Annotated in this window: 51 protein-coding genes and 1 pseudogene (1 of these 52 running past the window's edge); 44 read left to right on the plus strand and 8 right to left on the minus strand. The window is 30.1% G+C overall.

Annotated features, from left to right (window positions below):
• Positions 1-162 precede the first annotated feature (162 nt).
• Positions 163-1,512, plus strand: coding sequence for a B12-binding domain-containing radical SAM protein (locus B2671_RS10860; protein ID WP_346870431.1), 1,350 nt, complete (start codon positions 163-165; stop codon positions 1,510-1,512).
• Positions 1,513-1,668: 156 nt separating this feature from the next.
• A complete protein-coding gene (locus tag B2671_RS10865) occupies positions 1,669-2,157 on the plus strand; it encodes a cysteine hydrolase family protein (protein ID WP_346870432.1) in 489 nt (162 codons plus the stop codon).
• A 380-nt stretch (positions 2,158-2,537) separates the two neighbouring features.
• Here the strand turns inward: B2671_RS10865 and B2671_RS10870 are convergent, their stop codons facing one another.
• Complete coding sequence (locus B2671_RS10870) at positions 2,538-3,506, minus strand: AraC family transcriptional regulator (RefSeq protein WP_346870433.1); 969 nt, start codon at positions 3,504-3,506, stop codon at positions 2,538-2,540.
• Positions 3,507-3,827: 321 nt separating this feature from the next.
• Here B2671_RS10870 and B2671_RS10875 point away from each other — a divergent pair, with 321 nt between their 5' ends.
• From B2671_RS10875 to B2671_RS10905, 7 genes and pseudogenes are all read left to right on the plus strand, one after another.
• Entirely contained in the window at positions 3,828-4,721 is an 894-nt protein-coding gene (locus tag B2671_RS10875; RefSeq protein ID WP_346870434.1) for an ABC transporter substrate-binding protein, read from the plus strand.
• 181 nt (positions 4,722-4,902) lie between these two features.
• Positions 4,903-5,127 (plus strand): annotated as a pseudogene (locus B2671_RS10880) (IS1182 family transposase); the annotation flags it as partial.
• Positions 5,128-5,614: 487 nt separating this feature from the next.
• Positions 5,615-6,547, plus strand: a complete 933-nt coding sequence (locus B2671_RS10885; RefSeq protein WP_346870435.1) for an ABC transporter substrate-binding protein — start codon at positions 5,615-5,617, stop codon at positions 6,545-6,547.
• 25 nt (positions 6,548-6,572) lie between these two features.
• Positions 6,573-7,601, plus strand: a complete 1,029-nt coding sequence (locus B2671_RS10890; RefSeq protein WP_346870436.1) for an iron ABC transporter permease — start codon at positions 6,573-6,575, stop codon at positions 7,599-7,601.
• Positions 7,598-8,611 carry an iron ABC transporter permease gene (locus tag B2671_RS10895; RefSeq protein ID WP_346870437.1) on the plus strand — a complete coding sequence of 338 codons (1,014 nt, stop codon included), beginning with the start codon at positions 7,598-7,600 and terminating at the stop codon, positions 8,609-8,611. Before B2671_RS10890 ends, B2671_RS10895 begins: the two co-directional genes overlap by 4 nt.
• Positions 8,612-8,621: 10 nt before the next feature.
• Entirely contained in the window at positions 8,622-9,452 is an 831-nt protein-coding gene (locus B2671_RS10900) for an ABC transporter ATP-binding protein (RefSeq protein WP_346870438.1), read from the plus strand.
• Positions 9,449-11,173, plus strand: a complete 1,725-nt coding sequence (locus tag B2671_RS10905) for an ABC transporter ATP-binding protein (protein ID WP_346870439.1) — start codon at positions 9,449-9,451, stop codon at positions 11,171-11,173. The genes B2671_RS10900 and B2671_RS10905 overlap by 4 nt, the downstream gene beginning before the upstream one ends.
• Before the next feature lie 56 nt (positions 11,174-11,229).
• Here the strand turns inward: B2671_RS10905 and B2671_RS10910 are convergent, their stop codons facing one another.
• Positions 11,230-11,610: a metal-dependent transcriptional regulator gene (locus B2671_RS10910; protein WP_346870440.1), complete on the minus strand. Its 381-nt coding sequence runs from the start codon at positions 11,608-11,610 to the stop codon at positions 11,230-11,232.
• Between the two features lie 209 nt (positions 11,611-11,819).
• On the opposite strand from B2671_RS10910, the gene B2671_RS10915 reads away from it, so the two are divergent.
• From B2671_RS10915 to B2671_RS10930, 4 genes are all read left to right on the plus strand, one after another.
• On the plus strand, positions 11,820-12,479 hold the full coding sequence (locus B2671_RS10915; RefSeq protein WP_346870441.1) for a response regulator transcription factor: 660 nt from the start codon (positions 11,820-11,822) through the stop codon (positions 12,477-12,479).
• Entirely contained in the window at positions 12,476-13,492 is a 1,017-nt protein-coding gene (locus tag B2671_RS10920) for a sensor histidine kinase (RefSeq protein WP_346870442.1), read from the plus strand. The genes B2671_RS10915 and B2671_RS10920 overlap by 4 nt, the downstream gene beginning before the upstream one ends.
• 301 nt (positions 13,493-13,793) lie before the next feature.
• Positions 13,794-14,561: an ABC transporter ATP-binding protein gene (locus B2671_RS10925; protein ID WP_346870443.1), complete on the plus strand. Its 768-nt coding sequence runs from the start codon at positions 13,794-13,796 to the stop codon at positions 14,559-14,561.
• On the plus strand, positions 14,548-16,617 hold the full coding sequence (locus B2671_RS10930; protein ID WP_346870444.1) for an ABC transporter permease: 2,070 nt from the start codon (positions 14,548-14,550) through the stop codon (positions 16,615-16,617). Before B2671_RS10925 ends, B2671_RS10930 begins: the two co-directional genes overlap by 14 nt.
• Before the next feature lie 270 nt (positions 16,618-16,887).
• Here the strand turns inward: B2671_RS10930 and B2671_RS10935 are convergent, their stop codons facing one another.
• On the minus strand, positions 16,888-17,886 hold the full coding sequence (locus B2671_RS10935; protein ID WP_346870445.1) for an AraC family transcriptional regulator: 999 nt from the start codon (positions 17,884-17,886) through the stop codon (positions 16,888-16,890).
• Positions 17,887-18,060: 174 nt separating this feature from the next.
• Between B2671_RS10935 and B2671_RS10940 the strand changes: the two genes are divergently transcribed.
• From B2671_RS10940 to B2671_RS11000, 13 genes are all read left to right on the plus strand, one after another.
• The gene (locus tag B2671_RS10940) at positions 18,061-19,005 is read left to right on the plus strand and encodes an ABC transporter substrate-binding protein (RefSeq protein WP_346870446.1); all 945 of its coding nucleotides are present in this window, start codon (positions 18,061-18,063) and stop codon (positions 19,003-19,005) included.
• A complete protein-coding gene (locus B2671_RS10945; RefSeq protein ID WP_346870447.1) occupies positions 18,992-19,984 on the plus strand; it encodes an iron ABC transporter permease in 993 nt (330 codons plus the stop codon). The genes B2671_RS10940 and B2671_RS10945 overlap by 14 nt, the downstream gene beginning before the upstream one ends.
• A gap of 1 nt (position 19,985) precedes the next feature.
• The gene (locus B2671_RS10950; RefSeq protein ID WP_346870448.1) at positions 19,986-20,993 is read left to right on the plus strand and encodes an iron ABC transporter permease; all 1,008 of its coding nucleotides are present in this window, start codon (positions 19,986-19,988) and stop codon (positions 20,991-20,993) included.
• Positions 20,994-21,668: an ABC transporter ATP-binding protein gene (locus B2671_RS10955; protein ID WP_346870449.1), complete on the plus strand. Its 675-nt coding sequence runs from the start codon at positions 20,994-20,996 to the stop codon at positions 21,666-21,668.
• A 1-nt stretch (position 21,669) separates the two neighbouring features.
• Positions 21,670-22,890 carry an MFS transporter gene (locus B2671_RS10960; protein ID WP_346870450.1) on the plus strand — a complete coding sequence of 407 codons (1,221 nt, stop codon included), beginning with the start codon at positions 21,670-21,672 and terminating at the stop codon, positions 22,888-22,890.
• Positions 22,891-23,019: 129 nt separating this feature from the next.
• Positions 23,020-24,171 (plus strand): sensor histidine kinase, encoded by a 1,152-nt coding sequence (locus B2671_RS10965; protein WP_346870451.1) that lies wholly within the window; start codon positions 23,020-23,022, stop codon positions 24,169-24,171.
• Positions 24,172-24,173: 2 nt separating this feature from the next.
• Positions 24,174-24,812: a response regulator transcription factor gene (locus B2671_RS10970; RefSeq protein WP_346870452.1), complete on the plus strand. Its 639-nt coding sequence runs from the start codon at positions 24,174-24,176 to the stop codon at positions 24,810-24,812.
• An 85-nt stretch (positions 24,813-24,897) separates the two neighbouring features.
• Positions 24,898-25,833, plus strand: coding sequence for an ABC transporter ATP-binding protein (locus B2671_RS10975; RefSeq protein ID WP_346870453.1), 936 nt, complete (start codon positions 24,898-24,900; stop codon positions 25,831-25,833).
• A gap of 12 nt (positions 25,834-25,845) precedes the next feature.
• Positions 25,846-26,940 carry an ABC transporter permease gene (locus B2671_RS10980; protein WP_346870454.1) on the plus strand — a complete coding sequence of 365 codons (1,095 nt, stop codon included), beginning with the start codon at positions 25,846-25,848 and terminating at the stop codon, positions 26,938-26,940.
• Entirely contained in the window at positions 26,931-27,998 is a 1,068-nt protein-coding gene (locus tag B2671_RS10985; RefSeq protein WP_346870455.1) for an ABC transporter permease, read from the plus strand. The genes B2671_RS10980 and B2671_RS10985 overlap by 10 nt, the downstream gene beginning before the upstream one ends.
• A 327-nt stretch (positions 27,999-28,325) precedes the next feature.
• Entirely contained in the window at positions 28,326-28,748 is a 423-nt protein-coding gene (locus B2671_RS10990; RefSeq protein ID WP_414632634.1) for a fasciclin domain-containing protein, read from the plus strand.
• A gap of 255 nt (positions 28,749-29,003) precedes the next feature.
• Positions 29,004-30,479 carry a protein adenylyltransferase SelO gene (locus tag B2671_RS10995; protein WP_346870457.1) on the plus strand — a complete coding sequence of 492 codons (1,476 nt, stop codon included), beginning with the start codon at positions 29,004-29,006 and terminating at the stop codon, positions 30,477-30,479.
• A gap of 248 nt (positions 30,480-30,727) precedes the next feature.
• Entirely contained in the window at positions 30,728-31,111 is a 384-nt protein-coding gene (locus B2671_RS11000) for a (deoxy)nucleoside triphosphate pyrophosphohydrolase (RefSeq protein ID WP_346870458.1), read from the plus strand.
• A 46-nt stretch (positions 31,112-31,157) separates the two neighbouring features.
• Here B2671_RS11000 and B2671_RS11005 read toward each other — a convergent pair whose 3' ends face one another.
• Positions 31,158-34,133 carry a DEAD/DEAH box helicase gene (locus tag B2671_RS11005; protein ID WP_346870459.1) on the minus strand — a complete coding sequence of 992 codons (2,976 nt, stop codon included), beginning with the start codon at positions 34,131-34,133 and terminating at the stop codon, positions 31,158-31,160.
• A gap of 220 nt (positions 34,134-34,353) precedes the next feature.
• Here B2671_RS11005 and B2671_RS11010 point away from each other — a divergent pair, with 220 nt between their 5' ends.
• The 3 genes from B2671_RS11010 (at position 34,354) to B2671_RS11020 (ending at position 37,029) form a co-directional block, all read left to right on the plus strand.
• Positions 34,354-35,442 (plus strand): radical SAM protein, encoded by a 1,089-nt coding sequence (locus B2671_RS11010; protein WP_346870460.1) that lies wholly within the window; start codon positions 34,354-34,356, stop codon positions 35,440-35,442.
• 38 nt (positions 35,443-35,480) lie between these two features.
• The gene (locus B2671_RS11015; RefSeq protein ID WP_346870461.1) at positions 35,481-35,942 is read left to right on the plus strand and encodes an 8-oxo-dGTP diphosphatase; all 462 of its coding nucleotides are present in this window, start codon (positions 35,481-35,483) and stop codon (positions 35,940-35,942) included.
• 223 nt (positions 35,943-36,165) lie between these two features.
• Complete coding sequence (locus B2671_RS11020; protein WP_346870462.1) at positions 36,166-37,029, plus strand: DegV family protein; 864 nt, start codon at positions 36,166-36,168, stop codon at positions 37,027-37,029.
• 178 nt (positions 37,030-37,207) lie between these two features.
• Here B2671_RS11020 and B2671_RS11025 read toward each other — a convergent pair whose 3' ends face one another.
• Positions 37,208-38,479, minus strand: coding sequence for a DUF4910 domain-containing protein (locus B2671_RS11025; RefSeq protein ID WP_346870463.1), 1,272 nt, complete (start codon positions 38,477-38,479; stop codon positions 37,208-37,210).
• 423 nt (positions 38,480-38,902) lie between these two features.
• Between B2671_RS11025 and B2671_RS11030 the strand changes: the two genes are divergently transcribed.
• The 3 genes from B2671_RS11030 (at position 38,903) to B2671_RS11040 (ending at position 42,159) form a co-directional block, all read left to right on the plus strand.
• Positions 38,903-39,817, plus strand: a complete 915-nt coding sequence (locus B2671_RS11030; protein ID WP_346870464.1) for a hypothetical protein — start codon at positions 38,903-38,905, stop codon at positions 39,815-39,817.
• Between the two features lie 258 nt (positions 39,818-40,075).
• Positions 40,076-40,888 (plus strand): glutamate 5-kinase, encoded by an 813-nt coding sequence (proB, locus tag B2671_RS11035; protein ID WP_346870465.1) that lies wholly within the window; start codon positions 40,076-40,078, stop codon positions 40,886-40,888.
• Between the two features lie 26 nt (positions 40,889-40,914).
• Positions 40,915-42,159 carry a glutamate-5-semialdehyde dehydrogenase gene (locus B2671_RS11040; protein WP_346870466.1) on the plus strand — a complete coding sequence of 415 codons (1,245 nt, stop codon included), beginning with the start codon at positions 40,915-40,917 and terminating at the stop codon, positions 42,157-42,159.
• Positions 42,160-42,675: 516 nt separating this feature from the next.
• Here the strand turns inward: B2671_RS11040 and B2671_RS11045 are convergent.
• Complete coding sequence (locus B2671_RS11045) at positions 42,676-43,146, minus strand: cupin domain-containing protein (RefSeq protein WP_346870467.1); 471 nt, start codon at positions 43,144-43,146, stop codon at positions 42,676-42,678.
• A 195-nt stretch (positions 43,147-43,341) separates the two neighbouring features.
• Here B2671_RS11045 and B2671_RS11050 point away from each other — a divergent pair, with 195 nt between their 5' ends.
• The 4 genes from B2671_RS11050 to B2671_RS11065 are packed head-to-tail and all read left to right on the plus strand — an operon-like array spanning position 43,342 to position 48,529.
• Complete coding sequence (locus B2671_RS11050) at positions 43,342-45,669, plus strand: ABC transporter permease (protein WP_346870468.1); 2,328 nt, start codon at positions 43,342-43,344, stop codon at positions 45,667-45,669.
• 11 nt (positions 45,670-45,680) lie between these two features.
• Positions 45,681-46,436 carry an ABC transporter ATP-binding protein gene (locus B2671_RS11055; protein WP_346870469.1) on the plus strand — a complete coding sequence of 252 codons (756 nt, stop codon included), beginning with the start codon at positions 45,681-45,683 and terminating at the stop codon, positions 46,434-46,436.
• Between the two features lie 33 nt (positions 46,437-46,469).
• Positions 46,470-47,156 carry a response regulator transcription factor gene (locus B2671_RS11060; protein WP_346870470.1) on the plus strand — a complete coding sequence of 229 codons (687 nt, stop codon included), beginning with the start codon at positions 46,470-46,472 and terminating at the stop codon, positions 47,154-47,156.
• Positions 47,138-48,529: a HAMP domain-containing sensor histidine kinase gene (locus tag B2671_RS11065; RefSeq protein WP_346870471.1), complete on the plus strand. Its 1,392-nt coding sequence runs from the start codon at positions 47,138-47,140 to the stop codon at positions 48,527-48,529. The genes B2671_RS11060 and B2671_RS11065 overlap by 19 nt, the downstream gene beginning before the upstream one ends.
• 129 nt (positions 48,530-48,658) lie before the next feature.
• On the opposite strand, the gene B2671_RS11070 is transcribed toward B2671_RS11065, so the two are convergent.
• Positions 48,659-49,261, minus strand: a complete 603-nt coding sequence (locus B2671_RS11070; RefSeq protein WP_346870472.1) for a DJ-1/PfpI family protein — start codon at positions 49,259-49,261, stop codon at positions 48,659-48,661.
• 153 nt (positions 49,262-49,414) lie between these two features.
• On the opposite strand from B2671_RS11070, the gene B2671_RS11075 reads away from it, so the two are divergent.
• The 6 genes from B2671_RS11075 (at position 49,415) to B2671_RS11095 (ending at position 53,451) form a co-directional block, all read left to right on the plus strand.
• On the plus strand, positions 49,415-50,308 hold the full coding sequence (locus B2671_RS11075; RefSeq protein ID WP_346870473.1) for a LysR family transcriptional regulator: 894 nt from the start codon (positions 49,415-49,417) through the stop codon (positions 50,306-50,308).
• 278 nt (positions 50,309-50,586) lie between these two features.
• The gene (locus B2671_RS11080; RefSeq protein ID WP_346870474.1) at positions 50,587-51,099 is read left to right on the plus strand and encodes a hypothetical protein; all 513 of its coding nucleotides are present in this window, start codon (positions 50,587-50,589) and stop codon (positions 51,097-51,099) included.
• A gap of 84 nt (positions 51,100-51,183) precedes the next feature.
• Complete coding sequence (locus tag B2671_RS17605; RefSeq protein ID WP_414632635.1) at positions 51,184-51,333, plus strand: BBE domain-containing protein; 150 nt, start codon at positions 51,184-51,186, stop codon at positions 51,331-51,333.
• A gap of 490 nt (positions 51,334-51,823) precedes the next feature.
• Positions 51,824-52,423 (plus strand): TlpA disulfide reductase family protein, encoded by a 600-nt coding sequence (locus B2671_RS11085; protein ID WP_346870475.1) that lies wholly within the window; start codon positions 51,824-51,826, stop codon positions 52,421-52,423.
• 15 nt (positions 52,424-52,438) lie between these two features.
• On the plus strand, positions 52,439-52,588 hold the full coding sequence (locus B2671_RS11090; RefSeq protein WP_346870476.1) for a CD1871A family CXXC motif-containing protein: 150 nt from the start codon (positions 52,439-52,441) through the stop codon (positions 52,586-52,588).
• A complete protein-coding gene (locus B2671_RS11095; RefSeq protein ID WP_346870477.1) occupies positions 52,588-53,451 on the plus strand; it encodes a 4Fe-4S binding protein in 864 nt (287 codons plus the stop codon). The genes B2671_RS11090 and B2671_RS11095 overlap by 1 nt, the downstream gene beginning before the upstream one ends.
• Positions 53,452-53,570: 119 nt before the next feature.
• Here the strand turns inward: B2671_RS11095 and B2671_RS11100 are convergent, their stop codons facing one another.
• Positions 53,571-55,961 (minus strand): ABC transporter ATP-binding protein/permease, encoded by a 2,391-nt coding sequence (locus B2671_RS11100; protein WP_346870478.1) that lies wholly within the window; start codon positions 55,959-55,961, stop codon positions 53,571-53,573.
• Between the two features lie 159 nt (positions 55,962-56,120).
• Between B2671_RS11100 and B2671_RS11105 the strand changes: the two genes are divergently transcribed.
• Together B2671_RS11105 and B2671_RS11110 are read left to right on the plus strand one after the other, a co-directional pair.
• Complete coding sequence (locus B2671_RS11105) at positions 56,121-56,795, plus strand: response regulator transcription factor (RefSeq protein ID WP_346870479.1); 675 nt, start codon at positions 56,121-56,123, stop codon at positions 56,793-56,795.
• Positions 56,792-57,671, plus strand: the 5' portion of a protein-coding gene (locus tag B2671_RS11110) for a HAMP domain-containing sensor histidine kinase (RefSeq protein ID WP_346870480.1). 428 nt of this gene lie beyond the right edge of the window; 880 of the gene's 1,308 nt are visible here — the first part of the coding sequence; it begins with the start codon at positions 56,792-56,794; the stop codon falls past the right edge of the window. Before B2671_RS11105 ends, B2671_RS11110 begins: the two co-directional genes overlap by 4 nt.

Consider the following 57,671-nt stretch of genomic DNA (forward strand, 5'->3'; position numbering starts at 1 on the left):
TTAAAAGAATAAAAATATATTGAAAAACAATAAAAGTAATGGTATCATATATAAATAAAGAGTGAAATATTGGTAAATTACTACTGGTTTGTTACTCTGTAAAAAGAAAGTAGTAATAGATATTTGTTACTATGATAGCTTTTGAAAAGGAGACAGTTTATTGTGAAAATAAAGTTTATTTTACCAGCATTAGAAGAGGCAAAAAGTCCATATTGGAGGCCTATAAAATATTCACTGTTTCCTCCTTTAGGCTTGGCTACTTTAGCATCATTGTGTGATGACTCAGATGAAATAGAAGTAGTTGATGAACATATAGAAGAAATAAATTTAAATGATGAACCAGATTTAGTTTGTATTGAAAGTTATATAACTAATGCTAATAGAGCTTATGAAATTGCAGATTTTTATAGGAAAAGAGGAATAAAGGTTGCCATTGGTGGAATACATGCAACTTCATTACCTATAGAGGCTAAGAATCATGCAGATACTGTATTACTTGGTCTTGGAGAAAGAAGTTTTCCCGAGTTTTTAAAGGATTTTAAAAAAGGAAATATTAAGGAGTTTTATGAGCAAGGGGAAGTTTCATTAGATAATCTACCTTTGCCAAGAAGGGATTTATTTAAACAGGAGAAGTATTTAGTTCCAAATTCCATGGTATTTTCAAGAGGGTGTCCTAATAAATGTTCCTTTTGTTATGTTAGTTCATTTTATAAAGGAGGAAAATCTTTTTTTGCATATAAAGTGGACAGGATATTAAAAGAAATTGAAAGTATGAAAGGGAGACATTTATATTTTCTTGATGATAATATATTTGCAGATAAAAAGTTATCAAGGCAAGTTTTTAAAGAAATGAGAGGAATGAATAGAGTTTTCCAAGGTGCAATAACTGTGGATTCTATTCTTCAAGATGATACAATAGATCTTGCGTATGAGGCTGGATTTAGGAGTGCTTTTATTGGGTTTGAAAGTATTAATAAACAGAACCTAATTCAAGCTAATAAAGGGTCTAACATAGGAAAAGATTATAGTAAAGCAATAAAGAAATTAGATGAATTAGGAATAATGATAAATGGAAGTTTTATTTTTGGACTGGATAGTGATACTTTAGATGTCTTTGATAGAACTACAGAATGGGCTGTTAATAGCGGGATAACCACAGCAACTAATCATATTCTTACTCCTTATCCTGGTACGGGTATATTTAATAAAATGGATGAAGATAAGAGAATTATTACTAAGAATTGGAGATTATACGATACTAGGCATTTAGTATTTAATCACCCTAATATTACAAAAGAAGAAATGGAAAGTGGATATAATAGAGCTTATAAAGATTTTTATAGGTGGAGAAATATATATAAGGCATCAAAGGAACATGAAGATCTTAAAATGAGATTAAAACATTTCACTTATGCAGGTGCATGGAAAAAATTTGAGCCAGTATGGAATTTTCTAATTAAGAATGTACTTCTTTCAAAGAGTAGAAGTGCATTGGTAAGAACATTAAAGTAATTGAGTATTTAAATTAGATGGTTTTATTTTTGAAAAAGTTGAGACTTATACTATTTAATGTATTATAATTAAACAGTATATATTTGTTAACTTTTAATATAATTTGGCAATATATTTTCATGGGTAAGATATAAAAATTTAAAGGGGTGTATAAGAATGAAAGCAGCGTTTCTAATAATTGATATGCAAAAGGGATGTTATGACTTTTGTAAATGTCAAAGAGAATTTGAGGATGCAGTAGAGTATATAAATGAGGCGGCACGTATGTTTAGGGAAAAAGGATTGCCTGTTATTAAAGTATTGGATATAGAAGTGGGAGATGGTCCTGGTTCTGAGAAGTTTGAATTTGTTGATTCTATTAATGAAAGTACAAATGATATTGTTATACATAAAGAGTATAATAATGCATTTTTCAAGACAGAGCTTCATGATAAGCTTCAAGAACTTGGAGTTGAATTTGTTGTTATAAGCGGATTTGCAGCAGAGTATTGCGTATTATTCTCTTATAATGGAGCGAAAGAAATGGGATATGGAACATCATTACTTCAAAATGGTATTGCAGGTGTTGAATATGAAGAAGTGAAAAAAATGCAACTCTTAAGACCAGTAATTAGTCTTGAGGCATTAGAATATTTTTTAAAGTAAGAAAAGCTTAGTGCCTAGGCACTAAGCAATCCTCAGAACAAAAGCAGATAATCCAAAGCTTTGATTTGGTGTAAGTCACTTTCGCAGCGTGCTTATTTTGTTTTAGAGCTATTGGATTAGATATATGCTGTAAACTATGAATCTTAGAGAAAGTGCTAATCCTTGTGGTATGGAGCACTTTTTCTCATGTATAGAACTTATACACTGAGATATAGTCAGATGGATGTATAAGACCCTTCGTCTCCATCATGAAACCCTCGACAATACGGAAATGTGTTGTGGAGGGTTATTTATTTTTTAGAATAAAGAATAATGAACAGTACCATAAATAAATGATATTTATAGCTGTAACCATTGATATCACATGGTTAAGGTTGTTTTTATAAGTTAAAAGATTTTCTAAAATCACTAGGAGTAATTCCATGAACATCTTTAAAGGCAGCAGCAAATTTGGCTGGATTTTTGTAGCCGCATAGTTCAGATATGTCACGAATACTTAGATGGTCAGCAGATAAGAGCTGCATGGCTCTTTTCATGGTTTCTATTCGAATATATTTATAAAGAGGAATTCCATAATGATTTTTAAAAGATTCGCGAAGTTTACTTTCGCTCATTTCAGCTATTCTGCATAGTTCAATTGTATCTGGAGTATTTAAAATATCTTCATCAATCTTAGTCTTAACTTGATAAATCTTCTGCTCATTTTCCCAAGTAATGTAGTGGCGGCGGCTGCTTCTTCTTTTCGGGATATCAGGAAAGTTTCTAGTGATTGCAGACAAAAGATGCAAAGTCATCCCCTCAAAAGCAAGTAAAGGCATGTCTGTATTTCTTACAGCCCATCTAATTTGCTCTAAAATAAGCATTATATCAGGAGTGTTGTAATGTTGGGTTTTCCAGAGCTTCGCATCACCAACACTAATTTTAGGTGCATTAGTACGTTCTTTAAGAAAGGGTTTTATAAAATCATCAAAAATTAAAACACTGGTAAAACAATAGTGTACGTCTTTAGAGAAAGTAAAAGTAAATGGTTTTTGAGGATTAATAATTAGATGAGTGATTGGAGAAAGAACTTGTCTCTTTTTTCCTTGCTGTGAATAGACTATTTCTCCACAGTCAACACAGAAGATAATCATAAAAGGCTTACTTGAATTTATTGTATGTACTATCTGTTCACTTGGAGTAAACCAAGCACTTGAAACAAATAATCCTTCAGCAGCATTTATTTCTGCAATCCATCCATTTGACCAATGAGTAGGAAAATCGTAAATATGTCCATCACCATAAGACCTTTTAACAAAATTATATTTATCTGCTAAAGCACTCCAAGAAGAATCATTATATTCATCCATAAAATTTTTACCCCTCTCTTTTTTGATTTAAAGTAACAATATTATAGCATCATTTGAGAAATGTTTTCAATAAGAACATAATCCGTTTTATTTAAATTACAATCCATAATAACGAGAAGTATTTTCATTTAGCCCTTATAAAACAATAAGTTACTCTTATTTTAATAGAAAATGACTTCTGAAAAGGGGGTTTTTAAGCGATTGACAGTGGAATTTATAAATGCTACGCTTTTAAAAGTTAGACTAGCCTTACATTTGTATATAACGCAGGTGCTAGCGGTATTAGATTAATATAAGATATTTATAAGGGAGAGATATAAAATGAAGAAATTTTTATCACTATTCTGTACAGCATTTATGGCTACTTTAATTTTAGCTGGTTGTTCTTCATCTAAGGATACTACTAAAGAAGAAGAAGTTGTTCGTACTGTAAGTACTGTAAGAGGAGATGTTGAGGTTCCTGCTAATCCAGAAAGAGTTATTGCTACTTATGGAATGGGTGACATTTTGGCATTAGGAGTTAAACCAGTAGCTACTTATGATGCAAATGGGAGTGCTTATGAAAAGGAAGTAGAAGACTTACCAGTATGGGAAAACTTTGAACCAGAGGAAATAATGCAATATGATCCAGATCTTATTCTTGTTGTAAACGAAGAAAAGATTGAGGAGTTTTCTAAAATTGCCCCTACAATTTATATTCCTTTCAGTACTCTTAGCATGGAGGAGAGAATAACATTTTTAGGGGAGGTTCTTAATAAAAAGGAAGAGGCATCAAAGGTGCTATTTGATTTTAAAGAAAAAATAAATGATGCAAAGGAACAATTAGTTTCTAAAGAAATTATGGATAAGAAATTCAGTATTTTTGAGAGTAGCCCAAATGGAGGTATTTGGGTGTATGGTGATAAATGGGGACGTGGAGGCGACCTAATTTACAGTCATTTCGGATTTAGAGCACCAGATGTCATACAGAGTGAAATTATAGGAAAAGATCAATATAGAGAGGTTTCTCTTGAATCAATTAAGGATTACGCTGGAGATTATATAATATTTAGTGGAGAGATAAGGGGATTAGAGAATAATCCAGTTTGGAAATCAATTCCCGCTGTTAAGGCAGGACATGTTATACCTATTGATTTTACACTGTTTTATGATATTGATATTTACTCATCGGGGGTACAGTTAGATTATATTATGGATAAATTACTAGAAAATTAATAAAAATAAATTAAGCTATAATATTCATGTAAAGAGATAGGAGTTCTCTAATGAATTTTATAGCTTAATAATACAAGGGGCTGTATCAAAATAAATTTTGATACTAGCCGATAAAAAAGGTGGATTCAGTAATTTGAATCCATCTTTTTGCACATAATAATTACATGAAAAAGATTATTAGTCTAAAACAGATGTAGACGCAACTTTCATGAATATGAAAGAAGATCATATGAGAAATAGCCAGTTAAAACCGCCTTATAATGTACAAATAGGAGTAGAAGCTGAATATATTGTAGGGGTTCATATATCAGATGAAAGATCTGACTAAATTACTTTAATTCCTTTTTTAGACGAACTAGAATCCAATATAGGAAAGAGATGTAAATCGATAACGGCTGACGCCGGATAAGAAAGTGAAGAAAATTATAAATATTTAGAAAGTGAAAAAAGAAGCCGTATCAAGATTGATTTATGAAATTAATCTGATACAGCTCTTTAATTTTTTATAAGTTAAAATATTTTCTAAATAACTAGTAGTAATTCTATGGATATCTTTAAAGGCAGCAGCAAATTTTACTGGATTTTTATATCAGCATAGTTCAGATATACTACGAATACTTAGATTGTTGGCAGATAAGAGTTGAAAAACATAATCCGTTTTATTTAAATTGCAATCCATAATAACGAGAAGTATTTTCATTTAGCCCTTATAAAACAATAAGTTACTCTTATTTTAATAGAAAATGACTTCTGAAAAGGGGGTTTTTAAGCGATTGACAGTGGAATTTATAAATGCTACGATTTAAAAAGTTAGACTAGTCTTACATTTGTATATAACGCAGGTGCTAGTGTTATTAGATTAATATAAAATATTTATAAGGGAGAGGTATAAAATGAAAAAATTATTGTCATTATTTTGTGCAATAGTTATGACTACTATGATTTTTGTTGGCTGTTCTTCATCTAAAAATGCAGAGCAAGAAGAAGCAACTGTTCGTACTATATCTACTGTAAAAGGAGATATTGAAGTTCCTGCTAATCCTAAGCGTGTTATTGCTAATTGGTATGTTGGAGATGTTATTACTTTGGGATTAAATTTAGTTGGATATAAAGCTTGGGAACAAGAAAGTATGCCTTTTTATGATACTCTTAAAGCTTCTACAAAAATTGAAAAGTGGGAGCCTGAAGACGTTATGAATTTAGAACCAGATCTTATTATTACATATGATGAGGCAGACTTTGATAAATTCAGCAAAATAGCTCCAGTTCTTGTTATTCCAGAAGGAGATATGGATTCTCTTGAACGTATAAAAACCATAGGAGAAGCTACAGGACGTAAGGCTGAAGCAGAGAAGGCAGTTTCTAACTTTGAAGAAAAACTTGCAGATGTGAAGAAAACTTTTAAAGGCGATACATTTGCAGGTAAAACTTTCAGTATTTTGGAAGATTGGGGAGCTACTGGTGAGTGGAGCGGTATATATTATGAGACTGGTTCTAGAGGTGGCACTTTAGTATATGAATATCTTGGACTTAAATATCCAGACAAGCTTAAAGAACTTATAGAAAAATCAGGAGAAGGACGCGGATCTATAAGTTATGAAGTAGCTCATGAGTATTTTGGTGACTATATATTATGGTTTAAGCAAGAAGGTAAAGAGTCTGATTATGCAAAGACAGAGATTTGGAAAAGCATTCCTGCTGTTGCAGAAGGCAGAGTTGTAGAAATTCCAGGACATTATGCAGGACTTTTCTTTTATTCTGATGTTACAAGTCTTACTGAACAACTTGACTATATGGTTAATGCAATAAATTCATTAGCTAAATAATTCTAATTAAGAAAGGAAAATAAATATGCAAAATACCTATAATAAAAAGCGACAATTAGGGGCTTTGAATTTTACAATCTATATGATTGCAGGGGTGGTTTTGCTGGTGATTATGTCGGCAGCATCAATTTCTTTTGGTGCTGCTGATATGAGTTTATCTACGGCTTGGGGAGCCATTTTTAATTTTGACTCTTCTTTAACTGAACACCAGATTATTCAAACTCTTCGACTTCCTCGTATAGCAGCTAATATAATTGTTGGGTCAAGCCTTTCCATATGTGGTGCTATAATGCAGGGAACCACAAGAAATCCTCTTGCTGATTCTGGACTTATGGGTATAAGTAGTGGTGCTTCTTTTGCTATAGCTTTTTGTATGGCATTTTTACCTGGTGGAAGTTATGGACAGATGATGCTTTTTGCATGTATTGGTGCAGCTGTTACTACAGGTATAACTTATTTTATTGCGTCTATTGGCAGAGGAGGCATGAAACCACAGAGACTTGTTTTAGCAGGTATTTCTATATCAATGCTATTTGGTGCTTTTAGCCAATATCTTTCTATAAAATATAGACTTGGGCATGCTTTAGCTTATTGGACTGCTGGAGGAACAGCAGGTGCTAAATGGAGTGAACTTGCTATAGTTTTCCCATTCTTTATTGTGGGCATAATTACAGCTCTTATTATATCACCTTCAATTACTCTTTTAAATCTTGGAGATGATGCAGCTATAGGTCTTGGACTTAATACTAAGAAGGTTAAAGCTATTTCTACTGTAGTTGTTTTAATACTTACAGGGCTTTCTGTAATTGTTGTTGGACCTGTTGGTTTTATAGGATTAATAGTACCTCATATTGTCCGCTACCTTATAGGCGTAGATTATAGATACATAATTCCAGCTTCAGGATTATATGGAGCTTTGATTACTGTGGCAGCAGATTTAGTTGGAAGGCTTATTAATAAGCCTTATGAAACTCCTATTGGAATTATTTTTGCTGTAATAGGGGTTCCGTATTTTCTTTATCTTACAAGGAAGCAAAGGAGGGAATTCCAATGAAGAAAAAGGGTTACTCAGTTTCACGTGGCTTAACTATTATTTTGATACTTACCATTGTACTGCTAGTTGTGGCAGTAATAAGCGTGAACTCAGGTAAAATGAACCTCTCTCCTTCGGAAGTTTTTGATGTTCTTATTGGAAAAGGTACAGCTAAACAAAATCTTATAGTATATGATTTTCGTCTTCCTCGTATTGTATTAACTATTCTTGTAGGTATTGGTATGGGAACAGCTGGATGTGTAATGCAGAGTTTACTTCGCAATGATATGGCTAGTCCTGGAACTTTGGGAATAAGTTCTGGTTCTGGATTGTTTGTATTATTGTTTATAGTTGTTTTTAAGGTAGATAGTGTATCTTCAGCTATTGCTCTCCCACTTTTAGCTTTTATAGGTGGAATGACAGCAGCAGTGCTTATATTTTTACTTTCATATAAAAGAGGAAAAAGCATATCACCTACAGGATTAATTTTGACAGGTGTAGCTGTTGGAAGTGGATATAGTGCTATTACTATGATGCTTACTTTAAAGCTAGATGAAAAACAGATGGATTTTATTCAAAGATGGAGTGCAGGAAGTCTTTGGGGAGACAATTGGACGTATATTTCTATTCTTGCACCTTGGATATTGATTCTATTTTTATATGTACTTTATAAATCTCGTACTTTGAATACTTTAAACCTTGGTAATCAAACTGCAACAGGCTTAGGAGTAGCAGTAAAGAGAGAATTTATAGGTTTAGCTGTAGCAGCTGTTGCTCTATCGTCAGGTAGTGTGGCCTTGGGTGGTAACTTCTTTTTTGTTGGAATGATTTCTCCACATATGGCAAGGAAGTTTGTAGGCGCAAATCATAAACTATTGATTCCTACCGCATCTCTAGTAGGCTCAATAATTATTCTATTATCAGACACTATTACTAGAACTATAAGTCTTGGAACCGATGTTCCTACAGGAATTATTATTACTGTATTAACTACACCTTACTTCTTATACTTATTAGTAAAGTCAAATTAAGGAGGTTTGTATGAAAAGTATTGAAACTAAAAATTTAGATATAGCTTATGATGATACTCTCATTGTAAAGGAATTAAATATGCAGATACCAGAGGGAAAGATAACTTCTATTATAGGAGCAAATGGATGCGGTAAATCAACTATTTTGAAAGCAGTTGGACGTATATTAAAGCCTAAGAAGGGTGTAGTACATCTAAGTGGACAAGATATAAGTAAATTACCTACAAAAGAAATAGCTAAAAAGATGGCAATACTTCCTCAAACTCCTACTGCACCAAGTGGACTTACTGTAGGTGAGTTAGTTGCATATGGACGTTTCCCTCATCAAAAAGGTTTTGGAAATCTCACAGAGGAAGATAAAAGAATTGTTAAATGGGCTTTAACTGCAACTAAGTTAAGTGAGTTTGAGAGAAGAGAAGTTGATGCTTTATCAGGAGGGCAAAGACAGAGAGTTTGGATTGCTATGGCTCTAGCACAGCAAACTGATTTAATTTTATTAGATGAACCTACTACTTACCTTGATCTTGCTCACCAATTAGAGGTTTTAAAGCTTTTATATGAGCTTAACCGTAATCAAAAGTGTACAATTGTTATGGTACTTCATGATTTAAATCTTGCTGCAAGATTTTCTGACTATATTATTGCTATTCAAAAAGGCGATATAATAAAACATGGAGCTCCTGAGGAAGTTATGACTCCAGAGGTGCTTAGAAAAACATTTAATATCAATGCTGATGTTGTTATTGAACCAAAGAGTAATCGTCCAGTATGCATTACCTATGATATTGTAGATGAAAATGAGGATGTAGAGTTGAAGGAAAAGGAGGTAGTAGGCATATGAGAACTACCTTACGTATTTTTATGGGAGCGAGAAAATATTGGATTTATTTAATATTAGCATTAATAGCCGTTATTATTTCTACCATAGCAGGATTTTATAATCCATGGGCCCTAAGAGAGCTTACAAGTATAGCAACAGAAGGAAGCGCTGATTTTGGAGCTCAATCTTTACGAATAGGATTGATGCTTTTAGTTGCAACTGTATTTCAATCAGCTGGAAGTTCTATTTCAGGATATCTAAACCATCATGCAGCTTTACATTATGTTGCAGATATGAGAACAGAAATTTACTCTAAACTTCAACATATGGGGCTTAAGTATTTTAATAAAAGTCGTACAGGAGATTTAACTAGCAGAGTTATTAATGATGTTATGGAGGTAGAGATTCTTTTAGCTCACGTAATTCCTGATTTTGTTGTTAATATATTGACTTTCGTAGGTGTTGGGATACTATTATTTTCTATTAATGTAAAGTTGGCTTTTTTAAGTCTTGTTACTATTCCTTTTCTTATTATGATTACTCTTTGGCAGAGTAATCATCTTTCTCCTATATGGAAGCAGAATTCTATGGTTAGGGGAGAACTTTCTGGTACTGTTCAGGATAATTTTTCTGGAATTAAGGAGATACAGATATTTAATCAACAGGAAAGAGAAGAAAAAAGGATTAAGAACCTTTCTGTAAAACATAGTAAAGCATACTTAAAGGCAAGCTTCTTTTTTGAAACCACTTTTCCGCTTCTTGCATTTTTCACTGCTCTAGGTTCTGTTATAGTTATAATATTTGGTGGATTTATGGTTTCAAGAGGAGAAATTAACATTGGAGATATTGTAGGATTTTCTATGTATCTGGGTATGTTTTATGGACCTATAAAGAGCTTTTCAAGACTTATGGAAATGTCAGGTAACGCACTTGCAGGGTGTAGACGCGTTTTTGAGGTTATGGATGAAGTTACAGATGTTAAAGAGAAAGTTAATGCAAAGAAAATGTCTAAGGTTAAAGGAGAAATTGATTTTAAGGAAGTTTCTTTCTCTTACAATGATGAAGTAAACATTTTGCAAAATATAAATTTTAAAGTAAATCCAGGAGAAACTGTAGCTTTTGTTGGGGCAACTGGAGTGGGCAAAACCACAATAGCCAGTCTTTTAAACCGCTTTTATGATCCTCAGAATGGAGGCATTTTAATTGATGGAATAGATATTAAAGATGTAACTTTAAAGAGTCTTAGAGATAATATAAGCATGGTTTTACAGGACACCTTTTTATTTAACGGAACAATTTATGAAAATATTGTTTATGGCTGGAAAGAAGCTACTAGGGAGCAGGTTCTTAAGGCTTCAAAGGCGGCTAATGCTCATGATTTTATTGAAAATTTAGAAGATGGTTATGATACCATAATAGGAGAGCGTGGAGTACGTCTTTCTGGAGGACAGAAACAGAGGATTTCCATAGCTAGAGCAATCCTTAGAAATTCACCTATTCTTATTTTGGATGAAGCTACATCAGCTCTTGATACAAAAACAGAGAAAGAAATCCAAGCTGCATTAGATGAAATTTCAAAAGATCGAACAACTATAGTAATTGCCCATAGATTATCAACTATCCGTAATGCAGATAAAATTGTAGTTCTAGAAGGAACAGGCATTAAAGAAACGGGAACCCATGATGAGTTGATTCGTTATGGAGGAACTTATGCTATGCTATATAGAAGTCAGGTATCTTAAATGTAAAAAAATTAACGATTTAAAATTGCAAAAGCAATTTTGAGTCGTTGATTTTTTTATTTATTATTATGTTCTGAAAGAAATTTTTGCATAGCATAAACAGAATCTGAACTAATAACGTGTTCTATAGCACAAGCGTCTTCATCTGCAATAGAACTATCGATGTTTAGAATTTTTATAAAGAAATCTTTAATAATGTGATGCTTTTTAGATGTAGATCTAGCTATTTCTAAGCCTAAAGGAGTTAAAAATATTTCCTTGTATCTTTCATTAGTTATAAGTCCTTTTTCAGCTAAAGTTACCATAGCGCTATTAGTGCTGGCTTTAGTTACTCCAAGCTTTTCTGCTATGCGAGTCATTTTAACTCCTTTACCTTCTTCTGATAACTCATAGATAGCTTCTAAATAATTTTCCATTACAAAAGTAAGTTTTTTCATACAAATCTCCTGTGATTTTTAAAGTTGATTTTATTCACTCTACATTAATAAAATGTCTTTTAATAATAATAACATATTTTATATGGAGTTCCCAGAATAGAGATATAATATATTGATCCAGAAATGTATTAAATATATTACATTTCTGTATAGATTTTAGAAATAACTTTTAATTTAAAGTATAATTATTATTAAGAGGAGTGATATTTATGAAGATTTTAATAGTTGAAGATGATATAGAGTTAAGGAATGAGCTTAAATTATTATTATATGATAATGGCTATGAAGCTATGATTTTACCTTCTTTTTATAATGCTAAACAGGAAATTTTAGCTATTGATCCTGACTTAATTTTGCTAGATATAAAGATACCAAATATTAATGGTCAACAGCTTCTGAAGGAAATTAGAAAGGAATCTGATGTACCAGTAATTATGGTGACTAGTAAGGATAGTGAGTTAGATGAGGTTTTAAGTATGAGTTATGGTGCTGACGATTATATTACAAAGCCATATAATCCAGCATTACTACTTCTACATATTGAAGCTTTGTTTAGGAGAATGAACAAAATTAATAATATCCAAAGCTACAGAGGTGTTAAGGTGAATACATTAAAAAGTACACTAGAGAATGGTGATAAGGAGTTATTGCTTTCAAAAAATGAAATGAGTATATTTTACTTCTTATTAAATCATCAGGGAGAAATTGTTACAAGGAACCAAATTATGAATCACCTTTGGGGAGAGGATAAATTTATTGATGATAATACCCTTACAGTTAATATAACAAGATTGAGAAAGAAGCTAGAAAGTATAGAGCTTAAAGGTGTTATTGAAACTAGAAGAGAGCAGGGGTACATTTTAATATGAAGCTAAAGGATTATTTAGGTGATAAAGCTATAATTATTTTAATGTATATATTTCTTATGGTTCTTATATTATTTTTTCTCATAATGTTCAAGGTGCCAATAGCATTAATAACATCTATTACAATTGTGCTTTTTATTTTTGGAGCAACGATGATAGTCTATGATTATTTAAGTAAAAGAGCCTTTTATAATGAGTTTCAAAGGAGACTAGAAGGTCTTGATAAGAAGTATTTAATAACTGAGATGGTGAATAAGCCTAACTTTTTAGAGGGTAGGCTACTTTGTGAATTCCTTTATGAAACAGATAAGTCTATGAATGAGGATATTGAAGAGTACAAAAGAAGTATAAGAGATTTTAAGGAATATATTGAGCTTTGGATTCATGAGGTTAAGTTGCCTATTGCTAGTTGTGTTTTAATTTTACACAATAATAAGGTTGATGCTAATAAAAAGGTGGGAGAACAGCTTCAACGTATAGAGAATTATGTGGAGCAGGTTTTATATTTTGCTAGAGGAGAAAATTCAGAGAAAGATTATCTAATAAAGAGATGCAACCTTAAAGATATAATAAATACTGTGATTAAAAAGAATAAAGATACTCTTATTTTGAAAAATATAAGAGTTCAAATGGAAAATACAGAGGTACAGGTGTTAAGTGACAGTAAGTGGCTTGAATTTATTATAAATCAGGTACTTAGTAACAGTATTAAGTATTGTAGTGACAAAGATCCAAGTATATCCTTTAAAGTTGTAGTGGAGGGGACTCAAAGTACCTTATATATTGAAGATAATGGTGTTGGAATAAGTGAGAAAGATATTTCTAAGGTTTTTGAAAAGTCCTTTACAGGTGAAAATGGAAGATTAGTTTCAACTTCTACAGGAATGGGATTATACCTAGCACAGAAGTTATGTAAAAAGCTTGGTCATAGTATAGACATAGCCTCAGTAAAGGAACAGTTTACTAGAGTATCAATTATCTTTAACAATAATGAATATTATGAAGTTTTGAATTAGGCATCTTCAAAAAATAAATAAGTCAGAATGCTCGTCTATTTTGTTTTATACTGCGTCAACAGAACCCGTAGATAGTGCTACTATCTACGGAACCTGTTTCCTTGTCTAACTCAAAATATACTTCCCATCTTTGACTTATTATTTATTTTCAGATGCCTTAGTATAGGTTACAGTGGCGTAAGGTAATGTAATATACTTCGATGTTTATGTACCTAGTCTTTTTATATAATTAATATTGTGATAAACGGTTGTTATGGGTTAGGAGAAGTATTGAACCCAATATAAGAAAGGTGGATACAGAATGTCAAAGGTATTAAAAATTGAGGGTATTAGTAAGTATTATGGAAATAAGTCTAATCTTACTAAAGCTATTGATGATATTTCATTAGAGGTTGAAAAGGGAGAATTTGTTGCCATTATGGGAGCTAGTGGTTCAGGAAAAACTACACTTCTAAATGTAATTTCCACTATAGATAAGGTGACAAGTGGTCATATGTTTATTGAAAATGAGGACATTACAAAGCTTAAAGGAAATGCTTTAAATAAATTTAGGAGAGAGGAGCTGGGCTTTATTTTTCAAGATTTTAATCTTCTTGATACCCTTACAGCCTATGAAAATATTGCTTTAGCACTACAGATACAGGATGTAAAGTTTAAGGAAATTGAAGAGAGGATTAAGAGTGTAGCGGAAAAGCTAGGTATCACTGAAGTGTTAAATAAATATCCTTATGAAATGTCTGGAGGACAAAAGCAGAGGATAGCAAGTGCTAGAGCTATCATTACAAATCCAAAGCTGATTTTAGCTGATGAGCCTACAGGAGCCTTAGATTCTAAAAGCTCTAAGATGTTGTTAGAAAGACTTAAAAATTTAAATGAGGATATAAAGGCTACAATTCTCATGGTTACACATGATGCTTTTACAGCTAGTTATGCTTCTCGTGTAATATTTATTAAGGATGGAAAGATATTCAATGAATTTATAAGAGGCAATGACACAAGAAAGGAACTCTTTAATAGAATTATAGATATGGTATCGTTACTTGGAGGGGATGCAAATGATGTTATTTAAGCTATCCTTGAAAAATATAAAGAAAAGCTTTAAGGATTATCTAATATACTTCTTTACTCTTATTTTAGGAGTAGCTATATTTTATGTTTTTAACTCCATTGATGGTCAGAATATTATGCTTACCATGTCTAAATCAACTAGTCAAGCATTTCACATGATTAATAATGTATTATCATCAGTAAGCGTCTTCGTTTCATTCGTCCTAGGCTTTTTGATAATTTATGCTAGTAGTTTCTTGATGAAGAGAAGGAACAGGGAGTTTGGCATATATATGACATTAGGAATGAGCAAGGGAAGAATATCTAAAATCTTATTTTTTGAAACTCTTTCCATTGGAGCAATATCCTTAGTCATAGGTCTTGGAATAGGTATTGCTTTATCACAGATTATGTCTATTGTTGTAGCTAATATGTTTGATGCAGATATGAGTAAATTCACCTTTACTTTTTCATCTTCAGCTATGGTGAAAACTATTATTTATTTTGGTATTATGCACATCATTGTTATGATATTTAGTACAATACAGGTAAGTAGATGTAAGCTTATTGATTTAATTCAAGCAGATAAGAAGTCAGAGAAGGTTAAAATGAAGAATCCATATCTATGTGTGATAGTGTTTTTGTTTTCAACAGTGCTTCTTGGATATGCCTATTATAATGTTACAACAGGAGCAAGTAACTTAGTGGAATTTTCAGATGTATCAAAGCAGATAATTTATGGTGTAGTGGGAACCTTTTTAATCTTTTGGTCTTTATCAGGCTTTATATTAAAGGCTGTAATGTCTATGAAGAATTCTTACTATAAAAAGCTTAATAGCTTTACCATAAGACAGTTTAGTAGCAAGATAAATACAATGGTATTTTCCATGACAGTTATATGCTTAATGCTATTTTTAACTATTTGCATATTCTCTAGTGCAGTATCCGTAAACACTGCTACTAAGGAGAATTTACGACATAACGTTCCAGTAGATATTCAGATTCAAAAGAGGGCAGATTTATCAACAACAGATGCAGATGTTGATGGAAATCCATACACTGAAGGCAAAATAGAGGATTCTAAAATTTCCATTGGAGAAACATTAACAAAGATGAATTTCGATGTGAAAGATAATTTTAAGGATGTCTTTGAATTTTACAGTTATAAAATAGAGGAGATTACCCTTAAGGATACTTTAGGAAATGCTTTCTCTAGCATTAAGGAAATCTTTCCAGACTTATATTTTTCAGACCTACAGGAGTTAGTAAAAATTAGTGATTATAATGAGATGGCAAAGCTTTATGGATTGACACAGTATGAGATAGGAGATAATGAGTACATGATTCTTTGTAATTATGACAATATGGTTAATATTAGAAATGAAGCCTTGAAGACTGGAGCTACAATTACTATAGATAATCATAAATACACTCCTAAGTTTGATCATTGTGAGGATGGATTTATAACTATGACTTCAGAGAAGATGAATATGGGAATTATCCTTGTACCGGATAATGCAGTTAGCAAGGCTATGAAAAATCGAAGTTATTTAATTGCTAACTATAATGCTACCAACAAGGTGGATAAGCAAAAAATCGAGGATAAAATCTTAGATTTACACAGTAACAGCTATGCACCGAATTCTGGATTATACATTAACACTAAGATATCAATTAATGATAGGAGTATATGCAGGGCAGCTATGGCTGTATTCCTTGGAATATATCTAGGTATAGTATTTTTAATTTCTAGCGCTGCCATTTTAGCCTTAAAAGAGCTATCTGAGTGCTCAGATAATATAAAGAGATATAGCATTCTTAGAAGACTAGGTGCAGATGAAAGGATGATTAATAAATCAATATTTAAGCAGATTGGTGTATTCTTTGCATTCCCATTGGTTTTAGCAGTTATACACTCCATATTTGGAATACAGGTGAGCAATCTTATACTTCAAACCTTTAGAAAGGCAAATATACTTCCATCAATAATAATGACAGCAGGTTTTTTAATAGTAATATATGGAGGATATTTTATCATTACCTATTTATGCTGTAAGAATATAATTAAAGAAGATTGATTTTTCATATCATAAAGCCTGTCTTAAAAAACTAATGATAAAGTATTATTTTATTTGGATATTTTTCACTTAATATAAATAGTCCAATGGTTATGGTTTTTAGATTATGAATTTAAGAGGCAAAAGCACTATTCTTTTAGGATAGAAGCTTTTGCCTTTGTTATTAAATTCTTCTTAACTCCAAGAAATCTAACCTCAGAAGATTTACAGAACAAAACTACAGTAGTTCTCTATATCCATCGTTTTTAAGTTATATCTCCATGGATTTCTTTATTTTGTTTTTCTGAACTTCAATGGAGTTTTTCCGTAAGTCTTTTTAAACATTTTAGAAAAGTTTGCAGAATAATTATAACCAACTTTTTGAGATATTTCTTCAATACTTAAATCTGTGGTAGATAAGAGGTTTGCAGCAATATTCATTTTAATATGATTGGTGTATTCCCCAATGGACATATGATAGTGCTTAGAAAATCCTGCTTTTAATTTTTGTTCATTCAAAAATACCATCTTACTTAAAGTACTAATATTAGGAGGATTATTATAATTTTTTTCTAAAATATCATGGGTTTTTTGAATAGCATGGATATCAGACGAGGTTAGTTTTATTATTCTGTTAGCACCAATATTAATATTTCCATAGTTAATTTGATTAGTAAAAGCATTCTCAGGTTTAGTGGCTTCATTTATTAATATAGCTATGCACTCTAAAATTTTACTTTCTAGATAAATACTATTTAAGGAATTTTCATAAGTTAAACTTTGTAACTGATTAATAATATCTATAATTTTTAAGGGTAGATAAGTATAGGTATAATTTTTAATAAAAGAATCAAAATCCATTATCTTTGGAAAGTTAGGTTTTATTATTTCTTTAAAATAATTTTCATATATAGTTATTTCAGTTCCATGAAAATGTTGTCCTTTTTTCCAATGCTGTTCACCTTTTAAATCTTTTTCAATAACAAAGAAAGATGAAGGAGTAAAGGATGAAACAGGATTATTTTCAATTTTAAATTCCGTAATTCCTTTATAAACTAAACCAAAACGCATTAAATATTCAGGATTATCAAAGTATATGGAAAAATCCTCAGGTATTGTATAGTCTGCAATACCTAAATTATAATAACCAGCTCTAGAATAGGTAATTAAATGGCCAAGTTCAGGGTTATTCTTATTTGTATATAAAGTATAGTTTTTACTTTCAATTTTACTAAAGCATAATTTATTTAAAACCACAGATTTAAATTCTTCACTAGATTTTACTATCATAAAAATCCTCCTTCTTATAAATAATACTATATATAATTTGTAATTACTCAAGAAAAAATACTTAATATAGATGTATAAATAATTAAATTAGGTGCAAATATTGTTATGATAATGATAATCATATACAATTAGCTTTGTTAATATAAGAATTTAATTATTGAAAGGAAGATATAGATGAAAAGAAAATCAGTATTAAAAACAATTTTAGCTACTTGTATTGCATCAATGATTTTAGTTGGTTGTTCAAACACTTCAACTGTAGAAAAAGAAAGTAAAACTGTTACAGTAACAGACGTTAGAGGAGAAGTTGAAATTCCAGAAAACCCTGAAAGAATAGTTGACTTAAGTGGTAACAGTGACATTTTATCAATTTTAGAATATAAGGTAGTGGGAACTGCGAATAGTGATGCTTATGATTATACAAAATTCCCTACATATTTAGAAGACACACTAAAAGGTGCAACTATATTAGGTTATAGCATGCAAGATACCATGGATGTTGAAGCAATAATGAACTTAGACCCAGACTTAATTGTCATATCAACAGTGCAAGAAAAAATGTATGATCAATTAAGTGAAATTGCTCCAACTGTAATGATTAAATTAGAAGCTTTAAACTGGAAAGAAGATGTTAAGGCTTTAGCAAAGGTATTTAATAAAGAAGAGGCTGCAAATGCTTGGTTAGAAAATTACGATAAAAGGTCAAAAGAAGTTGGAGATAAGATTAAAGAAACTTACGGTGAAGATACAACTTATTTATCCTTCTTAGCTAGTGGTGGTCAGTTCTATGTATTTGATGGAGCAGGTTTTGGTAATGTTTTATATGAAGATTTAGGATTATCTAAACCAGAAGGTATGCCAGAACAAAATGATATAAGTTTACCAGTGGTAACCTATGAAGGGTTAGCGTCAATAAAAGCAGATTATATATTTGTGATTGCAACAGATGAAGACTTAAAAGTACTTGAAGAGAATGAAGTGTGGAATAATTTACCTCAAGTAAAAGAAGGTAAAGTTGTTAAACTAGATTCTTCACCCTACTTCGTACAAGGCTATAGCTCAATAGGTAGACAAGTGCTTTTAGACGAAATAATGGAGATGTTAAATGAAACAAAATAATAAAAATACAATAACTTTTATAGTTTGTAGTATTTTTATTCTAATAATCGGTGTATTCCTAGCTATTAGTCTAGGAGTCACCAATATTGGAATATCAGAAGTTTGGAATAGTATTTTTAATTATAGTGAAACTCTAGAACCTATGCTAATCAGAGATATGCGTATTCCTAGGGCCCTTACAGTGTTACTCACAGGGGGGATTTTGGGAGTGACAGGAGCTATGATTCAAGGAGTCACAAGAAATCCAATAGCAGAGCCGTCCCTTCTTGGAGTAAGTCAAGGGGCAACTATGGTTATAGCTATATTTTATGCTGTTGGGATTACTATAAATACTACAAATGTTATGATAGCTTCATTAATTGGGGCAATCTTTAGTGGAATTATAGTGATGGGATTTACATCAAGAAAATCAAATAATAGATCTATAGCAAAAATACTTTTGGCAGGTACTGCTATGAGTACTTTCTTTATTTCTTTAACAACTATAATAGGACTTTTATCAAATAAATCTCAGTTTATTGCTTTTTGGGTTTCAGGAGGTTTCAGAAATGCAACCTGGGCAGATTTTAATTTAGTTGCAATAGTTGGAATCTTAGGTTTAATAATAGCTATTTTCTTATCAGAGAAAATAAATATTCTAAGCTTAGGGGATGATGTGGCAATTAGCCTTGGTCAAAATCCAGAAAAAATAAGATTAATAACTTTTCTTGTTATGATACCAATGTGTGCAGCGGCCGTGGCTGTTGGTAAAAATATAGCCTTTGTTGGACTTATAGTTCCACAAATAGTAAGAAAAATATTTGGAGAAGATTATAGAAAAAATATACCTTTTTCTTTTTTGTTAGGTGCAATATTATTAATTTATTCCGATATAGCTGCAAGAATGGTGTATAGTCCTTATGAAGCCCCTATTGGAATATTTACAGCCTTAATAGGTGTTCCATTCTTTATCGTTGTAGCAAGAAGGGAGCGAGGTTGATATGAAAAGAAAAAGATCTAAAATAATAGTCCCAATGGTATTTATTTTATTAGTTGCATCTTTAATTATGTATTTATGTTGGGGAACTTATAAAATATCACCTTTAGATAGTATAAAAACTTTATTAGGTCAAGGAACAAAACTTCAAAATGCAGCAATTTTAAGTCTTAGACTCCCTAGAATGTTAGTAGGAATTTCTGTTGGTATTGCTTTATCTACAGCAGGAGCACTGTTGCAGACTATAACAAAAAATGATCTGGCAGATTCGGGAATAATTGGTATTAATGCTGGAGCAGCAGTGGCAGCAGTTATATTTGTTTCATTAAAAACTGTAAATTACTATAGTACACTGGGCCCTTTATCTGTATATGTATTACCTTTTATGGCTATTATAGGGGCAGGAATTTCGGCCACTATAATTTACCTATTATCAAGTAGAAATGGAGTTAAACCAAAGAGATTACTACTTATAGGACTTGGACTAAATGCAGGTTTAAATGCTTTTATTACCTTCTTTACTTTTAGAGGTGGAGTTGGCGATTACAATAGAGTACTAATTTGGACCTCTGGAAGCCTTTGGGGAGCAGGATGGAACTATGCAAAAGTAATTATTCCCTTAGTTACTTTAATGTTTATGGTTGTATTATTGGATTATAAAAAGTTAGATGCTCTTAATTTATCTGATGAACATGCAATTTCTCTTGGTTTAAACTTAAATAGGGAAAGAAAGAAGTTTTTATCCTATGCAGTTATTCTTGCTGGTGGAGCTACAGCTTTTGCAGGAAATGTAGGGTTTATTGGATTAATATCTCCTCATATAGCAAGAAAGTTAGTTGGTCCCTATCATAAAAATTTCCTATGGGTATCTGCAATTATAAGTATAGTAATAGTTTTATTTGCTGATGCAGTTTCAAGAAACTTATTTTCTCCAATTGAAATACCTGTAGGAATTACAATCTCAATATTTGGAGTACCATATTTTATTTATTTAATGATGAAGGAGAAATAAATGGAAGCTATTAGTGTAAAAAAATTATCAGTAGCCTATGAAGATAATCTCATAATAGATGATATGAATCTTTCTATTCCAAGAGGGAAGATAAGCATTATTATAGGGGCAAACGGATGCGGAAAATCAACTCTGCTAAAAACAATAGCAAGGGTAATAAAACCTAAAAATGGAGATATCTTTATAAATGGAAAAGATATAAAAATGCAAAAAGAGAAGTATATAGCAACACAAGTGGCTTTTCTACCTCAAGGACCGGTGTGTCCAAGTGGAATTACTGTAAAAGAATTAGTTGCTTTCGGAAGATTTCCACATCNNAGACAAAGGGCTTGGATTGCAATGACATTAGCACAAGAAACAGACATAATTATGCTAGATGAGCCAACAACTTATTTGGATATGTCTTATCAGCTTGAAGTACTACAGGTGTTAGAGAAATTAAATAAAGAAAAAAATATTACTATTATCATGGTATTACATGAGTTAAACAACGCTTGTAGATTTGCAAGTAATATTATCGGACTTAAAAAAGGTAAGATTATTTGTGAAGGTACTCCTATGGAAGCTATAACTAAAGAAAACTTAAAAGAGATTTATGGAATTCATGGTAAGTTGCAATTAAGTGAAAATAAAAATTACCCTATATGCATAGATTATGAACTTATAGGGGGATAAAATGAAAAACAAAAACTTTACTATAGTGGTTATTGGACAGATAATATCTTTATTTGGAAATGCAATTCAAAGATTTTGTATGTCCTTATATATTTTGGATTTAACAGGAAGTGCCGCTATTTTTTCAAGGATATTGGCAATTTCAACTATTCCATACATATTATTTGCACCTATTGCAGGACTATTAGCTGATACAGTAAATAGAAAAAAGATAATGGTTTACCTTGATTTTTTCAGTGCTGGGTTGATGGCTATATATTCAATAATATTGATAAGTGGAAGAGATAATATCATAATAGTAGGAAGCGTTATGTTCATGCTATCTACTATTTATACCTTATATAGTCCTTCTGTTACAGCTTGTATTCCGCAAATAGTTGAAAAGGATAAACTAGCTACAGCTAATGGAATAATTCAACAAGTTGGTGCTATAGTAAATTTACTAGGACCTATAGTCGCAGGTTTATTATATAGTTTTATTGAGATAAAAACAATTGTAATAATAAATGCTATCAGCTTTTTACTTTCAGCTATTATAGAGTTATTTTTGGAAATTCCAAATTTGCAGTTAAAGGAAAAAATAAAAACCCCTATTTTACAATCTTTTAATGAAATGAAAAAGAGTTTTATTTATCTAAAAGAAAAAAAGAAAGTTGTCTTAGGAATTATAGTTTTTTATGGGTTAACTAATATCTTTGTAGTACCAATTCTAAGTGTTGTATCTCCTTATTTTATTAAAATAAAATTGAATATGTCTTCAGCTATATATGGTTTTGTAGAAGGAATATTTGTTTTAGGAATGATACTAGGAGGGTTACTAATAACATTTAGACCTAGAATGTTTAAAATGAAAGACATGCATAAAACTATGTATCCTATGGTAGTAGCTATTGTAATTATAGGGATTTCAACTTATTTAACTAGATCAAATAAATTTATTGTTTTAGGACTTTATTCTATAGGTGGTCTTGGAATAATGTTATCACTAGCTTTATCTAATATTATATCTTTAACCTATATTCAACAAGAAATAAAAGAAGATATGCTAGGAAAGGTAAGTGCTTTTTCTACTGCTATTGCAACAGCAAGTATTGCACCTGGTCAATTAATATATGGACAACTTATAGACATTAACTTAAGCATTTATAATATCCTATTATTAACTTTAACTCTAAGTATAGGAGTAGTTTGGTTTATAAAATGGAATGTTAGGAAATTTTAAGATAAGGAATCTTCCTAGGGTGTTTATATATAAGGTTAACAAAACATAATCATATAAAAGATACACTAGTAATTTTATGTGATTTAGGCTTAAATAAATATATAGAGAAATATATATTAGGAGAGCGTTATGGTAAAGAGTAAAGAATTATTGTTAATGAGATATATATCATTTTGTATATTAACCTTTCAACTATTTATACAATTAGGAAATAAGAGCATAGTAAGTTTAGTTTTTCTTCTATTATTTATTATAAATAATCATTTGAGAATGTTTTATTTAGAGAAAGAGAGAAGTGTTATTCTTTCAATAATAATAGAGCTAGCATTTATACCATTGGCACAACTGAACTTTGGAGGAACTATTATTTTTTACTTAATAGGGGTATCCATAGATTTATTCCCGTTGAAAAGTAAGATAGTTAAGTATGGATTAGGGTTTATAATTTTATTTTTTGGAATTTATCCGAAGTTTAGCGGGCCTATTGAAGATGTCATTGTTAATTTTGTTTTACTTGGAATCTTCTTTATTCTTTTAAGTTATATATCTAGACTTTTTAGTACAAAGGTGGAAGCACAGCAGCTTTATGATAAGCTTAGAGTTTCAGATGAAAAACTTATAGAAGCTAATAAGGAGCTTGAAGGGTATGTAGAATCTATTGAGGAATTAACCTTATTAAAGGAAAGAAATAGAATATCAAGGGAAATTCATGATAGCGTTGGACATACTTTATCTACTGCTATGATTCAGTTATCTGCTATGGAAGCTATTGCGGAGAAGGAAAATAGTTCTATGAAGGATATGATAGGAAATTTAAGGGCTTTTATTAGTGAAAGTTTTCAAGATGTGAAGAGAGCTGTAAGGGAGTTAAAGCCTGATGAATATGATAGTTATCAAGGAATTTTAAGGCTTCAGGAGGTATGTAAAAACTTTGAGAGAATGTCTGGAGTGGAAGTTAAGGTCATTATATCAAAGGGTGATTGGAATTTATCAACTAAGCAGATTAATCATTTATATAGAATGATTCAAGAGATCTTATCAAATTCTTTAAAGCATGGTAAAGCAACTATGATTAAGGTTATTATGAATTTTACAGAAGATGAATTTGTAATATCCTTTAGTGACAATGGAGTGGGAACAGATAAAATTGTGGAAAGCGGACTTGGACTTAAAAGTATAAGAGAAAGAGTAGCGGAAATAGAGGGTATAGTTCATATGAAGTCTAGCAAAGACAATGGTTTTTTTGTTAAGGTTATAGTTCCAAGGGAAGTGGAGGTGTAGGAATGGAGAAGATTAAACTTTTAATTGTAGATGATGAGAAATTAATAAGAGAAGGCTTGAAAGTAATGCTTTCAGTTTATGAGGATATTGAAGTTGTTGGGATAGCTGAAAATGGTTATAAGGCTTTGGAAGTTTGCAAAACCACTGATGTTGATGTTGTTCTTATGGATATAAGAATGAAAACTTGTGATGGGGTTATGGGGACAAGACTTATTAAGGAACAATATACAAAGATAAAGGTTATAATTCTTACCACCTTTAAGGATAAGAAGTATATAAGAGAAGCCATGAGGTATGGAGCTTTTGGTTATATGCTTAAGGATAGTTCTCATGATGTAATTTATGAAGGTATAAAGATGGCTTATAAAGGTAATATGGTAGTTCATCCTGATGTGGCCATAGAAATGATGGGAAGTAATGGAGTAATAAAAAATAATATAGATAAGTATGGACTTTTGGAGAAAGAGCTTAAGATAATAGAAGCAATAGCTAAAGGTTTAACTAATAAAGAGATTTCAGAAGCGTTGTTTTTATCAGAAGGAACAATAAAAAATAATATTACAAATATACTATCAAAGCTGAAGCTTAGAGATAGGACGCAGATTGCAATTTTTGCTTTTAAAAATGGAATAGTGACTTAAGTCATTTATATAGTGACTTTAAGTTATGGTCATCCCCCTGGAAATATCTTATTATAATAGTAAGATAAGTCTAGGGGGTAATTTTATGTGTATTATAGAAGTAAAAAATATTAGTAAAAGATTTAATGATAAGTTAGTTTTAGATAATATTAGCTATAAAGTAAAAGAAGGGGAGATATTTGGCTTTATTGGACCTAATGGAGCAGGTAAGTCAACTTTAATAAATATTATGACAAGCTTATTAACACCAGATAGTGGGACTATTGAAATATGTGGATATGATATTTTAAGGGATCCAATTAAGGCAAAGGAATGTATGGGATATGTTCCACAGGAGTTAGCTCTAATGGAGGACCTTAACGCCTATGATAATTTAGAGTTCTTTGGAGCTTTATATGGACTAAAGGGGAAGCTTTTGAAGGAAAGAATAGCAGAGGCCCTTAAAGTAACTGGATTAGAGGAAACTAAAAAGCAAAAGGTTAAGAAGTTTTCAGGTGGAATGAAAAGAAGACTAAATATTGCAGTATCAATTCTACACCATCCAAAGGTTTTAATATTGGATGAGCCTACCGTTGGTGTAGATCCACAATCAAGAAACCATATATTTTCTTTCATAAAAAATATATGTAAGGAGTGGGGTACTACAGTAATTTATACTTCTCATTATATGGAGGAAATCGAGGAGCTTTGCAAGAGAGTATTTATAATTGATTTAGGCAAGGAAGTATCCTATGGGGATAGAGAAGAGATTAAGGCTTCAGTTTTCTCCAACAATAAGGTGATTATTGAAACTCAAGAGATAAGTGGAGAAACAATAATTAAGTTAAAGGATTTAGAGGGAATCGATAAGGTATCAGATAAGGATAATGTACTTACTTTAACTATTGATTCAAAGTTTAAGCTGGCTAGTGTGCTTTCATTATTAGAAAAAGAAACCGTTAATATAAAGAAGATTAGCTATGAAGAGGCAAAGCTTGAAGATGTATTTTTATCATTAACAGGAAAAACTTTAAGAGATTAGGGGGAAGATAATATGAAGGCATTATATTATGTAAAAACTACCCTTAAGGGTATGTTTGCAAATGGCGTAGTTACCATAGCATATTTTATTTTATTTCCTATTTTACTTGCATGTTTTATGGCATTTTTTCATAATTTAAATGATGAAAATCCATTAAGGCTTAAGGCATTAAATGTTCAAATTGTAGATGAAGACAACACCGAAAATTCAAAAAAACTTATAGAACTTCTAGTCAGTAAAGATTTTAAAGAGGTTGTAAATATAGTAGATAAAAACCCAGATGTAGAATTAATAATAAAAGAAGGATATGAGAAAAATGTTTTATCTTTAAATAAGGGAGATATAATTATTAATAAAAAAGTAGAAGGCATGGGAATGTCCACTGACACCTTAAAGGTAATATTAGATAGATATCATCAAAATTTATATGTATCTATGGCTGGTGGAGATATGGAGAATTTAAATAGAATTATGGAATCATCTATAGTTGAAGATATTACAATAGATACTGTAAAAACCAATAATCCCTATGAAAAGATATCAGCATCTATGATTGGGTTTGTAGTTACCATGCTTATATTTACTATGATTCAAGGTGGTTATGCAGATATTAGCGTGAATTTAGATAAAAGAATTAATGCAACTCCTATTACAAAATTACAATATCTTTTTTACGATACTATAGCTTTGATAGTATATGTGTTTATAATAATCAGTGGATATGTAATTTTCTTTAGAGTAGCTGGATTAAGTTTTAAAGGGAATATTTTAGATTTAATATTATTAATATTAATGGGAACTATGCTAGTAGTATCTATGTCTAAAAGTATATCTACTATATTTGGTCCTAAGTATGGAAAAATAATAGGGACTATAATATTTACCTTACCCCTAATAAGTGGAGAGATATTTTCAGGTGAAGGGAATAAATTTGCGTTACTAACACCAACACATTATTTAAATAATGCATTTAATTTATATAATTTAAATGGAAATTTAGAAGGCTGTGGTAAATGGATATTAATTATAATTGCAATGTCAATTATTATATACTCTGCAGCAATAATTAAAGCAGTAATTCAGGGGAGGAAAAAGGTATGCGCTTAATAAGATTAGTATTAATTAATATGAAAAGACAATTAAAAAGTCCATTTATGTTACTAATGACCTTGATATTTCCTGTTGTTATGATTTTAGTTATAAATGGTGGTGGTTTAAGCCACGGATCAGGAAGCATAGGGATTATAGATAAAAGTAATTCAGATCACTCTACTGAGGTTATTGAGAAATTGAGTAAAGAATATTCAATAAATACACTAGAGGGTCAGGTAGAAGATAATTTCGATTTGCTTAGAGAAAATAAATTAGGAGCAATTTATGTTATAGAAGATAACTTTCAAGATTTATTAGATAATGGAGAGCTTCCTAAAATTCAGTGTTATAGAACAGAAGCTTCCAGTGGCTCAATAATGGCAGAAGATATTATAACAAACTATGTATCTGGAGTTGTTGAGGAAGAAGTAAGTGAAGGGCTAAGCACAAATTCTACTACTGCAGTTATTGTAGATGAAGAAGTAGATAGTAAAGAGGACTATAAGATGACTGTATTAATGCTATGTTATTTTATGATGATAGGTGGGTCCGTTATTGCTGGAGAAATAATTAAGCTTAGAGAGCAAAAGGTATTAAAAAGAACCATAGCAACTAGTAATTCAGATATAACTATTTTAGGTAGTTTATTTATTTCATCCTTTATAATTCAAGGAGTTTTAAGTTGCTCAGCTTTTATAATATTAACAATGGTATTAAAGCTTCCTAACAACAATATTCCTCAAGGAATACTAATCATATTTCTAAGTAGCTTAGTTACAACATCCATTATTGTAGCAGTAACAAGATGGATTAGAAATGTAACCTTAGCGAGTCTATCTACAGTCGTTTTTGGAATAGCTGCCTTTGGTATGGGGATTTTTGGATCAGAAATAGATTCATTTGAAAATGTTCCAGAAATAATAAGTAGAATCAGTGTAATATCACCATTTACATGGCTACTCAGAATAATAAATACAGGGGAAATTATTGTTCCTATCTTAATTATATTTTTAATGTCTATTATGTTATTTACAGCAGGTAGCTTTAGGTTGAGGGAGTTTGTTAAAGAATAATGTAGATTTAAAATTAGTAGCTTTCAATTTAGATTGGGGCTACTATTTTTTTATGTGAATTTATTTCAGAGAAATATTAATTAAGTACGTATATATTTATTTAGAATAATCTAGATTTTTAATGGGCAAACTTAAATGGAATAAAAGTTACAAATTTTAAAAGAGGGTGTAAAAACTTTACACTAACTCAAATAGTAAAGGAGAATGATTATGAAAAGAAAAATTAAAATTATTGTAGCGTTAGTAATGATGGTATTTATTATTCAAATGCCTTTAGTGGCAAGTGCACAGAGTATTTTACATATTCAAAGTGATACCATGAAAGAAATGGCGGAACCAAAGGACATAGTGGATATAGCTATAAGTGATGGCAGATTTAAAACTTTAACAGCAGCTTTAGAGGCAGCCGGATTAGTGAATACCCTAAAGAGTGAAGGTCCATTTACAGTGTTTGCACCTACAGATGACGCATTTTCAAAACTTCCAGCAGGAAAAATTGATGAGCTATTAAGACCAGAAAATAAAAATGTGCTTACAGATATTCTAACTTATCATGTTTTCAAAGGTAAAGCTACTGCTGCAGATGTTGCTAAATTAAATGGTAAGGAAATAACCATGGCAAATGGAAAGAATGCTAAAATAGAGATTAAGGGTGATTCAGTATATATTGATGGAGCAAAAGTTATAATTACTGATATTATGGCTAAAAATGGAGTTATACATGTAATTGATACTGTAATGATGCCTTAGTAGATGGATTATACAAACAGTTTAAATTAAGGTAAAAGATGCTAATCATCTTAGGATGAAGCATCTTTTTTGCTTTTATTTCATATTAAGATTGATAGATTTAATTTGATATTTCAATAGTAAACAAAGACATAAGTATTTAATGAATAACATATTAGAATAAATAATTATTAAAAGTATAAACTAAAAAGAGGTTAGTTATTATAGAAGTTTATATCTATAATTTATATAAAACGAAGAAGAAAAGGAGATACAATGAAAGAAGGAAAAGCATTAATAGATACAGGATTCAACTTGGAAAACAGTTATGCTGGACTTCCAGAAAAATTTTTTGCAATGCAAAGACCAAGTCATGTACCATCACCTAAACTAGTTATGCTAAATTATCCACTAATAAAATCTTTAGGATTGAATGCTGAAGCATTACAAAGCATTGATGGAGTGGATATATTTGCAGGGAATAAGGTTCTGGAAGGAGCTATGCCTCTTGCTCAGGCATATGCAGGACATCAATTCGGCCATTTCACCATGTTAGGTGATGGGAGAGCTGTTCTCGTAGGTGAGCATATTACTCCCCTAGGTGAGAGAGTTGATATTCAGCTTAAGGGTTCAGGTAGAACTCCATATTCACGAGGAGGTGATGGAAAAGCATCACTAGGTCCAATGCTGAGGGAATATATCATAAGTGAAGCAATGAATGCACTAGGTATTCCTACTACTCGTAGTTTAGCTGTGGTTACAACTGGTGAGTCAATAATGAGAGAAACACAGTTACCTGGTGCAATTCTCACTCGTGTAGCAGCTAGTCATATTCGTGTTGGTACATTTCAATACGCATCAAAATGGGGTACCATTGAAGAACTTAGAGCTTTAGCTGATTATACTTTGCAAAGACATTTTCAAGAAGTAAAGGGTAAAGAAAATCCATATCTTTTATTACTTCAGCAAGTAATTAGGAAGCAGGCTGAGCTTATTGCAAAATGGCAGTTAGTTGGGTTTATTCATGGTGTAATGAATACTGATAATGTAACAATTAGTGGAGAAACAATTGATTATGGGCCATGTGCTTTTATGGATACCTATGATCCTTCTACTGTATTTAGTTCTATTGATATTCAGGGTAGATATGCTTATGGTAATCAACCTAATATTGGTGCATGGGATCTTGCCAGATTTGCGGAGGCTCTGTTACCATTGTTACACACTGATGAGAATGAGGCATTAAGGCTAGCACAAAAAGAAGTTTCACATTTTGCTGATTTGTATAAGAATAATTGGATTAGAGGAATGAGAGCAAAACTTGGAATTTTTAATGAAGAAGTTGCTGATGAAGCTTTAGTTGAGGAACTTTTAAGTATTATGCAAAAGTATGGTGCAGATTATACCAATACCTTCCGTGTATTGACTAATGGAAAGATAGAGGATAATGTACTCTTTGGTAAAGAGGAATTTGATAAATGGTATAAGCTATGGCAGGAGAGGTTAACGAGACAAGAAGAATCGGAAATTTCTTCAAGGGAGCTTATGGAGAGAAGTAATCCAGCGGTAATTCCACGTAACCATAGGGTAGAAGAAGCACTAGAAGCTGCGGTAAATCAAGGAGATTATAGTGTTATGGAGAGATTATTAGATGCTCTCTCAAAACCATATGATCACTCTAGAGAACTAGATTATTACACTATATTGCCGGAACCATCAGCTTGTCAATATAGAACCTATTGTGGAACTTAATATAAAAATAGCTAGTAAAATTAATTTGGTTTTACTAGCTATTTTTATTGACTTTAATCCTAGACAAAAGTTTAGAATAATATTAATTAAAAGAAATAGAGGATGAGCATTATTCACATATTGATTTTTTAGAAAATGAATTTAAAAAATATAATAAAAAGGTACAGTATAGAAAAATAGATGAACTTAATTATATAATAAAAGTAGATTAGTATTTACAAAAAACCATAGTAAAAGAGGGGGAACATATGAAGACAATAGAAGTAGTAGCAGCAGTAATAAAACATAATGACAGAATATTTATTACACGTAGAGGATACGGTGACTTTGTTGATATGTGGGAATTTCCTGGAGGGAAAATAGAAATTGGTGAATCAAAAGAAGAAGCACTTATTCGTGAGATAAAGGAAGAATTAGAATTAGATAGAAAAATATCAGATTTTTTAACCACAGTGGAGTATGATTATCCTAGTTTTCATCTTATTATGCATTGTTTTATTTGCCAAATTTCTGGTGGAAAATTAAATCTAAATGCTCATAATGATGCTAAGTGGATTACCTTTCATGAATTAGATGGTGAAAAGTGGATTCCAGCGGATATTTTAGTTATTGATGCTCTGAAGAATATGTAAGAAAAGGGACTTAGCAAATTAAATTACTTTGCTAAGTCATTTTACTTTATGAAGTAATGTATTCATAAATATCTTCTCTTACAGGAGTAATCAATTGATATTTAATCTCTACAGCTGTTTTATTAGTATTTTTCATAATGAATTGGACAGGTATTCCTACAGCTTTAATTTTCCCAAGGAAGTAAAATTCTTTTGAAATTTTATCATCCTTATTTTTTCTAAGGAATAAGCTCATTTCAACACCGGTTTCTTCAGCTTTATAAGCTTGTACAATATCATCAGAAGTTATTGTTCTACTTGACTTTGATATAGCAATTAACTGGGACGGAGATAGAAATCTATCTTCATAGTTAATAGTATCAGTAATATCTTCAGATTTCTCGTAGTTGATAAATACAGGGTAAGTTTTAGTAGTTTTATCATATTTATATCCACCAATATTAAGTGCAACTTCACCTTTTTCCCACTGAAGTAATCTACAAACATCCTCATAGGTATATTTTTGATATAACTGAAAACTAGTATTCATATAACTTTTACTGTAGAATTTCTTATATCTTTCTATTCCAAAATGAATTAACTCCTTAATTATATATTTAAAATCCCTATTTTCAAGATGGTTCTTAAAGGATTTAGAAATTCTATAATCAGAATCTAACGCTTCTAAGAAAACACACTTTTCATAAGTTTTTTTACCAGAGCCAGTGGGGAATTCATTTGTAAGAACGTTAACTACATTAGTTTCAGTGGTAGCTTTAAAATCTATATTATAATCATCTTTTAGCTCTTTTTTTAGTCTATGAATTAGATTAGTTTCATGGTTAATAGCAAGCTTAAGCATAAGCAGTTCATGAATTCTTTTACCGGAAGCTAGCTTTTTAGAGATGAATTCAATAAATAATTCTTCAGACTCATTAAGTTCTATAGCATAGTCCTTCTCATATTTTTTTAAGAATTTATAATATGAACCCAAGCTTTTATTATCAAATATTCTTAAAGGATCAATAGATTCATAGGTATCAAAATCTGTTAAACTTGGTATTCTACCAATCTTTTGCTTAAGATTATTATAACTTTCTTTAATTAGCTTAATATCATTAAAGTTAGCTTTATCAATGGATTCAAATATTTTCTTTTTAGATATTTCATCAAAATTAATAGTGGAGCAACCAGGTATTATTCTTGTTCCTTCCATAACATATTTTCTAATGGAATCCTTGTTAAAGGTTCTATCTCCAGATAAGGCAATAGGAATTAAAAAATTGCTGTTATAGTTTCCTATAAAGTCTATAATAACAACATACTCTTTAAACTTATGTTTTCTAAGACCTCTACCTAATTGTTGAACGAAAATTATAGCTGACTTAGTTGGCCTTAACATAACAACTTGATTAACAGCAGGTATATCTACACCTTCATTAAATATATCAACTGTGAAAATATAATCTAGAGAATTATTTAATTCTTCTTGCTCTAAACGTTGAATTGCTGCTTCTCTTTCATCCTGAGTATTTTCTCCGGTTAAGGCTACTGTTTTATAACCGCGAGTATTAAATATATTTGAAAGTTGAATGGCTTCATTTTTATCACTACAGAATATTAACCCCTGTACTCTTTCACCACAATATCCATAAAAATTAATTTTATCAATGATATGATTAACTCTTTCTTCAGCTACTAAAGCTCTAAAGTCTGATTTTTCCTCTAACTCCACGCCATTAACACTAATATCAGATACACCAAAATAATGGAATGGACAAAGTAAATCTTCTTCTAAGGCCTGTTGAAGACGTATTTCATAGGCAATGTTGTAGTTAAACATTTTAAAAATATCAAAGTCATCACTTCTTTCAGGGGTAGCTGTCATGCCAAGTAAAAATTTAGGATTAAAATATTCAACTATCTTTTGATAACTATTAGCTCCTGCCTTATGAACTTCATCGATGATAATATAATCAAATTCATCTTTGCTAAAACTTTGAAGTACCTCATCCTTTGATAGTGTTTGGACTGTACAAAAGATAAAGTCTTTATTAATTTCCTTTCGGTTTCCAGAGAGAATTCCCATGCTTCGAGTATCACCAAATACATTTTGAAAGCTATTTAAACCTTGATTGGCTATTTGTTCTCTATGTACTATAAATAGAGCTTTTTTAGGATTATAATTTCTTAACTCAAAAGCAGATAGATAAGTTTTTCCAGTACCAGTAGCAGAAATTAAGAGAGCCTTATCTGCACCATTTTCCCTGAGCTTATTTAATCCTTGAATAGCAGCTACCTGCATTTTATTTGGCTTAAGCTTATATTGTGCTAGCCTTGGAATGTTACTTTTTCTTGCGTATTCAATTTGCTTTTTATAAATATCTTCATAGGTTTCTATCCAATTTAAAGTTAAGTCATCAGCATCCTTCCAAAGCTCCTGAAATTCATCAATTATATTTTCAGTTAAGGAACCTGCCTCTAAAGAAGAAATTTTTAAATTCCATTCCTTATTTTTTGTTAATGCCGATTGAGTTAAATTCGAACTTCCTACAATTAATTTATAATGATCTTCATATTTAAATATATATCCTTTAGTATGAAAGTTTTCTTTGCTATATAACTTAATTTCAATATTTGAAAATTCAAGTAGCTTCCTTAATGCTTTAGGCTCACTGAAATTCAGATAATCTGTAGTTAAAATTTTACCCTTAACACCTTTTTTATTTAAGTATTTTAAGGTTTCTAGTAATGGGGTTATGCCACTGCTTGTAATAAAGGCAACGGATATAAAAAACTCTTTACATTTAGTTAATTCAGAGATTATTTCATTTAAAACCTTGCTACCTTTTGAATGGTCATTTACTATTAACTTTGGTGTTAAAGCTAAATTTGAATGGATTAAGCTATTTACTAAACCAGTTTCACTAGCTTTAATAATTTCATCTTTAATTAAATTTTTATCATTTGTATCCATATCAATAGTCTTAAAGTTAATACTTACTGGTGTATTAACTATGTCTGTTTTAGTTATAGTACTCATATTTACCTCACAATTAAATTATCATAGTTAAAGTGTAAATAATTTCATTAATTCTTATACTATAACATAATTATATGATAGGGATTTTACTATATAATGATATAATGTATTTAAATAGAATTTACCATACTAAAAGTAAGGTGAACTGTGAATATTATAGAATACTTGATATTGATATAAGGTAAATTAAATAAAAAATTTATAGGGAGATGGCATTAAAATGGGTACAAAGTTTAGTTTAGTTAACTATTTAAATGAAGGGGTAGAAAGTATTGTGAAGGGTGCAATGAAGGCTTCTTTTCAAAACCCTAAAGAATCAAAGTTCATTATGAAATATATTGTAGAAAGCAAAAAAGCAGCTAAAAGAAGAAAAAACTTTGAAGAGAAAGGACAACATATTCCACCTTTCCTAATCTCAAGCATCACTAGTAGCTGTAATCTCTTTTGTAAAGGGTGTTATGCAAGAGCAAATAATTCCTGTGGTGAAAAATCAAATAAAGAACAAATGACAAGTGATCAATGGGAAGATATATTTAAACAGGGGAAAGAACTTGGAATTTCTTTTATATTACTAGCTGGTGGAGAACCTTTAATGAGAAAGGATGTTATAGAAAAAGCATCTCAAATTAAAGAAATTATTTTTCCTATATTCACAAATGGGACTATCCTTGATGAAGAATATATTAAGCTATTGGATGCTAATAGAAATCTTGTGCCTGTTATTAGTATTGAAGGTGATGAGAACAAAACTGATGCTAGACGTGGTAAAGGAACCTATGAACTTCTCATAAATAAAATAGATTCACTTAAATCTAAAGGAATATTATATGGAGCTTCTATAACTGTTACCACAGAAAATATCTATAATGTGGCTAGTAAAGAGTTTATAGCAGAATTATATAACAGAGGTTGCAAGTTAGTAATTTTTGTAGAATATGTACCAGTAGTTGCTTCAACTAAAGATTTAGCACCAACTGATAAAGAAAGGAACTATCTTGAAAGTGAACAAGCTCGTCTTAGAGAAATTTATGAAGATATGATTTTTATTTCTTTTCCAGGCGATGAAAAACATTCAGGGGGGTGTCTTGCTGCTGGAAGAGGTTTCTTTCATATTAACACAAGTGGAGGAGTAGAGCCATGTCCATTTTCACCTTTTTCAGATACAAGTTTAAAAAATTCTAGCTTGTTAGATGCATTACAATCACCTTTATTTAAAAAATTAAGTGCAGCAGAAATGCTTGTTGGTGAACATAAGGGTGGATGTGTACTGTTTGAAAAAGAAGAAGAAGTAAAAAAGCTTCTGGTATAAAATAAAAAAATATAAATTGCATTTAAGAGGTGTAATATATGGAGAATGTAGAACTAACAAATATGGTTATGATAATGGATAAATTAAATAATAAAGTTCTTGTTCAAAACCGCATTAAAGGAAATTGGACTGGCATAGCTTTTCCAGGGGGACATGTAGAAAAGGGTGAGTCTATTGTAGATTCAGCCATCAGAGAAGTTAATGAGGAAACTGGCCTAGTAGTAAATAATTTAGAAATTTGCGGTGTTAAAGATTGGTATAGGGCAGAAGATAATAAAAGGTATATGGTTTTTCTTTTTAAAACTCATTCATACCAGGGAGATTTAATAGAGCATGGTGAAGAAGGGCATGTATTTTGGAATGATATAGATAAACTTCATTTATTAAATCTTGCCCATGGATTTGATAGGATGGTTAAAATAATGTTAGAGGATAGACTTAATGAGTATTTTATTACAGAGAATCAACAAAAATCTCATTGGGAGCATATGCTAAAGTAAATATAAGTCAATTATAAGATTTAAGATTTTATGTTTCGCTTATTTTGAATGTTTCTGGATTATTGTGTGTAAAATATAAGTAATATAAATATCTAAGTTCTTAGTAGAATTTCTAGGAATATGCGAATAAATTACTAATAGAACTTTATCTTAGAAATTTAACAAAGCTTTTTCAGTCAATTATACAAATGAAAAATGTTATGAATTTTATGGAGGTAAACTTGTGAAAAAAATAATTATTTTAGCAGAGAGTGGAGCAGATATTCCATTAGATTTAGCCACATTACATAATATTCAGGTTATCCCCATGCACGTGATAATGGGAGACTCATCTTATTTAGATGGTTCAATACCTGTAACAGAAGTCTATGATTATTATAAAAAAACTAAAAAAATACCATCCACTTCAGCAACTAATCCAGAAGAATTTCATATTTTGTTTAAAAAAATAAAAGATGAAAATCCAGGTTGTATTATTCTTCATATTGGATATACATCTAAAGCCTCTTGTGCTTACCAAAATGGACTTATTGCTTCAGAAGGAATGGAAGATATTTATCATGTTGATTCTTTAAATGTCACTGGTGGTCAAGGAGCAATTGTTTTAAGAGCAGCTGAAATCATAGAAAAACATCCAAATATAATGATAACTAATTTAATTGAAGAAATTCAGGATTACGTGGCAAGAGCCAGGGTATCTTTTATCCCTGGTGATCTTGCATATCTGAGAGCTGGAGGGCGTGTATCCAATGCTGCATACTTGGGAGGAACTTTACTACTAATAAAACCCCTCATTGAAATTGTAGATGGAAAGTTAATTTCAACACAAAAGTTTCGTGGGAAAATGGTTAGTGTTGCTGATAAGTATATAAAAGAATATATTAAGAGATACAATTTTGATAAAGAACAATTATATCTTATTTATTCTTTGGGTCTTGATGAATCTATAAAACATAACATGGAGGGAATTGCTAAAGAAGAGGGATTTAGAAAGATTATATGGATTCAAGCAGGATGTGTAATTACATCTCATAGTGGTCCAGGAGCTATTGGAATAGCAGGATTTGAAAAGGTTAGTTCTAAATAAAAATAAGGCTTTATAACATTAATTTTTTAATTTTATAGAGCCTTACTTTATTAGAGAAAGGTATCCACTCCAATTACATTGGCTTGTTCATTATTATCCATAGGAATAATAGTACATTAGAAATATTATGTTACTTAAGTTCTTTTTTATATAAGATTTAAGATTTTATTTTTATTTATTATTTTGAGAATCTTTCTGGATTATTACCAATTTCATTACATAAAGATGTGATTACGTTGCATGTATTAGATAAGTTTTCTTTATTGATCTTATCAGCGGTATCTTTATCTGTATGGTAGTCAACAAATGGGCCATATTCAAAATATGCCACTGGTATACCAGCTGCTTCAAAAGCTACATGATCACTTCTATTACTTTCATCTCTTCTATTATCATATTGGAAGTTATTCATACAACTTACTGCTAAATCTGCAGTTAAGGAATCTTTAGAGCTATCCATTGTGTAAACACATAAGTTATCACCGATACCAACCATATCAGCATTTATCATTGCAATAGTATTTTGTAAATCATCACTATTTAAAGATTGAACATAATAATTTGAGCCCACTAAACCTATTTCTTCAGCACCAAATGCAATAAATTTAATATTACAATCAAGGTTTTTCTTGGATAAAATCCTTGCTGATTCCATTACAGTAGAAATACCTGAAGCATTGTCATTTGCAGCTGGGGTATCTACTCCATCATAGTGAGCTCCAACTATTAAGGTTTTAGCATCTTTCTTTTTAGATTTTAATGTTGCAATAATATTTTTTGATTTACTATCTATACACTGACTATCAACCTTTAGTGTGGCTTTAAGGCCTTTTTTTGAGGTTATTATGGTTGAATTAAGATATTCTGCATCAGCTTTAGATATTGTAACAGCTGGTATTTTTGTAGGTTCAACTAGGGTAGCGGATAGAGGTTCTTCACTATTAGGATCAAAAAATATAACACCTACAGCACCCATTGCAGTAGCTCTTTCAGTTTTATTTTTAAATGTATCACCACCACGTTGAATAATAACAAGTTTATCTTTTACTTTAGCTTTTTCCAGATCGGTTTGTGTTCCCATATATCCATTAACAACTTCTGAAATTAAACCGTCCTTTGGAGTCTCTTTACTAAAGGTTAAAGCCTTAGATTCAACCAATTTACTTTCAGGTATATCTATTTTTACTTCTACATCATTACATTTAAATGCTGTTACAGGAAATTCTTGTTCATCAACACTAAGTCCCATGTCTTTAAACTCTTTAGAAATATATGATGCTGCATCCTTTTCTCCATCAAACCCTGTTATTCTAGCATCATCCTTTGCTGAAAGTTTCTCTATAGTGCTATATATCCTATCTGCAGAAATATCCTTTGAAAAATCTTTGAATTTTATGCTAGTTATATCACTTAAGCTAGAGGACTTGTCTTTAACACCATTACAACCCACAAGTGATGTTATAACAATTAAAGAGCAACATATACATATTATTTTTTTGTGCCTTTCAAAATTAATCCCTCCCCAAAATTATTAGTAAGTATAACCTTTGTTTTAATCTTAAAATAGATAAAATTTTATACTCCTTTCATTTATAAATAAATAATAATTGTAATGTATTTAGTACAATTCAATATATACTATTTGTAAATTATATGAATATATTAACACTTAATTACATTTGATTCTAGTAATAAATTAAGCACACTAACACTTTTTATGAACTTTATCTATTAAAGATTTTAATAGATAAAGTTTATCCTAAATATTAGAAATAATGTTATAATATTAGTACGATTATTAACAAAAATAAAAATAAATTATTATGAAGTGGTGGAATGAAAGAGCTATTAAATAAAATTTGTGAGGTGTACTATGGAAAAGTTAAAGATGAGCCAATTTAAAAATATAGAGGAGCATGTATTTAGTAATGGTAGAGATATTGAAAAAGTAAAATGGAATTATATTTTTAATAAGGGCAGTAAAGAGGATATAGTATCAGAACTAATAAAATATCAAAATGAGGATGGTGGTTTTGGAAAGGGATTAGAAGCTGATATGCTATTACCATCATCAACAAGCATAGCATCTACTGAGGCCATTTTTATTGCATATGATTATGACCTTAATTGTGAGAAGCCTTGGTTTGGAAATTTATTAAATTATTTTGAAAAAACCATTGAAGATACGCCATCATTCTGGGAGAAGGTTCCAAAGGAAGTTGAGAACTTTCCCCGTGCACCATGGTGGATATATGCTCCAGATACAAAATTTACTCCTAACCCTTGTGCTGTTGTTGCTTCAGCTTTTATCAAGTATGGTAATGCTGTTCAAAAGGAGATAGGTAATAAAATTGCAGCTAGATGTATAGAGTTTTTAAATAGTAATGAAGAGTGTTCTGACCATGATTGCTATTGCCTACAAAGGCTATTTATAGTTTTAAAAGAACTAAATTCAAATTTAATTAGTGATGTAACTATAAGGTCTATGGAAAGAAGAATATTAGACTGTCTTTGTATAGATGAAGGTAAATGGATGGAGTATGTATCACAACCTTTAGATTTAGTAACTTCACCTGAGTCACAATGGTATAAATTAGTTGAAGCCTTTATAGAAAAGAATTTTTCTTTTTGGATTAATACCTTAAAGGAAGAAGGTTTTTGGCAACCTAATTTTTCTTGGGGAGTAGATAGTGAAGTAGCTAGAAATGTTACTAGAATTTGGACTTGCTACATAGCTGTGAAAAGAGCCATGATTTTCAAAGCTTTTGGGCTAATAAATCTATATTAATTTTAATTTAATATGTAAATAAGTTTTCAATTTTATGGTGGTGTCTCGCCTCCACCATTAAACCCACGATAATACAGAAATGTGTTGTGGTGGGTTATTTTATGTACAGGATATATTCTTAGGTTTGCTATGTATTGGGAATTATTTCTAATAGATTGTAGAGTGGGGTAGTATTAATAAACTCATATTTTTATGATAATATTATTACAAGCTTATTAAAAGATAAAATTTATGAAGGAAACTTAAGAGGAGATAAAAATGAAATATCGCGAAAATATTAAAAATTCAAGAAGAATAATTATAAAAATTGGTACTTCAACCTTAACCTATGACAATGGAAACATAAACTTAAGAAGAATTGAAAAAATAGCCATGGCAATATCTGATTTAATAAATAGTGGTAAAGAAATAATCCTTGTAACATCTGGATCAATAGGTGTTGGAGTAAGTAAAATGAACTTAAAGGAAAGACCAAAAACTATTAGAGAAAAGCAGGCAGCAGCATCTGTAGGGCAAGTAGCACTTATGAATATTTATAGTAAACTATTTGGAGAATATGGCTATTCAGTAGGTCAAATACTTTTAACAAGAGACATTATAGAATGTGAAAGAAGTAGAAATAATGTTGTAAATACTTTTGAAACCTTACTAGAAAGCGGAATAATTCCAATAGTAAATGAAAATGATAGTGTATCTATAGATGAAATTGAAAACATATCTAGATTTGGAGATAATGACAATCTAGCAGCAATAGTTTCTACTATTGTGAATGCAAATCTTTTAATAATACTATCAGATATTGATGGTTTCTATGACTCTAATCCAAGAACAAATAAGGATGCAAAGCTTATAAAAGAAGTTAAATATATAACGGAAGAAGTACTAAATTTTGCAGAAGGTGCAGGAAGTAATTTAGGTACAGGTGGCATGGAAACTAAAATACATGCAGCGAAGCTTGTAACTGATAATGGTACAAATATGATATTAGCAAATGGAAAAGACCCAAGTAAACTTATTGATATATTAAATGGAGACGATGTAGGAACTTTATTTCTGGGAAAAGAAAGATAAACAAAATATGAAGGGAGTAATTTTAGATGGAAGAGTTAATTTTAAAAGGGAAAAAAGTAAAAGAAGCTGCGTACATATTATCAAATATTTCAACAAATGAAAAAAATAAAGCTTTAAATGAAATGGCAAAAGTATTATTAGAGAATGCTAGGGAAATAATATCAGCAAATAAAATTGATATAGAAAATGCAAAAAATAAGGGAACATCAGAAGCAATAATAGATAGATTGCTTTTAAATGAAGACAGAATCAAAGGGATGAGTGGAGGTTTAACACAAGTAGCAGGACTAGAAGACCCTGTAGGTGAAGTAAGTTCAATAGTAACTAGACCAAATGGACTACAAATAGGAAAAAAAAGGGTACCTCTAGGGGTAATAGGAATAATATATGAGGCAAGACCAAATGTTACTTGTGATGCAGTAGGGTTATGTTTAAAATCAGGTAATGCAACAATACTAAGAGGTGGAAGTGAAGCTATAAACTCCAACAAAAAAATAGTACAAATATTAAAAAAAGCCTTAGAAAAAACTAAGTTACCAGTAGATTGTATTCAATTAATAGAAGATACAAGTAGAGAAACTGTTAAAAATATGATGAAGTTAAATGAATATATAGATGTACTAATACCAAGAGGAGGCACTGGACTAATAAAATCAGTAGTAGAAAATGCTACAGTACCAGTAATAGAAACTGGAACAGGGAACTGTCATGTTTATGTTGATAAAAATAGTGACTTAGAAATGGCAAAACAAATAATTATAAATGCAAAAACTACTAGACCAGCAGTTTGTAACTCTGAGGAAAAATTACTTGTTCATGAAGAAATAGCAAAAGAATTTATTCCAGTAATAGTTAATGAATTAAGACAAAGAAAAGTAGAAGTTAGAGGAGACAAAGAATCTATACAAATAGTAAATGACATAATACTAGCAAATGAAGAGGATTATTATAAAGAATATTTAGATTATATAATTTGCATAAAGATAGTAAAAGATATAGATGAAGCTATAACTCATATAAATAAATATGGCTCAGGCCACTCTGAAGCTATAGTAACAAATGATTATCAAAATGCTCAAAAATTTCATCAACAAGTAGATGCAGCAGCAGTTTATGTGAATGCTTCTACTAGATTTACTGATGGAGAGGAATTCGGATTTGGAGCAGAAATAGGCATAAGTACTCAAAAACTACATGCGAGAGGTCCTATGGGACTTAAAGAGCTTACTACTAATAAGTATATAATATTTGGGAATGGTCAAATAAGATAATAACTAAGGAGTTAGTCAAAATGATTAAAGGTATTTTGAGTAACTCCTTAGTTATCTTTATTTTGTTTAGTAAGGACTAGGAAGATAATCTGAATATATTTATATATAGATTCAAATAATATAAATATGTTATTTAGAATAAGAAAGGTGTAGAAGGTAGCAATTTCATATATTGCTTATTTCCCAGGTATATTAAGCATAGTGTGTTGGGTATTTATCTGGTCAGTCACAGAAGTTTATTTTTTGAAAACCGACAAATAAAATCGGATATAAGGAAGTGTCAGAATATTATTAATGCAAATGTGCATAAAAAATAGACATAAAGAATGGCGAATTCTACATAGATTAAAAGTATTAATAAGGGCATTAAATAAAAGATTGTATGGAGGATTATAAATACTACATTTCATCTCCAACATTAAAATGGGGCTGTAGCACTAATTTTTTAGTGTGATAGCCCCTTTTTTTTATCCATGATATATTAAATAAATATTTAGCTAATATCAGGAAGAAGGTTTATCTAGTTAACTTTTTTATTATATCTTCTAGATTTGGATACATATTTAAAAGGTCTCTTCTCTCAAATAATTCAAAATCATCAAAAGTAAAGGCAGGGGCTACCATACATCCAACTAAAGCAAATCCATCATTATTCATAGAAGAACCAAATATATACCCCTTAGGAACTAAAACTTGTGGAACCTCTCCTTTTTCTACATCTAATCCTAATTGCTTAGTTATAAGCTCACCCTCTGGTGTGATCATATATATAGTCAGAGGTTGCCCATCGTGGTAATACCACATTTCATCAGAAGTTAATCTGTGAAAATGAGACACATCTCCTGTTTCAAGCAAGAAATATATGCTACTAAATAATTTTTTATCTTCTCTAAAGAAATCTTCTGATAGTATTGATTGTTTGAAGTATCCTCCTTCTACATGGGGTGTCATGTCTAATCTTTCTATATAATATTGTGCTGATTTCATGCTGTACCTCCTAAGTATAATAAATCTATTATACCAAAAACTTAATGATTTGTTGGAGCAATATAAATTAATTATAGCATTATTGATGGAATTCCTTAGTATATAATCAATTTAGAAAAATGTAAGAATTCATTAAGAATTTGAAATAAATGTATTAAAATTTAATTAGTAATATAAAAGTATGGAGGGATGATGATGTGGAAAAAGAAAATTAAACAAAAAAAATTACAATTAATTTTAATAGCAATTATTTTAATGGTATCTTCATCTATATTTGCACTATCTACGAGCTTTACAAGTACAGTTTCAAAATATACTAATGATTATTATGAAGGAGAAAATATAAAGGATATTGTAGTCCAGACATATAATGAGGGTGTTATTTCAAAAGTTGAAAGTTTTATTATGGAAGAAGAAACTAATGAAAAAGATATTAGAAAAACAAAGGGTTTAACAGTAGATAGACAAGTATTTTTAGGGGATGAAAACCTTGATTTGGGAATGGCAAATTTAATAATTTATGAAGGGATGAAAGCTCATCCATGGGATGTAGTTATAACAGAAGGAGAAAAAGTAACGACTCCAAGTAAAGGTACTATTTGGGTTTCAAATCTTTTAGCTGATTCTAAGAATTTAAAAATAGGGGATAAGTTAAAGATAAAAGATGGTGATGAATACAAATATTTAACTATATCAGCTTTAGTAAACGATTCAGTAGTTCCAAGTTCTGTTGTGGGCTATAATAATTTATATATAAGTAGTAATGATTATGATGACTTTAATGAACCTATTAAATCTGAATATATTGGTTATGATTCATCTAAAGAAGGAAACGATGCAACATCTGAATTAATTTCTTATATAGGTGATTCAATTGATGGAGTTATATATGATAAGTGGATTACAATATTTGCAGCAAATGCTGGAAGTCAAATTACAAGTGCAGTGGGGTTAAGTACAGCTATATTAATATTTATTGTATCTATTGTAATAATAAGGTTCGTATTATGGAACAACATTTTAAAGGAGTATAAATCTATAGGCGTATATAAATCATTGGGATTTACCTCAAACCAGATACGTAATATATATTTAAAAAGTTTTGGAATAGTGGGAATCATTGCAATAACAGCTGGAAGTTTATTCAGTATTTGGTATATTAATTATTTAGTAAAGATATCTATTAAATATATTGGAATATATGAAGGTGGCATAAATAATTTTAACTTTATATTTTTAACAATAATATTAATGAGTTTTGTTTTAATATCTAATATTTATCTTTTACTTAGAAGAATAAATAAAATAAAGCCTGTTGAGGCATTTAGAATAGGAGTGACTTCATCTAAAGAGAAATTTAAGAAGTCAATTATTAAAGATGCTTCATCACCACTGTCCATGGCTATAAATGATATTTTTAAATATAAAAAGCAAAATCTAATTATAGGAACAGTATTATCCCTTGTAATATACCTTTCAGTATTTTTAGTTAGTGTAAATTACTCAATGATTAATATGAAAGATAATGCATGGAATATGTTTGGATTACTTCAGGGAGATGTTACCTTAGACTTTCCAAGTGGAGAGGCGTCATATGATAAGGCTTTAGAAGAAATTAAGAGTGATCCGAGGGTCTTAGGAGTAAGAGAGTGCTCATTTGATGTAGGAAAGATTGCTTATTTAGATGTATCAAGATACAATATAAAAAATGCACAAGTTGTTACTTATTTATATGATAACTATGATAATAATTATGGGTTTAATGTATCGATTAAAGAGGGGAGAAATCCTAAAAATAAAAATGAAATTGCATTGTCAGAACAAATGCTAAAAGATGCAAATTTAGATATTGGTGATTATATAGATATTAAAATATTAGGAGAAGAGAGATTATTACTTATCACTGGTAAATATATAGGAATGATGTCAAATAACTACAATATGAGAATGACTTTAGATGTAGTGCCTAGGGAGATTAGAAATAACCTTAATAACTTAAACATTAATATTACTTTAAAAGATAAAAATGATTATGAGGTATTTAAAAATGAGTATAAAGATAAATATGAAGTATGTTCTATAGATACATGTCCAAGTTTAATTGCTACAACAAGTAAGTCAGTTATTGAGATAGCTATACCAGTTACCACAATTATTCTTTTAGGGATATTACTATTTAGTATCTTAAATATAGTAAATCTTATAATTATGAACAATACTGATAATAGAAGAAATAATGCAATTATAAAATCCTTAGGATTTTCAAATATTTATATTTTAAAGAGAACTTTATATAGAATTATGCTGCTTACAGGTATTTCATCTTTAGCTGGATTTATTTTAAATGCTACTATATCTAGAAGTGTATTTAAATTTGCAATGATGGGAATAGATGGTTTAATGATTTCAAATAGTAAAGTTATAAGTGCAATAGTTTTTATTGAAATATTAACTATTGGTGCAACAATAATATCAATGTTTAGTATAAGAAAAATATCTACAGTGGAGCTTATGGAAGAGTAGGGGGAGAAGAGATGGAAAGTATTATTAAAGCCAGTGGATTATGTAAATCGTTTATTTTAGGAAAAACATCAAACAATGTATTAAAAAATATTAATTTAGATATATATGAAAGTGATTTTACTGTAATAATGGGTAGCTCAGGTTCTGGAAAATCTACGCTATTATACTCCATTAGTACAATGGATATCCCAAGCGCAGGTAGTGTTGAACTTTTAGGAAAGGATATATCAAATATAGATGAAAAAGAAGCTGCAAGTATTAGAAATAAAGATATATCCTTTGTTTTTCAAAGTATAAACTTGCTTTATGATTTAACTATAAGAGAAAATATTACTTATTGTGGTTATCTTAACAATAAGGATAAGAAGAGCATAAATAAAAAAACAGATGAACTATTAAATAGATTAGATCTTAAAGATATTGAGAATAAATATCCTTCAGAGATATCGGGAGGACAACAGCAAAGGGTTGCAATTGCAAGAGCATTAATTAATAATCCTAAGATAATTTTTGGAGATGAGCCAACAGGAGCACTTAATTCTTCAACGGGAGCTATGGTTTTAGATATTCTTACAGAATTAAATGAAGAGGGACAATCCATAGTAATGGTAACTCATGATTTAAAGGCAGCTTCTAGGGCAAGTAGATTGATTTATTTGAAGGATGGAAGAATTGATGGTGATTTGTCTCTTGGAAGATATAATGAAAAAGATTCAGATAGTAGAGAAAAAAAGATATTTGAATTTATAAAAAGTAGGGGATGGTAAAATAATGATATAATGGAAGTGGGGGTGAGTAGAATGCATGATAAAATCTTGGTAATTGAAGATGATAATGATTTAGGAAACTTAATAAAAGATTACTTAGAAATAGATGGATTTCAGGTATTGATAGCTAATGATGGGTTAAAAGGTGTGGAACTGGCCAATGATCCTATGATAAAGCTTATTATTTTAGATATTATGCTCCCACTTTTAGATGGTGTTGAAGTTTGTAAAAGAATAAGGACAATATCGAAAATGCCAATACTTATGCTATCTGCTAAAAGTGGAGAGATGGATAAAATTCTAACATTAGGAGTAGGGGCAGATGACTATATGACAAAACCTTTTTCTCCAATGGAGTTAGTGGCAAGGGTAAAAGCTCATATAAGAAGATATACTTCATTTTCTAGTGATACACTATCAGATGTAAAACAATTTGGTGATTTAACAGTAGATTCTAAGGCATATAAAGCTTTATTAAATAATAAGGAAGTACCACTAACTTCTAAGGAATTTCAAATATTGGATTTTTTTACCTCTAATCCTTCCCAAGTGTTTTCAAAGTCTCAGGTATATGAAAGTGTATGGGGTTACAGTGAATATATGGATGAAAATACTATAGCTGTGTACGTTAAAAGGTTAAGAGAGAAGCTTGGAGAATACGGTGAAAAGTCGATAAAGACAATATGGGGAGTAGGATATAAGTGGGAAATAATAGAGTAAATAATAATTACCTCAATAAAAAAATAGACATATTTGCAGGGTTAATATGTCTATTTGTTATATTATCCTTGATATATTCTTTCCTAATTTTAAAGGAAGATATTAAAAAAGAAGACAAGTCTAATTTATTAAGGATAGAAACATCAATCCAAAGAGAATTGATTAAAGAAATGTTTAAAGTAAATATCTATTATATGAAAAATGATTTTTATGATTATACAGTTATAAGCTTAAAAGGGGAGGTTATATTTTCTTCCATAGATGATTTTAATAAAGGAGAAAAGATAAATCTTGAAAATGAAATAGGTTATGATAATGCCTTTCACAATAGAAAGAATAGATTAATTAGATATAGCACACCGTTAGTTAATGATGAGGTTCAAAAAGGTATTATAATTATAGATTTACCACAGAGTATATTAAAAAAGGAAAGCGGAAACGAGAAAATTATACCCCTATGGATACTCTTATTTTTTATAGTTATATTAGCTATTATGATAAATAAGTTTGTAAAAGTTGATATAATAAAACCCATTAAGGAACTTCATAGTAGTGCAAAAGATATATTAAATGGAAGTTATAAGTGTAAAATAAACTATGATTACCATGGGGAAGTTGGAGAGTTTTGCCATGATTTTGAAGCTATGAGAAGTGAAATGATAGACTCAAAAGAAAAGGAAGAAAGGCTAAGAAGAAATGAAAAAGAATTATTAGCCTGTATTTCACATGATTTAAAAACTCCTCTTTCATCCATTTCAGGGTATGTTGAAGGCATAAGAGATGGAATTGTAAATGATGAAGATGGTATAAAAAGATATTCAAACATTATATTGAAGAAATCTAAAGAACTTTCAAAATTAATAGATGATATATTAGAACAATCAAAAACAGAGTTAAATGAATTGTCAATTGAAAGAACAGAAATATACTCTGATGATTATTTTAAGGAAGTTTTAGGGGAGCTATCTATTGATGTAGCTACTCATAATATGAAATTAGATGTTAAGGGACAATTGCCAAGGGCTTTGATTTTTATAGATATAATAAGAATAAATCAAGTTATAAATAATATTATTTCAAATTCAATAAAATACTCTAGATCAGGAGAAAAAATTGAGATATGGGTAGATGATGAGATAGATAAAATCACTGTAAATATTAAGGATTTTGGTAGTGGAATTAGCATTGATGATATACCATTTGTTTTTAATAAGTTTTATAGAGGTGAAAAGTATAGAAACACTAATATACCAGGTTCAGGGCTTGGTCTTTCTATATCTAAGTATATAGTAGAGAGTCATGGAGGAAATATAAAGTGTTCATCTTTATTAGAATCTGGAACTACTATTAGTTTTACCATACCTAAGATGTAGATAATGAAGCTAGAACTACACAAATATTAAAAATTTTATAACATTAGAAATTGAGGTATATTCTTACGATTAGATGTTACTATAGAAATCCACGACAATTGTCGTGGATTTTTTAATTTACATTATCGATTAAAAACCCATTAGTTCTTTCACATTATCACAGTTTTCTTTAGAGGTAAGTAGCTCTAAAAGTTTGAAAGCTACATCAAAGCCAGTTGAAGGGTTATAGGAAGTAATAATATTTGCATCTATAACAATTCGCTCATCACCAAGCACATTAACATTAAAATCAGATAATTGCTTTTGTCTTTTACTTTTTGCAAAATTATATGTTGTGGCATTTCTTCCGGCAAGCACTCCACTTTTTCCAATAGGTAAGGCACCAACACAAATAGAAGCTATCACTTTTGAAGNNGATATCACTTTTGAAGCACTATGAAACTCTCTAATTATATTTAGAAAGTCTTTGCTATAAGCATCATCATAAAATCCAGATTCCTCAAATCCACCTGGTATTGCAAGTGCATCAAATTCCTCAACATTAACTTGACTAATATGAAGCTCAGGAATTACTGTAAAATTAAAGGTACATTTTAGTTTATCTCTCATACCAGCAGTTATTAACTCTGTAGTGCCATCACCATTAGATCTATTCCATCCCATAACGTCAGTAAAAACACTTGCTTCTGCTGCTTCAAAACCGTTAGAAAGAAGTAATAATATTTTTTTCATACTTAAACAGCTCCTCTTATTTTATATTTTTTTAATTCATTTTCTTAAGTATATCACCATGATTTATCATCAGTAAAATTGAAAAAGATGAAATTAATAATCGAAATATATGATATTATAAAATTATATATTTAATGAATAAGGAGAGTGTTTATGGAAATTAGGCATTTGCAAACTTTTACAACTATAGTTGAACTTGGTGGATTTACAAAAGCAGCGGATTACTTAGGGTATGCTCAATCAACTATAACTGCTCATATTCAAATTTTAGAAAATGAATTAGGCGAAGCATTATTTGATCGATTAGGTAAGAAAATTATTTTGACCAATGTAGGTAGAGATTTAGTGCCATATGCTAAACAAATGTTATCTTTATATAAAGAAATTAAAGATATAACATCAGATAAGAGTGTTGTAACAGGCGACTTAGTTATTGGAGCAGGGGAATCATTATCAATATATCGTTTAGGAAAAATATTGAAGGAATATAAAAAAAACTTCCCGGAGGTAAACATTACTTTAAAGAATGCAACTTGTAGCAATTTAAGAAGTAAATTACATAGTGGAGAGGTGGATATTATATTTACAATTGAACCTGAAATTGTGGATACAGATTTAGTTGTAAGAAATTTAAAAGATGATACTATGGTTATTATTGGATCACCAGATTCAGATTTAGAATTCTTACTATCAAATTATGAAGGGAAATTAACGAGAGAAAGTATTATATTTAGTGAAAAAGGATGTAGTTTTAGAATAGCTTTTGAAAATTACTTAAAAGAGAAAAAAATAAAATATTTGAATCCTCTAGAGTTTTCAAGTATAGAAGCTACTAAAAATTTTGTAATGAATGGTTTAGGAATTTCATTTTTGCCATTTTATGCAGTTAGAAAGGAGATAAAGGAAGGAAGTCTCAAGATGATAGAAGTAAAAGAGTCTTTGTATAATTTTAAAACTCAACTTGCATACCATAAAAATAAAAGTATATCGTTACCGATGAGTAAATTAATAGAAATTACTTTAAAAAAATGTGGCACTTTTATGTAGCAAAAACTTTTTTAGGGTATCCATTACCAGGAGGAAGTTGCCCAACAGTTGGAGTTAGTGGATATATATTAGGTGGTGGCTAGGGATATAGCAGTAGGTATTTAGGATTAGGTTGTGATAGTCTTAGGGAAATAGAAATTATAGATTATAAAGGTAGAGTAATTATTGCGAATAGCCATAAAAATAGCGCTTTATTTTGGGCTTGTAGAGGTGCTGGTGGAGGAAGCTTTGGAGTTGTTGTTTTATTAACCTATACTCTTTCAAAGAAAGTGGAAGGAGTGACTTTACTTTCTGTTTATTATCCAAATTGTACAGATGAAAAACTTGTAGATATTTTTGAAGCAGTGCAAGGTGCCTTACCAAATTTAGATAATAGACTTACAACGAGAACAAGCATATATAACTCACGAGAAGAAGGAATAGCTTCTTTTACAAGGGGAATTTTTTATGGTTCAATATCAGAATGTCTAGAAGTAATAAAATTTTTAAGGGATATTAAAGGTGCTATCATCGATATTGAATATCTTACTTTTATAGAAGCTTATAGAAAACTTATGGCTAAATTCCCACCTTATGAACACTTTAAATCTACAGGAAGATTTGTTTATAGAGAGTACACTAGAGCTGAAATTCAGGGATTTATAAAACTAGTAATGGCTAAACCTGAGAATTCAATGGTTGGATCTATTGACCTCTATGCATTAAGCGGAGCAGTAAGTGATGTACAAAGCGCTGACACAGCATATTTTTATAGACAGGCTAGCTATATATTAGGAATACAGAGTGTATAGTTTGAAAATAAGTATAAAGAAGAAAATGCAAAGTGGGTAGAGAAAGGATTTAAATATGTATATCCATTAACAACTGGTTCTTTTATTAATTTCCAATATGAACAACTTAAAGATTATGAAGAAGAATACTTTGGAGGAAATAAGTATAAATTAAGAAGTGTTAAAAGCTTTTATGACCCATGTAATGTCTTTAAATTCCCACAAAGTATTAAGCTAAATATATGTAAGAAATAAGTAAAAATTAAGGCTGTTGTAGAAAATACATAGCCTTAATTTTATTTAAGATATTGGCTTATTTTGTAAAATTATAATTAAATTAAGGTATGAGAATCTAATGAAAGGTATAGGTATAGATAAAGATATACATAGGGTTTTAAAAAGATGATTTTAGATATTTATGGTACTAGTAAAGCAATTAAAGAAATTTGTGAAGAATATGTCATAATCTTTTCATCTCAATATAAGAAGTTGATTATATAGATTACTTTTCAATTTACAAAGTGGCATTTAGTGTTACTATTGAGTAAATTATTTAACTGAAATAAAATTAACAATAAAAATATATTGAATAACAATAAAAAAATATTGACTTGTTTTAATTAGTAGGTTAATATATATTCATATTAAGTAAAAAAGATATAGATAGGATTAACCCTAAAAATTGGTAATAAATATGGCGTATATCTTAAATTAAAAAATAGTACACATTGAAAGGGTGATTATAATGAAAAAATTTTTTCAAATTATAGGGATTATTTTTGTCATTGCAATTATTGGAATTGGAGCCTTATTGATTAAAGGACCTGCTGATCCAATTGTTTTGACACCTGAGGAGGAAGCTCAACAGCAAGAAGAGGAAATTGAAAAATATTCTAATATTGATTTAAGTGGATTTAAAGCAGAAACAATTACAGGACAATCAGTGACTTCAGATTACTTCAAAGATTATGACATTACAATGATTAACTTATGGACAACTAGTTGTGGACCTTGTATTGAAGAAATGCCTGATATTGCTGAGTTATACAAAACAAAACCAGACAATACAAATATTATTTCTATTTGTGTTGACCTTGCAGATAACAAAAAAGAACTTAAATTTGCTAATAAGGTTATGAAAGATTCAAAAGCTGAGTTTATAACACTTATTCCTGATGGTGTGTTAAGAGAAAAATTAACAGATAATGTACAGCTTTTCCCTACTACAATTTTTGTTGATCGTGATGGTAAAACAGTTGGAACACCACACTTTGGTGGGCGTTCAGCAGCAGATTATAATCAAGCTATTCTTGATAGAGTAAAATTAGTAAGTGAAACAAAGTAATTAATGAGGTGAACTATGAAATTAACTTTTCTTGAAAAAAATTTTAAATATATTATTTTTATAATATCTATACTTTTTATAGGAATTGGAATTTTGAGAGAAGAACAACTTGTAGTTTTGAATAAAGCAGTTAATATTTGTCTTGAATGTATTGGTGTAGGGTAATGAAAAGTAAAAATAAGCGAACAATTATTCAACTAATAGCAACGGCTTTTACAAATGGATATATTATAGGTTTCTTTAAAGGGAAAATTTATACTGGAAACTCTAAGATGGTGTGTGTTCCTGGACTAAACTGTTATTCTTGTCCAGGAGCAGTGTCATCTTGTCCAATTGGTTCATTGCAAGCAGTTTTAGGAGGAAGAAAACACAGTTTTTCATTTTATATAATAGGAATTATGCTATTGTTTGGAATATTAAGTGGTCGATTTATTTGTGGATTTTTATGTCCCTTTGGTTTAATTCAAGATTTACTCTATAAAATAAAGTCACCTAAGATAAGAGTATCCACTAAGATTGATAAACCCTTGAGATATTTAAAATACATTATCTTGTTATTCCCAGTTATACTATTGCCAATTTTTTTAACCAATAAATTTGGTATGGCACAACCTTATTTTTGTCAATGGATTTGTCCTGTTGGTACATTAGAAGGAGGAATTCCATTACTTTTAACAAGTCCAGTACTTCGTAATATGATTGGTTTTTTGTTTGGTTGGAAAATGCTTTTACTGATTATAACAATAATTTTATCTATTCTTATATATAGACCTTTTTGTAAGTATATATGTCCTCTTGGCGCATTCTATTCTTTATTTAACAGATATAGCTTCTATCAAATGGAAGTGGATAAGTATAAATGCAATAGTTGCAAAAGATGTGAAAAACAATGTAAAATGAATGTGTCAATAACAGAAGAAATTAATTCCATTGAATGTATTCGTTGTGGAGAATGTAAGGATATTTGTTCAAAGGGAGCTATTTCATCTAAAATTGTTTTTAATAGTAAAAATAATTTTATACAATAAGCTATCATTTATACATTTGTTATAAAGGATAATTTAATTATTAAATTCAAGATAATTATAGGAAATAAAAATGTTACATACTCTTTAAATTAAGGAGTATGTAACATTAAATTTATATATTATTCTGTACGTAATGACTCTACAGGATTTTTTCTTGCAGCCATTTTTGCTGGAATGGCACCACCCAGCAATGTTAAGGAAACACTTATAATTATAAGTATTATAGCATGAACTGGATTAAGTTTTGCTACACCTTCAAGGTCTGTTAAATTCTTAAGAACACTATTTATTGGAAATGTTAATAAGTATGATATTAATATTCCAAGTAATCCTGAACAAGAACCTATTATGAATGTTTCAGCATTGAATACACGGGTTATATCTTTCTTCCTTGCACCTAATGCTCTCAATACACCAATTTCCTTTGTTCTTTCTAATACAGAAATGTATGTTATTATCCCAATCATAATAAGGGATACAACAAGTGATATTGCAGCGAAGGCAATTAAAACAAGGGTTATTGAATCCATAATACCACCAGATAATTTTGTGAATGTAGCTGCTAAATCTGTATATATTATAGAGTCTTCAACAGTATTTCCATCATTCCATGAATTTAAGTAATTAAGTACTCTATCCTTGGTAGTAAAATCTTTAGGGTAAAGGGTGATAGCAAATGGGGTAGAAGTAGCACCTAATTGAGATAGTACGTCATCTTTATTAACGTTAGGAGTACTATTATTAGCTCCTCCCATTGGTGACATTGCAGCCATTGGATTAGTAGGCATACTAGTTCCAGCTGTGGTATCTCCAAAAGGCTTTCCAGTTAGTACATTATAATTAGCATCTTGCTGTGCTTTAACAATTTTAGAACTTCTAGCATTATCAATAAAATATTGTGATAATTCATCTGAATATGAAAGTCCAGGTGAAAGAATTTCTAGCTTTGAATCTTTGCTGGAACGAACTATACCAGCAATTTTAACAGTAATGGCATTATTGTTATTATAAATATCTATAAGATTGTCTGGAGTACCGTTTATTGTAAATACATTTCCCATTTGTTTATAGTAATCATCATTTAAAGCTAATTTAAATTCCTTGTTTATAATATCACCAAAACTTACAGTCTCTGATTCAGAATCTATACCCAAAGCTTTTAGCATAGAGTTGTCAAGTCTGTTATAGCTATCGACAATGAGGACAAGATCTGTTTTTTCTTTAGGATATGACCCAGCTAATAAATCATAATTGCTTTCAAGGTATCCTTTAGTATCTAAATTTAAACCATTGGGATATGATGAAAAGTTAATTAGAGATGTATTTACTGGAGTTGCAGTTTTTCCATCAGATTTTAAAAGATTCATATTAACAAGTCTTGTATAGGACATTCCAGAGAGCAAAGATGGATCAATATTTTCAATATACTCTATGTATTCATCGGTAAATACATTTGTGTGTTCAATACTATTTTCACTAGGGTCATAAGGGTAAATGTAATCTACATCTGGAAATTGATTTTTATTTACAGAATTACTCACTGCTTCTTTATGTTGCTCTCTCATTGCATCCATATCAACTTCAGCAGTTTTTTGATTAATCATTATTGGAAAGCCTGATAATGTACTATTTTCAAATTCTCCAATTTGTTTATCGAATCCATTTGATAATGAAAGTATTAAGGCAATACCAATTATACCTATGCTTGAGGCAAAAGCAGTAAGGGCTGTTCTCCATTTTTTTGTAGATATGTTTTTACCGGATAGTTTTAAAGCCGTAAAGAAACTCATACTTGTTTTCTTAAGTTTATAATTAGAAGTATCTAAGTCATCATAAAATGGATTGCTATCAGATTTTATCTCACCATCTCTAAACTCAACAATTCTATCAGCATATTCATTAGCTAACTCTGGATTATGAGTTACCATAACAACAAGTTTATCCTTTGAAATTTCTTTAATAAGCTCCATAATCTGAATACTTGTATGAGTGTCCAAAGCTCCAGTAGGTTCATCTGCTAAAATTATATCAGGGTCATTAGCTAGAGCTCGAGCTATAGCAACTCTTTGCATTTGTCCTCCTGATAGTTGGTTTGGTTTTTTGTGAACATGGTCCTTTAGGCCAACCTTTTCTAATACCTCAAGAGCTTTCTTGTGCTTCTCTGTATTTGAAACTCCACTAAGGGTCATTCCCATTTCTACATTATCTACTATACTTAAGTGAGAAATTAGGTTATAACTTTGAAAAATAAATCCAACACTATTATTTCTATAGGCATCCCAATCTGAGTCTTTAAAATTTTTTGTAGATTTACCATTGATAATTAAATCACCTTCATCATATTGGTCAAGACCACCTATAACATTTAAACATGTTGTTTTTCCAGAGCCACTTGGTCCAAGAATTGCAACAAATTCAGATTTTCTAAATTTTAGGCTTATTCCATCTAATGCAACTTGAGTAAATTCGCCTGTAGTATAACTTTTAAATATGTTTTTTAATTGTAACATTATGCTCCTCCTTTACGATTAACTTTTCTAATTGTAGAATCGTAATATGAACCTAATATGAATTATGGTCTAAAAGTATATTTTTATTTCTAAAGTTCATATTTAATTAACATAAAATAATTATTATATAAAGTAACATAATAAATTGAGGTGATAATATTGTTTAATATACTTGTTGTGGAGGATGATAAAAATTTAAGAAAACTTATATCTGCAACCCTAAAACAAAATGGATATAACTCATTAATGGCAGAAGATGGAGAAGTAGCTCTTGATATTATGGATAAAGAGCATATTGATTTAGTAATATCTGATATAATGATGCCTAAGTTAGATGGTTACAATTTAGTAAAAGCTTTGAGAGACTCGGGATATAATATGCCAATACTTATGGTTACAGCTAAGGAAATGTTTGAAGATAAGAGAAAAGGATTTAATGTTGGCGTAGACGATTATATGGTAAAACCCATTGATATAAATGAAATGATATTAAGAGTTGGAGCACTTCTTAGAAGAGCTAAAATATCTAATGAACATAGACTATCTATAGGTGATATTATTTTAGATTATGATTCAATATCTGTAAGTCGAAATGGGGACAGTGTTACCCTTCCTAAAAAAGAATTTTATTTGTTATTTAAATTATTATCTTATCCTAATGTTATATTTACACGAAGACAGTTATTAGATGAAATATGGGGTATGGATAACGAAGTGGATGAACGTACTGTGGATGTTCATATAAAAAGATTGAGAGAAAGATATGATAGTTGTACAGAATTTGAGATTGTTACAGTACGTGGTCTTGGATATAAGGCGGTTAAGAAGATATGAGAAAAAATCTAAGAGTTAAGTTTGTAGTAATTCTTCTATTGATGATGATCGTATCGGGAATATGTTCTCTTATAATATCTGCAATAATGTTTAGTGGAAATATAGAGAAAGAATCAAAAAATGCTCAAAGGAAAGTAGTATATACTATATTAGAACTATATGATAATACAGATTTTACTTTAAATAAAATTATAGAGCTAAGTAATAATGATAGATATGAAGTAATACTTATCAATGATTTGCATGAGTATGCTGAAACTGCTGATAAGCTTCATGAGAGAGAATTTCTACAGATTAAAACAAAAAGACTTCCTATTATTAATACTATATTAAAGATAGATGATAGGTATATAAAAATATCTAATTCATTTAATGAAAAAAGTGTGCATATACGTACATTTTTTCTAACTACCACATCTTTAATTATATCTACTATAATAGCTACCATAATATCTGGTATAGCATCAAAGCGAATCTTAAGGCCAATAAGAACTTTAAGTAAAGCTACTGAAGAGGTAGCGAAGGGAAACTTTAGTGTTAAAATAGGTATTCCTAAGGATTATGAATTTGCATTATTAGCAAAAAATTTTAACAAGATGGTTCACGAGCTTAGTAGTATAGAAACCTTAAGAAATGATTTTGTTAGTAATGTTTCTCATGAGATAAAAACACCCATTGCATCTATACAAGGTTTCGCAAAGTTAATTCAAGATAAAAATTTAAATGATAATGAGAGAAGTGAATTTACAGATATTATTATTAGTGAATCGTCAAGACTTTCTAAGCTAACTTCAAATATATTAAAGCTTTCAAAGCTTGAAAATCAAGATATTATCACTGAAAAAGTAGAGTTTTCTTTAGATGAACAGATTAGGT

It is taken from the genome of Clostridium sp. UBA5119, assembly GCF_002414285.1.
GTDB classification, from domain to species: domain Bacteria; phylum Bacillota; class Clostridia; order Clostridiales; family Clostridiaceae; genus Clostridium_J; species Clostridium_J sulfidigenes.

Bases quoted from the DNA above. Each gene is read 5' to 3' on its own strand.
- B2671_RS11090 (WP_346870476.1), top strand. From the start codon at position 52,439: ATGAAATTAACTTTTCTTGAAAAAAATTTTAAATATATTATTTTTATA.
- B2671_RS10980 (WP_346870454.1), top strand. From the start codon at position 25,846: ATGAAGGCATTATATTATGTAAAAACTACCCTTAAGGGTATGTTTGCA.
- B2671_RS11075 (WP_346870473.1), top strand. From the start codon at position 49,415: ATGGAAATTAGGCATTTGCAAACTTTTACAACTATAGTTGAACTTGGT.
- B2671_RS10915 (WP_346870441.1), top strand. From the start codon at position 11,820: ATGAAGATTTTAATAGTTGAAGATGATATAGAGTTAAGGAATGAGCTT.
- B2671_RS11055 (WP_346870469.1), top strand. From the start codon at position 45,681: ATGGAAAGTATTATTAAAGCCAGTGGATTATGTAAATCGTTTATTTTA.
- B2671_RS10970 (WP_346870452.1), top strand. From the start codon at position 24,174: ATGGAGAAGATTAAACTTTTAATTGTAGATGATGAGAAATTAATAAGA.
- B2671_RS11085 (WP_346870475.1), top strand. From the start codon at position 51,824: ATGAAAAAATTTTTTCAAATTATAGGGATTATTTTTGTCATTGCAATT.
- B2671_RS11010 (WP_346870460.1), top strand. From the start codon at position 34,354: ATGGGTACAAAGTTTAGTTTAGTTAACTATTTAAATGAAGGGGTAGAA.
- B2671_RS10960 (WP_346870450.1), top strand. From the start codon at position 21,670: ATGAAAAACAAAAACTTTACTATAGTGGTTATTGGACAGATAATATCT.
- B2671_RS11060 (WP_346870470.1), top strand. From the start codon at position 46,470: ATGCATGATAAAATCTTGGTAATTGAAGATGATAATGATTTAGGAAAC.
- B2671_RS11045 (WP_346870467.1), bottom strand. From the start codon at position 43,146: ATGAAATCAGCACAATATTATATAGAAAGATTAGACATGACACCCCAT.
- B2671_RS11040 (WP_346870466.1), top strand. From the start codon at position 40,915: ATGGAAGAGTTAATTTTAAAAGGGAAAAAAGTAAAAGAAGCTGCGTAC.
- B2671_RS10870 (WP_346870433.1), bottom strand. From the start codon at position 3,506: ATGGATGAATATAATGATTCTTCTTGGAGTGCTTTAGCAGATAAATAT.
- proB (WP_346870465.1), top strand. From the start codon at position 40,076: ATGAAATATCGCGAAAATATTAAAAATTCAAGAAGAATAATTATAAAA.
- B2671_RS11030 (WP_346870464.1), top strand. From the start codon at position 38,903: ATGGAAAAGTTAAAGATGAGCCAATTTAAAAATATAGAGGAGCATGTA.
- B2671_RS10990 (WP_414632634.1), top strand. From the start codon at position 28,326: ATGGCGGAACCAAAGGACATAGTGGATATAGCTATAAGTGATGGCAGA.
- B2671_RS11005 (WP_346870459.1), bottom strand. From the start codon at position 34,133: ATGAGTACTATAACTAAAACAGACATAGTTAATACACCAGTAAGTATT.
- B2671_RS11015 (WP_346870461.1), top strand. From the start codon at position 35,481: ATGGAGAATGTAGAACTAACAAATATGGTTATGATAATGGATAAATTA.
- B2671_RS10895 (WP_346870437.1), top strand. From the start codon at position 7,598: ATGAAGAAAAAGGGTTACTCAGTTTCACGTGGCTTAACTATTATTTTG.
- B2671_RS10885 (WP_346870435.1), top strand. From the start codon at position 5,615: ATGAAAAAATTATTGTCATTATTTTGTGCAATAGTTATGACTACTATG.
- B2671_RS10875 (WP_346870434.1), top strand. From the start codon at position 3,828: ATGAAGAAATTTTTATCACTATTCTGTACAGCATTTATGGCTACTTTA.
- B2671_RS10910 (WP_346870440.1), bottom strand. From the start codon at position 11,610: ATGAAAAAACTTACTTTTGTAATGGAAAATTATTTAGAAGCTATCTAT.
- B2671_RS10925 (WP_346870443.1), top strand. From the start codon at position 13,794: ATGTCAAAGGTATTAAAAATTGAGGGTATTAGTAAGTATTATGGAAAT.
- B2671_RS10930 (WP_346870444.1), top strand. From the start codon at position 14,548: ATGATGTTATTTAAGCTATCCTTGAAAAATATAAAGAAAAGCTTTAAG.
- B2671_RS11000 (WP_346870458.1), top strand. From the start codon at position 30,728: ATGAAGACAATAGAAGTAGTAGCAGCAGTAATAAAACATAATGACAGA.
- B2671_RS10905 (WP_346870439.1), top strand. From the start codon at position 9,449: ATGAGAACTACCTTACGTATTTTTATGGGAGCGAGAAAATATTGGATT.
- B2671_RS10995 (WP_346870457.1), top strand. From the start codon at position 29,004: ATGAAAGAAGGAAAAGCATTAATAGATACAGGATTCAACTTGGAAAAC.
- B2671_RS10935 (WP_346870445.1), bottom strand. From the start codon at position 17,886: ATGATAGTAAAATCTAGTGAAGAATTTAAATCTGTGGTTTTAAATAAA.
- B2671_RS10890 (WP_346870436.1), top strand. From the start codon at position 6,573: ATGCAAAATACCTATAATAAAAAGCGACAATTAGGGGCTTTGAATTTT.
- B2671_RS10985 (WP_346870455.1), top strand. From the start codon at position 26,931: ATGCGCTTAATAAGATTAGTATTAATTAATATGAAAAGACAATTAAAA.
- B2671_RS10975 (WP_346870453.1), top strand. From the start codon at position 24,898: ATGTGTATTATAGAAGTAAAAAATATTAGTAAAAGATTTAATGATAAG.
- B2671_RS10920 (WP_346870442.1), top strand. From the start codon at position 12,476: ATGAAGCTAAAGGATTATTTAGGTGATAAAGCTATAATTATTTTAATG.
- B2671_RS10900 (WP_346870438.1), top strand. From the start codon at position 8,622: ATGAAAAGTATTGAAACTAAAAATTTAGATATAGCTTATGATGATACT.
- B2671_RS11050 (WP_346870468.1), top strand. From the start codon at position 43,342: ATGTGGAAAAAGAAAATTAAACAAAAAAAATTACAATTAATTTTAATA.
- B2671_RS10945 (WP_346870447.1), top strand. From the start codon at position 18,992: ATGAAACAAAATAATAAAAATACAATAACTTTTATAGTTTGTAGTATT.
- B2671_RS10950 (WP_346870448.1), top strand. From the start codon at position 19,986: ATGAAAAGAAAAAGATCTAAAATAATAGTCCCAATGGTATTTATTTTA.
- B2671_RS10865 (WP_346870432.1), top strand. From the start codon at position 1,669: ATGAAAGCAGCGTTTCTAATAATTGATATGCAAAAGGGATGTTATGAC.
- B2671_RS10940 (WP_346870446.1), top strand. From the start codon at position 18,061: ATGAAAAGAAAATCAGTATTAAAAACAATTTTAGCTACTTGTATTGCA.
- B2671_RS11095 (WP_346870477.1), top strand. From the start codon at position 52,588: ATGAAAAGTAAAAATAAGCGAACAATTATTCAACTAATAGCAACGGCT.
- B2671_RS10965 (WP_346870451.1), top strand. From the start codon at position 23,020: ATGGTAAAGAGTAAAGAATTATTGTTAATGAGATATATATCATTTTGT.
- B2671_RS11100 (WP_346870478.1), bottom strand. From the start codon at position 55,961: ATGTTACAATTAAAAAACATATTTAAAAGTTATACTACAGGCGAATTT.